Source organism: Corynebacterium sp. HMSC059E07 (assembly GCF_001814395.1).
Taxonomy (GTDB): Bacteria; Actinomycetota; Actinomycetes; order Mycobacteriales; family Mycobacteriaceae; genus Corynebacterium; species Corynebacterium hesseae.
The window spans coordinates 1-57,671 of sequence record NZ_KV816336.1 but is presented as its reverse complement, the minus strand read 5'-3'; the positions used below and the strand labels follow the sequence as shown (position 1 = coordinate 57,671).

Here is a 57,671-nt window from a genome sequence, read left to right as displayed (position 1 = left end):
GGAAGGCGAGGGGATCGGCCAGCGACTCTTCATCTTCAACGATGAGGATGGTGGTCATTGCGCTTTATCCTTTCGACGAGCGGCTACGCGCGCCACGGCGCGCTGTAAACCAGGGGCGGCGGAGCTGACGGCCCCGTCTTCTATATTATCCCGATGAATAAGATTATCTGCTGGCTTTTCTTCTGCGTAGATAGGGAGCTCGATTGTGAACGTCGAGCCAGTTCCGGGGCGTGACCACAGTTTGATATTGCCGCCGTGATTAGCCACGACATGCTTCACAATGGCCAGACCAAGGCCGGTTCCACCGGTCTGCCGGGACCGCGCCTTATCCACGCGGAAGAAGCGCTCAAAGACCCGCTTCTGGTCTTCCGGGGCAATGCCGATGCCGCGGTCGGTGACGCGGATGTGGACGACCTTTCCGCCGACGACCTTCTGCGTGACCGACACCGGCATCTCATCCGGCGAATAGTGGATGGCATTTGAGATGAGGTTGGAGATCGCCGTGACCAAGAGGGACTTGTCCCCCATGACCTGGACCCCTTCGGAATCACCGCGGGTGAGCTGATTGTGGTGGGAATCGGCGGCAAGCTGGTTGCGGGTAATAGCCTCATCGATGATCTCATCGAGATCGAGCGGCTCCATTTCCGGGAGCGCCTCCGCCCCCTGCAGTTTAGACAAGGAGATGAGCTCGCTGACCATGTCGGCCATACGCGCCGCCTCCTTCTGCACCTTGCTGCCGAAATACTCGACATGCTCGGGATTCCCGGTGTCCTCAAGGAGGGCCTCAGCCAGCAGCGCGATGCCACCCACCGGGGTTTTCAGCTCGTGGGACACGTTGGCCACGAAGTCACGGCGAGCGGATTCCATGCGCACCGACTCGGACTCGTCGGTGCCGTAGACGATGACGAAGCGATCGTCGTTCAGCGTCAGCGGCTGGACCACCGCACGCACCTGAATCACGCGATTTCCGGTGCGCCGCTTCGGGATAGAAAGGTCCAGCGTTCGGGTCTCTTTATCCTCGAAAACCTCCTGCGCTACCTTCCACAGATCGGGGTTCACCGCCCGGTCGTGCACCATCGACATCTCATGGGAGGCAGGGTTAGAAAAAATGATCTCTTTGGACCGCGAGAGCACGGCCATCCCGGCTGGAGAGCCGGACACGGCGAGGTGCAAGACCTGGCTAACGCTGGTGACCTGGTTCGCATCCGCATCACGGACGCGGCGGCGCACCAGGCGCTCGCGGACCCGGGTAATCACCGGTATGGCCAGGCCGCAGGCCACCACGCCGGCCAGGAAAGCTAGTACCAGTTCCACAATCATTCACGCCCCTACAAAGAATCCCCAAGGAGTATAGGCTCCTTGGGGATCGTGCGCAGCACGTAGCGGTTTTCGGCTACTTCTTGCCACCCTGCGCGGCCACGGCGGCTGCACCAGCAGCGGCAGCCTCCGGATCCAGGTAGGTGCCACCCGGGTTCACCACGGAACCGTCTTCGGCGATCTCGTAGACCAGCGGGATGCCCGTCGGGATATTGAGGCCGGCGATCTCCTCATCGGAGATCTGATCCAGGTGCTTGACCAGCGCGCGCAGGGAGTTACCGTGTGCGGCGATGAGAACGGTCTCACCCTTCTTGGCGCGCGGGAGGATCTCCTCCTCGAAGTAAGGAACGAAGCGCTCGACGACATCCTTCAGGCACTCCGTACGCGGAACCTGATCCAGGTTGGCGTAGCGCGGGTCACCGGCCTGGGAGTACTCGGCGCCGTCCTCCAGCTCCGGCGGCGGGGTGCCGTAGGAGCGGCGCCATGCCATGAACTGTTCCTCGCCGTACTTGTCCTTGGTCTCGGCCTTGTTGAGGCCCTGCAGTGCGCCGTAGTGGCGCTCGTTCAGGCGCCAATCGCGCACGACCGGAATCCAGTGGCGGTCTGCGGCATTAAGCGCAATGTTGGCCGTGCGGATGGCGCGGCGCAGGAGGGAGGTGTACACGACGGTCGGCAGAATGCCCTGCTCCTTGAGCAGCTCGCCGCCACGCTTGGCCTCACCCTCACCCTTGGCGGTGAGGTTGACATCAACCCAACCGGTGAACTGGTTGGACTCGTTCCATTCGGACTGTCCGTGTCGAAGTAGAATCAGCTTTCCGTTACTCATAAACACCAGCATGCCACGTTTTTCGGCCGCTTGCCTGTGAACCCGGGCACATCACCCCTAACTGTGGGTTTATGCCCGCTTATGTGGGATTAATATCCGATTGCCCGGCGCGCATGGCAGTCCGGAATCTCGATGCTCATGGCGTCGGCGTAGATGTTCTCCAACTGGGCGGCGGCCGCCGCCCAACTAAACTGCTGGGCGTGATCGACGGCGGCTTCGCCCATGGCGATGCGGCGGGGGTCGTCGTCAAGCAACTGCTCCAGTGCATCCGCCCAATCTTGCGCCGAATGGGAGTGGACGAGCAGACCAGTATCGCCGTCTGCAACCGCGATGGGCAAGCCGCCGACAGCCGCCGCCACGACGGGTGTTCCGGAAGCCTGGGCCTCCATGGCCACCAGCCCAAAGGACTCGTTATAACTGGGGACCGCGACAATATCCGCGGCCTGATAGATGGCTACGAGCTCCTGCGGCGGGCGCGGGCTGAGGAAGCGCACGACGCGCTCCACCCCCAGCTCGCGGGCGAGGTTGTGGTAGGTATCCGGCGAGGAATTCGCCCCCGAAGCACCACCGCAGATGACGACGCGCAGGCGGCGATCCGGATCGCGCTCCATCAGCTCCGCCGTTGCGCGAATGAGTACGTCAGGGCCCTTGAATTTTTGCAGGCGGCCCACAAACGCCACCACCTTGGTGTGCAGCGGGATGCCCAGCTGGCGGCGCGCACGCTCCGTCATGCGGTCGGTGCCCGGGGTATAGAGCTCCGTGTCCGCACCCGGGGAGACCACAACGATATTGTCCGGCGATGCATCGTAGTGCTCGATCAGATCGCGAGTCTCCTGGGCTGTATTAACCACCAGGATGTCAGCGTTATCCACCAGCTGCTGTTCACAGATGCGGCGCGCCTCAGTCTCTGGGGTGTCATCGAGAGTGCGGTGCACGTTCTTCACCGCGGCCAGCGTGTGCGCGGTGTGGACGAGGGGGATGTCCCACAGATCGCGCAATAACCATCCCACCTGACCGGAGAGCCAATAGTGAGAGTGGATGACGTCATAGTCCACCTCAAAGCAGCGCGCGAAGTTATAGATCCCGCCCGTAAACGCGGCCAACTGGGTAGGCAGTTCTTCCTTACTCAAGCCCTCATAGGGCCCCGCCACAATGTTGATGACGCGCAGGCGCTCCTCGACGCCCACCACCTCGCCCTGACTGGGGCGCGTGGCACGGGTGAAAATATCGACCTCCACGCCGCGGCGCGCGAGCTGGCGAGCAGTGTTGAGAACGTAGACGTTCATGCCGCCCGCATCCCCGGAACCGGGCTGCTCGAGGGGCGAGGTATGCATGGAAATCATCGCGATGCGCATAATTTCCCAGTGTATCCCGAAACGACCCGCGTTATACTGGCCCGTACCTTAACCTACGCGACCGAAAGGTGAATCGATGTCGGCATACGAGTCCAAGGCGTGGCTCCAGTACTACCCGGAGTGGACACCGCACAGCCTGGAATACGGGGACACCACGCTTCTCGACGTTTACGACAACAACCTCGCGCTCCACCCCGACAAGCCGGCAACCTACTTCTTCGGCCGCACGCAAACCTACGCCGAGCTGGACAAGCAGGTCCGCCGCGCCGCCGCCGGCCTGCGCGCCTTCGGAGTGCGCCCGGGGGACCGCGTGGCCATCGTCGCCCCCAACTGCCCGCAGTTCATCGCCTCCTTCTGGGCCGTGCTCAAGCTGGGCGCCATCGCGGTTTTACACAACCCTCTCTACACTGCCCACGAGCTGGAGGGCCTGTTCCAGAACCACGGCGCGCGCATCGCCATTTCCTGGGATAAGACGGCCTCCACCTTGGAGAAGCTGCGCCCGACGACCTCCTTGGAGACCGTCGTCTCCATCAACATGATCAACGCGATGCCGACCCCGCAGCGCCTGGCCCTGCGCCTGCCCATCCCGCCGCTGAAATCCAAGCGCGATCAGCTCACCGCCCCGGCGCCGAACACGGTGCCGTGGGAGTCCCTCGTTGGCAACGCCATTGGCGGCGATGGTTCTGATGTCATCACGCCGGAGGACGTCACCAAGGACACCACCGCGCTCATCCTGTACACCTCCGGCACCACCGGCAGCCCCAAGGGCGCGGAGCTGACCCACGGCAACCTTTTCTCCAACCTGCTCATGGGCAAGCACTGGGTCCCAGGCCTGGGCGATTCCCCGGAGCGCATGCTCGCTGCGCTCCCCTTCTTCCACGCCTACGGCCTGACCATGAATGCCACCTTGGCGCCGCTCATCGCCAGCGAATTGGTTCTGCTGCCGAGCCCGCAGATGCCGCTCATCATGGAGCTGATGAAGAAGCACACCCCGACCTGGGTGCCGGGCGTGCCAACCCTGTACGAGCGCATCGTGGCGAAGGCGGAAGAAGATGACGTCTCCCTGGACGGCGTGCGCGCGGCCTTCTCCGGAGCGTCGACCCTGCCGGTCAATACCGTGGAGAAGTGGGAGAAGTACACCGGCGGCATGCTCGTGGAGGGCTATGGCCTGACGGAGTGTTCGCCCATCATCGTGGGTAACCCGATGAGTGACGCCCGCCGCCCCGGCTACGTGGGTATCCCCTTCCCGGATACCGAGATTCGCATTGCTAACCCGGACAACCTGGATGAGACCATGCCGGATGGCCAGGAGGGTGAGGTGCTGGCCCGCGGCCCGCAGATCTTTAAGGGCTACTTCGGCGATGAGGAAGCCACAGAGAAGGCCTTCCACAATGGCTGGTTCCGCACCGGCGATATGGGCGTGATGGAGGAAGACGGCTTTATCCGCCTGGTCAGCCGCATCAAGGAAATCATCATCACCGGCGGATTCAACGTCTACCCCGGTGAGGTTGAGGAAACCCTGCTGGATCACCCAGACGTGGCGGAGGCCGCCGTGGTGGGCCGCCCGCGTTCGGACGGTTCGGAGGACGTCGTAGCCTGCATCGTGCTTAACGACGGCGCCGCGCTCGACCCCGAAGGCCTCAAGGACTACTGCCGCGAGCGCCTGACCCGCTACAAGGTGCCGCGCACCTTCTACCACTTCGAAAAGCTGGCCACCGACCAGCTGGGCAAGATTCGCCGCCGCGAGGTTCAGGCGGATCTGCTCGAGCGCCTCAAAGCGGAGAAGTAGCACTCCATAGCCCCGGAACCGATCCCTGCGTGATAAACGCACATCACCGGGGCTATTGATTTATCCCGAAAAGATTTCGTTACTGCAAGCAACTTTGCAAAGATTTGCGAGACTTTCGTCACAAATTAGTTATACTGTTTCACACATAACAAGTTTGACCACCTAAGGAGTTCGCGAACATGACCGAAGCCCCTGCTCAGGCCTCTTCCGCCTTTGAGACGAAAGCCTGGCTCCAGTACTACCCTGAGTGGACTAAACCTAATCTGGACTACGGCACCGAAACGCTTTTGGACTCCTACCGAGAGACCGTGGAGGAATTCGGCGACAGGCCGGCGACGTGGTTCTTCGGTCACCAGATGACCTACCGCGAACTCGATACCCACGTGCGCGCCGCCGCAGCGGGCCTCAAGGCCTTCGGCATCCGTCCTGGTGATCGCGTCGCCGTAGCACTGCCCAACTGCCCCCAACACGTGGCGGTGTTCTACGCCATCCTGAAACTGGGGGCGACCGTCGTGGAGCACAACCCGCTCTACACCACGGCTGAGCTCGAGCCCCTCTTCCAGGATCACGCCGCCCGCGTGGCCGTGGTCTGGGATAAGGCGAGCCCCACCTTTGAGAAGCTGCGTGATTCCACACCGCTCGAAACGATTGTTACGGTCAACATGATCGAGGCCATGCCGCGCCGCAAGCAGCTGCTGTTGCGCTTGCCGCTTCCCTTCATCAAGGACAAGCGCGCGGAGCTCTCAGTTGCCGCTCCCAATACCGTGCCGTGGAACGTGCTCACGGGGCGCGCCATCGGCGGGCAGGGCTACAAGCTGGAGGATGCGACGGTCGATCTCAATGACACCGCACTCATTCTCTACACATCCGGAACCACCGGCAGGCCCAAAGGCGCGGAGCTGACCCACTCCAACCTGTATTGCAACATGAAGATGGCGGAAGCATGGGTCCCCGAATTGGGCAACAAGGCCGAGCGCATGCTCGCCGCCCTCCCCCTCTTCCATGTCTACGGCCTCACCCTTATCGCCGCCCTCGGCGTGCACATCGGCGGTGAGCTCGTCCTCACCCCAGCTCCCAAGGTGCCGCTTCTTCTCGAGATCATGAAGAAGCGCCGCCCTACTTGGATGCCGGGCGTGCCCACGATCTACGCCAAGGTCATGGAAGCGGCCCAGGAACGGGGCATCGATCTGCACGGCATCGAGAACAGCCTTTCGGGCGCAGCGGCGCTACCGGCGGAGATCGTTGAGGAATGGGAAACGGTCACCGGCGGCCTGCTCGTAGAAGGCTACGGGCTCACGGAAACCTCGCCGATCGTGGCCGCGAACCCGCTCAACAAGAACCGCCGCCCCGGCTACATCGGCATCCCCTTCCCGGATACCGAGGTGCGCATCGGCAACCCAGACAACCTCAGCGAGACCCAGCCGGATGGCACCGCGGGCGAGCTCCTCGTGCGCGGACCGCAGGTATTCAAGGGCTATTTCAACATGCCGGAAGCCACCGAGCAGGCTTTCCACGACGGCTGGTACCGCACGGGCGACATGGCGGTTATGGAGTCCGATGGCTTCATCAAGATCGTCTCCCGCATCAAGGAAATGATCATTACCGGCGGCTTCAACATTTACCCGGCCGAGGTGGAAGACGTGATCCGCCAGCACCCAGACGTCACCAACGTGGCTGTCGTTGGCCGTCCGCGCGCGGATGGATCCGAGGACGTCGTGGCCTGCATCATCCTAGAGGACGGCGCGGTGCTCGACCCGGAGGGGCTCAAGGACTACTGCCGCGAGCGTCTGACCCGCTACAAGGTGCCGCGCACCTTCTACCACTTCGAGCACCTGGCCTCCGACCAGCTGGGGAAGGTCCGCCGCCGCGAAGTACAGAAGGACCTCCTGAAGCTGCTTGGAGAACAGGCACCGGCCTAGGCAGCGCGGTCGATATAGCGCATCACGCGCATAGGGTTGAAGGTTCGGTAGAACGCTTCACCAGCACCGACAAGCTGGCTCACCAACGTGCTGAGCTGCCAGTCCAGCTGCTCATCGGTATAGCCCCACTTCGTGGGAATACGGGCCGTGGTCACCAGGACGAGGTCCTGCTCTTCGCCGCCATCGAGGTCCACTACCTCGATGCGCGCGGAGTAGACGTATTGATCATCATTCATAAACTCGGCCCAGCGCACGAGCGCATCAAGGTCGCAAGCACAGCGTCCGGAGGGTGTGACGAGGCTGAGTTCAATATCTCCGGAGCCATCACGAGCGGATTCAATAGTGATCGCGTGTTCATTGATAAGGATGCTCACCGCCCCATTCCGGTGATCCACCACGTGGACGGGCGTACCGACCATCACCAGGCGCGTAGCTCGCTCGTGGACCCGCCACATCCCCACTACTGAAACACCATAAGCTTCGCTGAAATAGTGGGGAGAGACCGGCTTGATCCCGGCCCCTTTGCGCGGCTTCGAGGGATGCTCCGGAAACTGCTCATCCAGGCGCGCGAAGACCGCTGACATTTCGACTGCATAGCCCGCGATGATGCTCTTTAGCTGAGCATTCGTGGCCGTCGACGGCAGATAAGGCGGTGCGAAGATCCGCAAGTGGGTGTGCATGTCGGAGCTTCCACAGGGCTCGGCCACGAGGTTGCCGGAGATCCCACCGCCGTTGAGATCGTTGACCTCCATGCGCAAAGGCTGCCGGTCCGGGTCGAAGCACACCGCACCACCCCAATACCCGAGCACGCAGAGGCCGCCCATCTCCTCGTTGACGTCGATGCTTAAGAATCCGCCGGCAATCTTGATGGTGGGCAAGCCGGTTGAGGAATCCTCCTCAAGCTTGCCTGCCAGCTTGGTCATGGTGTTGATAACTCGACTCTTGCTAATCCGAGCCGGTGTCTTGATTGTTTTCTCAGTTGCTGATTGAGACATTGTCCCCCCTTGAATTTCTTTTCTCTATGCTGCGCGAACCGTTGCTGAGCCACCCCGCTCCTCCCCGAGCCACCGCAGTGAGGCCAAGAATACAAAAGGTTGCGCAATTTCGCGCGGCGGGACCCTAAAGAGTGCACCCGCACCCAAACGTGAGAAAAACCTCACATTTTCCGCGCGGGAGACACCTATGCGCAAGGGCTTCGACTACGGTGGCTCATCATGATTGTTCTGTAGGGCTAACTAAGTCTGCCCGCAGCTCTTCATCACACTGTTCCCCATCAGCTCAAAAGAGGAAAGATGCCTGTAACTATGCTGCATTCCATGCCCCGCCCGGCCGTGCTTTTCGCCGGACAAGGCTCCGATTGGCAAGGTTTCATCGCCACCGCCGCGCAGACTGCCGCCACTGCCGAATCCCTACGTGAGGCCCTCGCCCAAGCCCGCAGCCTCACCGGCCCCGCCGCACGCACCATCGCCTCCACCTGCCCCGGCGCGCTGGAGCGCCTCGAACAACTCATCGCTGGTTCCACCGAGTCCAGTCCCCTCGACGCGCTGCCGGCGGTATCCATCCCGGGCATCGTCCTGGGCCAGATTGCCGCCATCGAGCAGCTGCATGACCTAGGCGTCGACATCGATGAGCGCGCTGGGCATTCGCAGGGAAGCTTGGGCGCGTTGGCCGTCGACAAGCCGGCGCACGCCCTCGCCCTGGCCATCCTGATGGGGACCGCCGCCAGTGCGGTCAACGGCTCCGATCCGCGCTCGCAGATGCTGTCTGTCCGTGGCCTGGAGCGCGGCTTCGTCACTGAGCACCTGCACGGCACCGCCGCCATCGCCGTGGTCAACGGGCGCCGCCACTTTGCACTGTCCGGCAGCCCGGAGGACCTGGCTGCCACCCGCACCGCCATCGAGGAGGCCGTCAAGGGCTTCAACGCCGAGCTGGAGAAGCGCACCATCGGCGGCGATGAGCTCAGCCCGCGCTTCGATGAGCTACCCGTGGCCCTCCCCTTCCACAACCCGGTTTTGGCCATGGCGGCCGAGCGCACCGTGGCGCTGGCGCAGAAGTGCGGCCTCGACGTGGATGAGGCCCGCGCGCAGGCCGAGGCCATCCTGGTCAACGAACACGATTGGCCGGCCACCCTGGCTGCACTCGACTCCGAGCACCTCATTGTCCTGGACCGCGCGCTGACCGCCCTCACCCGCCGCGTCGTGGAGGGAACGGGTGTCACAGTAGTCTCGGCCGCCACCCCGCACGAGCTTGATGCGCTGGCCACGCCAGGCACTGAACTGCCCAAGGCCCTCAACTACGCCGACTTCGCCCCGCGCACCATCGAGCTTCCCAATGGCCGCACCTACACCCAGACCCGCTTCTCCGATCTCACGGGCCTGTCCCCCATCATGCTGGGCGGCATGACGCCGACGTCTGCCGATGGTGAGATCGTCGCCGCGGCGGCCAACGCCGGGCACTGGACGGAGATGGCCGGCGGCGGCATGTACTCCGATGAGGTCTTCCGCTCGCACCTGGCCACAATGGAGCAGCACCTGCGCCCCGGCCGCACGGCGCAGTTCAACACCATGTTCTTTGACCGCTTCCTGTGGAACCTGCACTTCGGCCAGGCGCGCATCGTGCCCAAGGCACGCGCGGCCGGTGCGGCTTTCAACGGTGTGTGCATCTCCGCCGGTATCCCGGAAGTAGAGGAAGCCGGCGAGCTGCTGGACCGCCTCCACGCCGACGGTTTCCCTTTCATCTCCTTCAAGCCCGGTACCGCAAAGCAGATCCGGGATGTGCTGGCCATCGCCACGGCCTACCCGGAGGACCGCATCATCATGCAGGTCGAGGACGGCCACGCCGGCGGCCACCACTCCTGGGTCAACCTGGATGACATGCTGCTGGATACCTACGCCGAAATCCGCCAGCACCCCAACGTCTACCTGGCAGTCGGCGGCGGCATCGCTTCCCCGGACCGCGCCACCTCCTACCTCACCGGTGAGTGGGCGAAGAAGCATGCGATGCCGGCCATGCCTGTCGACGCCGTCTTCATCGGCACCGTCGCCATGGCCACCAAGGAAGCCAAGGCCACCGATTCGGTGAAGGACCTGCTGGTCAACACCACCGGTATTTCCCCGGAAGACAACGATGGCTGGGTCGGCCGCGGAACCGGCGCGCATGGCGTGGCGTCCTCGCAGTCCCACCTGCTGGCGGACATCCACGACCTGGATAATTCCTTCGCGGCGGCCTCGCGCCTGATTACTTCCCTGAACATCGAGGAATACCCGGCCCACCGCCAGGAGATCATCGACGCGCTGGCCAAGACCTGCAAGCCTTACTTCGGCGATGTGGAGTCCATGACCTACGCGGAGTGGCTGGAGCGCTTCGTGGAGCTGGCCCACCCGTTCGTGGATCCCAGCTGGGATGACCGCTTCCTCGATCTCCTCCACCGCGTCGAAGCCCGCCTGAACCCGGCTGACCATGGCCAGATTGCAACTCTCTTCACCAGCGTTGAGGACGTCCACGATGCCCCGCGAGCCGTCGCTAAGCTGCTGGCCGAGTACCCCGCCACACGTACCACCGAGGTCTCCACGCGCGATGCCGCCTGGTGGATTTCGCTGCACTATAAGCACGTCAAGCCCATGCCGTGGGTGCCCGCCATCGATGGCGACCTCAAGAGCTGGTTTGGCAAGGACACGTTGTGGCAGGCCCAGGATGAGCGCTATTCCGCCGACCAGGTGCGCATCATCCCCGGACCTGTGGCGGTGGCGGGCATTACCAAGAAGAACGAGCCGGTGGCAGAGCTGCTTGGCCGCTTCGAGCAGGCCACCACGGATGCGCTGCTGGAGCAGGGCTCGTCCCCGCAGAAGGCTTTCTCCCGCCTGAATTCCGCCGCCGATGAGGCCGCGTTCCTGCGTACTTCTCCTACCCTGTTGTGGCACGGCCACCTCATGGCCAACCCGGCTTATGAGATGGATGAGAACGCCTTCGACCTGCGCCAGGATGCCGAGGGCAACTGGGAGATCGTCATCACCGCGGATTCCTACTGGGATGACCTGCCCGAGGAGCAGCGCCCCTTCTACGTTCGCGAGGTCACCGTCCCTGTGGACCTGCCGGAGGACGTGGCCACGGGTGGCTCCCCGGTGGTCTCCGAGGAGCGCCTGCCCAACTCCGTCTTCACCCTCCTGGAGGGCCTGGCTGGTGTCGGCTCCACGGCGGAGCAGGGCGATGAGATCACGGAGATGCCCACCGTCGAGTCTGGCTACTCCTTCCACTTCCCCGCCTCGCTGCTCTCCGCACACAGCGCGGTGACCTGCGGCGATGCTGCAGCCGAGAAGGCCGGCACCCCGGATGTTCTGGTCGGTCCCTGCTGGCCGGCCATCTATGCCGCGCTCGGCTCCGGGCGCTTGGAGGATGGCTACCCCGTCATCGAGGGCCTGCTCAACGCGGTGCACCTGGACCACGTCATCGACCTGCGCGTGCCGCTGGAGCAGCTTGCCGACGGCCGCCAGATCGACGTCACCTCCTCCTGCACCGCCATCGAGGAATCTGTCTCTGGGCGCATCGTCACGGTCGAGCTCGAGCTCAAGGACCACGCTTCCGGTGATGTCGTGGCCACGCAGATGCACCGCTTTGCCATCCGCGGCCGCGCCACCGGCACCGCCGCGCCGAGCCAGGCACCGGAGTGGGGCGGCGGCAAGTCCGCCACCAAGGTGGTGCCGACGCCACGCTCCTTCGTCGACCGCGCCACCGTCACCGCCCCGCAGGATATGACTCCCTTCGCGCTGGTCTCCGGTGACTATAACCCGATTCACACCTCCTATAACGCGGCCCAGCTGGTTAACCTGCAGGCACCGCTGGTGCACGGCATGTGGCTCTCGGCCGCCGCGCAGCAGGTGGCCGGACGCCACGGCCGCGTGGTGGGCTGGACCTACTCCATGTACGGCATGGTGCAGCTGGGCGATGACATCGAGGTCACCGTCGAGCGCGTCGGCCGCAAGGGCATCCACCAGGCCCTCGAGGTCACCTGCCGCATCGAGGGCGAAGTCGTCTCCCGCGGCCAGGCCCTGCTTGCCGCGCCGACCACGGCTTATGTCTACCCCGGCCAGGGCATCCAGACCGAAGGCATGGGCAAGGGCGACCGCCAGGCCTCCCCGGCAGCACGCGAGGCCTGGCGCCGCGCCGATGCGCATACCCGCGAGAACCTGGGCTTTAGCATCCAGAAGATCATCGATGAGAACCCGACGGAGCTGACCGTCCGCGGCACCACCTTCCGCCACCCGCAGGGTGTGCTGCACCTGACCCAGTTCACACAGGTGGCCCTGGCCGTGGTGGCCTATGCCCAGACCGAGCGCCTGCGCGCCGAGGACACCCTGGCTCCGACCTCCTACTTCGCCGGCCACTCCCTGGGCGAGTACACCGCGCTGGCTTCGCTAGCGAATATCTTCGACCTTGAGGGTGTCATCGACATCGTCTACTCCCGCGGCTCCGCCATGGGCAGCCTCGTTCCGCGCGATGCTGAAGGCAACTCCGAATACGCCATGGCGGCACTGCGCCCGAACATGGCTGGTATTGATGCCGACAGCGTCGACGCTTGGGTGGCTGAGGTCGCCGCGGCCACCGGCGAGTTCCTGGAGATTGTTAACTACAACATCCGCGGCCAGCAGTACTCCGTCGCCGGCACCAAGAAGGGGCTGAAGGCACTGGTGGACAAGGCCAATGCCATCGCCCCACGCGCGGCGGTCATGGTCCCGGGCATCGACGTGCCTTTCCACTCCCGCGTGCTGCGCGAGGGTGTTCCGGCCTTCGCCGAAAAACTCGACGAGCTCCTGCCGCAGGAGCTGGACCTCGATGCCCTGGTAGGACGCTATATCCCGAACCTGGTGGCCCGCCCCTTCGAGCTGACCCAGGACTTCGTCGACGCCGTGGCCCCGCTGGCGCCCTCCGGCAAGCTGGACGGGCTGAAGGTGGAGGACCTCTCCAAGCACGAGCTCGCCCGCCTGCTGCTCATTGAGCTGCTGTCCTGGCAGTTCGCCTCACCTGTGCGCTGGATTGAGACCCAGGAGCTCCTCTTCGGCAAGGTCGAGCAGATCATCGAGGTCGGCCTGGCTTCTTCCCCGACGCTGACCAACCTGGCGACCCGCTCGCTGGCCGTCGCCGGCATCCCGGAAGGCACCATCCGCGTGCTCAACGTGGAGCGCGACCAGGAGCAGGTCATGCTTGCCGACGTCTCCGAAGCCCCAGCCGCCGAACCGGCTCCGGAATCCGACGCCGAGGAGGCACCACAAGCCAACGAGGCACCAGCCGAGGCTGCCGAGGCTCCGGCTGCGGCCGCGCCAGCTGCCGCACCTGCTCCTGCGCCTACCGCAGCCGCCGCCTCCGGCGACGCCCCCGAGCTGCGCTTCGGCGCGGCGGAGGCCATCATGGTGCTCTTCGCCTTCCAGAACAAGATCCGCGTGGACCAGATCGCGGACTCCGACACCGTGGAGGAGCTGACCAACGGTGTGTCCTCGCGCCGTAACCAGCTGCTCATGGACATGTCCGCGGAAATCGGCGTGCCGGCCATCGATGGCGCCGCCGATGCCGACGTGGCTACGCTGCGCGAGAAGGTCGCCACCGCCGCCCCGGGCTACTCCGCGTTCGGCCCGGTGCTGGGTGAGGCCGTCGGTGCGCGCCTGCGCCAGCTCTTCGGCGCTGCGGGCCTCAAGCCCACCGCCGTGGCGGACTACGTCACCGGCACCTGGGGCCTGCCCGAGTCCTGGGTTGCCCACGTCGAGGCAGAAATCCTGCTCGGCTCCCGCGAGGAGGACTCGGTGCGCGGCGGATCGCTGAACACCGTGCCGGCGAGCGCTACCTCGAAGCCCGCGGCACACGAGCTGATCGACGCCGCCGTCCAGGCCGTCGCCGCTACCCACGGTGCATCCGTATCCAAGGGCGCGGCCGCCGGTGGCGCCGGTGGCGGTGCCGTGGTTGACTCCGCTGCGCTCGATGCCTTCGCCGAGACCGTCACCGGTGAGAACGGCGTGCTGGCTACAGCCGCCCGTCAGCTTCTCTCCCAGCTGGGCTTGGACTCCGAACCGGAGCTCATCGAGGCCCCTGACACCACCGTCATCGATGCCGTTGAGGCAGAGCTCGGCTCCGGCTGGCTCAAGTCCGTCACGCCCTCCTTCGATGCGAACAAGGCCGTGCTTTTCGACGATTCCTGGGCCATCGCCCGCGAGCGCCTCGCCCGCGTGGCGCTGGGCCAGGCCGAGTACCCAGTGGACAGCTTCCACGGTGCCGGCGAGGATCTAGCTCGCCAGGCCCGCTGGTGGAAGCGCGAAGACATCGCGCAGGCCGCCGTGGACACCACCCCCGGCGCGTTCGCCGGTGAGGTCGCCCTGGTCACGGGCGCTGCGCCTGGTTCCATCGCCACCGCACTGGTGGAGCGCCTGCTGGAGGGCGGCGCGACCGTCATCATGACCGCCTCCCGTGTCAGCCAGGCCCGCAAGGAGTTCGCGCGCACGCTCTACGCCGAGCACGGCGCCGCCGGTTCCGCCCTGTGGCTGGTCCCGGCGAACCTGTCGAGCTTCCGTGATATTGACGCCCTCATCGACTGGATCGGCACTGAGCAGCGCGAGTCCGTGGGCAACGAGGTCAAGATTCTCAAGCCTGCGCTGACCCCGACGCTGGCCTTCCCCTTCGCCGCGCCGAGTGTCTCCGGCTCGCTGGCGGATGCCTCCGGAACGACCGAGACGCAGGCCCGCCTGTTGCTGTGGTCCGTCGAGCGCACCATTGCGGGGCTGGCGAGGTTGAGTCAGGGGGACGTCGACAAGCGCTGCCACGTCGTCCTGCCGGGCTCGCCCAACCGCGGCACCTTCGGTGGCGACGGCGCCTACGGCGAGGTCAAGGCGGCACTCGATGCCATCCTCAACAAGTGGAAGGTCGAAGCCGGCTGGCCGCAGGGTGTCACCCTGGCGCAGGCCAAGATCGGCTGGGTGGCTGGCACGCACCTCATGGGCGGCAACGATGGGCTGGTGCCCGCCGCCGAGAAGGCCGGCATCAAGGTGTGGAGCCCGGAGGAGATTTCCACCGAGCTCATGGACCTGGCCAGCGCCGACTCGCGCGCGCAAGCAGCGCATGCCCCGGTGGAGAAGGACCTCACCGGCGGCCTGGAGGGCTTCTCTCTCACCGAGCTCGCCGCAGATGTGGAGCCGGCTGACGTCGATCCGCACGAGGATAAGGAGGCTCCCGCGACCATCACCGCGCTGCCCAACCAGGTGCAGGCGGTTCAGCCAGGCCTGGAGGAAGAAGTTGGCCAGGTCACCACGGACCTGGAGGACATGGTGGTCATCGCCGGTATCGGCGAGGTCTCCTCGTGGGGCTCCGGCCGCACACGCTTCGAGGCCGAGTATGGCCTGCAGCGCGATGGTTCCGCAGAGCTCACCGCCGCCGGTGTGCTGGAGCTGGCCTGGATGACCGGGCTGGTGGAATGGCGCGAAGACCCACACCCGGGTTGGTTCGTGGTGGAGAGCGATGAAGAGATTGCCGAAGAGGACATCTTCGAGCGCTTCCGCGATGAGGTCGTCGCACGCTCCGGCGTGCGCACGCTGACCGATAAGTACCACCTCACCGACAGCGGCTCCATCGACCTGACCACCGTCTTCCTGGACCGCGACGTCACCTTCACCGTGGATTCGGAGGCCACCGCACGCGATATCCAGGAGGCGGACCCAGAGTTCGTCAGCATCGCCGAAGTAGACGGCGAATGGCAGATCACCCGCCGCCAGGGTGCCACCGTTAAGGTGCCGCGCAAGGCCACGCTGACCCGCACCGTCGCCGCGCAGATGCCGGATGACTTCGACGCCGCCAAGTGGGGAATCCCGGAGCACATGCTCGATTCCCTCGACCGCATGGCGGTGTGGACCCTGGTCAGCGCGGTGGATGCCTTCACCCAGGCCGGCTTCTCCCCGGCAGAGCTGCTGCGCTCCATTCACCCGGGTCAGGTGGCCACCACGCAGGGCACCGGCATCGGCGGCATGGAGTCCCTGCACAAGGTCTTCGTCACCCGCTTCCTCGGCGAGGAGCGCCCGTCCGACATCCTGCAGGAAGCCCTGCCGAACGTCATCGCGGCGCACACCATGCAGTCCCTGGTGGGCGGCTACGGCTCCATGATTCACCCCATCGGCGCCTGCGCTACCGCGGCGGTCTCGATTGAGGAGGCCGTGGACAAGATTGCCCTGGGCAAGGCTGATGCGGTCGTGGCCGGCGGTATCGACGATGTCCAGGTGGAATCCCTCCAGGGCTTCGGCGACATGAACGCCACCGCGGAGACCGCGAAGATGACAGCCAAGGGGATCGATGATCGCTTCATCTCCCGCGCCAACGACCGCCGCCGCGGCGGCTTCCTCGAAGGCGAGGGCGGCGGCACAGTCCTGCTAGTTCGTGCCTCACTAGCAGCCGACTTAGGACTGCCGGTGCTCGCGGTGGTCGCGCACGCTGCCTCCTATGGCGACGGCGCCCACACCTCCATCCCGGCCCCGGGCCTGGGTGCACTGGGCGCTGGCCGCGGCCGGGAGAACTCCCGCCTGGCGCGCTCGCTGCGCGGTCTGGGCCTGACGCCAAACGACGTCAGCGTCCTGTCCAAGCACGACACCTCCACCAACGCCAACGACCCCAACGAGTCGGAGCTGCACTCCCTGCTGTGGCCGGCGATTGGCCGCGATGAGGACCAGCCGATGTTCGTCATCTCCCAGAAGACGCTCACCGGCCACTCCAAGGCGGGTGCCGCGCTCTTCCAGACCGGCGGCATCATCGATGTCTTCCGCACGCACCGCATCCCGGCGAATGTGTCCCTGGACTGCGTCGACCCGCTCATCGCCCCGAAGGCGCCGAACCTGGTGTGGCTGCGCTCCCCGCTGGACCTCGCCGCAGCGGGCCACAGCGTGAAGGCCGCGGCACTGACCTCGCTTGGCTTCGGCCACGTCAGCGCGCTCATCGTCTACGCCCACCCAAGCGTGTTCGAGCAGGCCGTGTCCCAGCAGCGCGGGGCGGATGCCGCCGCCCAGTGGCGTGAGCGCGCCGAGCAGCGCCTGCGCGCCGGCCGCGCCCACTTCGAGGCCGGCATGCTGGGCCGCGCCCCGCTCTTCGAGGTCATCGAGGGCCGCCGCCTCCCGGCACGCGACGCCAAGGCCGCCGAGATTGCCATGCTTCTCGACGACTCCGCGCGCCTCACCGAGGACGGCACCTACCCCTCCGCCTAAGGCGCAGATCCCCTAACAACAAGCCCTAAGAACAAGCCGAGGACGTCCGCTAAGAAGCGGGCCTCCTCGGCTTCTTTTCTGCCTGCGCCCCTCGCCTCGTGATAGGTTTCGCATAAGGCACCGTTTACCTAAACGCGAGACTTCCAGGAACCAGAGGACGCAACATGGATATTGAAAAATTCCTCATGACAGCTGTCGGCTCACTCAGCGTCATTTCCCTTGCTGGTTGGCTCATCGCTGATTACGAGTGGTCAACCAGGGCCACAACGGTTATGGGGTTTGGGTTCCTTATCTCGGCACTGATTAACAAGCACAGGCAAGAAAAGGCCGCGGGCCAACGCCGGGTTCCAGAAGAGTCTGTGCAGTAACCACCCGGCTTCACAACTGCCCTATCTGCCAAACTTATCGCCGATCCATGCAACGCGGGGGCAAGGTTTTGGCAACTAGGCGCGTTCTTCCTCTGGCTCTTCTGCTGCCTCATCCTGTACCTGCCGCGCATTATCTGAAATCTCACGCGCCCTCTGCTCCAAGCTCTCCTGGGCGCGGGCCTGGGCTTGGGATGAGTTCTCGGCGCGCGGCGGGGCTTGGATGAAACGCTCGGAGTGCAATCCCAGCTGCAGCTCCTTGGCGCGCAGTACCTCCGCATCAATCTTGATGCCGACGATCAACACAGTGTTCATCAACCACGTGGCCACGAAGACCGCCATGACGGTACTCAGTGCACCATAAGCGCTGGCCGCAGCAAGATACTTCAGGTAGAGGCCTACCAATCCCCAGGACACGACCGTGCCCACGAGCGCCACCACGGAGCCATAGGTAATCCACCTAAAACGCCCGGGCCGCACGTTGGGGCTGAAGTGATAGAGCACCGCGATAAGCGTGAGAACCACAACCACGGTAACTGGGAAGCGCAGCCAGTTCCACACCGGGAGGAAGATTCGCACCAGGTACGTGGCGGCATCTTCTAGTCCTACGTTGCGTGCAAGCGGAATCAGCCCCTCATTAAGAACTGCATCACGCAGCAAGTTGGCAAAAAGCACGATGACCGCGCCCACCACGATGACTGCTGTCAACCCCCACATCAGCGCCCACGTGCGGATGATGCCGCGGCCCTCCACCCGGCCGTACACGGTATTGGCTGTCCGCGAGAAGGCCCGCACATACGCCGAGGCAGAAAACAGCGAAATGGCCAGGGAGATGATCAAGGCCAACGTGCCCTGCGCGCTGGAGCCAATAATCGTCCCGACGACCGCATGAGCTTGCTCAGAAAGCGAACCGGGGACGTACTGTTCGACGAGCTCAGAGGTCAGCTTCTCCACTTCCGCTTGGCGGGAGGAGAAGATGAGCGTGGCAATGGAGTAGGCGGCCAGCACCGTTGGCGCAAAAGCCATGAGCGTGAAGTAGGTCATCCCGGCGGCGCGGTCCATGAAGGCATCGTGGAAGAAGTCATTCCACGTGCGGCGGATGACCAGCCCCCAGCTCTCCTTGCGCAGGCGATTACCTTTGGCGAGGGGATTGCGCTCGTCATCATGGCCTTGAACCTCCAGGATGGTCGGGCCCTTAAACGGCACGATTGTTTCTGGCTCCTCGGCCGACATAGCGTTGCCGTCAATCTCCTCTTCGCTCATATCTGACCAGCGTATGCGGCACACCGCGCATTCAGGGGAAGGACACTCGGGCCACAGCCAGAGCCGTGGTTACACTGGGGAGGCATGACTGAGAAGAACACCGAGACCAAGATCAACGTAAAGTCCTTCGAGCTCGATCACCGGCTTGTCGCCGCCCCCTATATCCGCGTCGCCGACCGCACCGACCTGGGCGGCGGGGTCGAGATTATCAAGTATGACCTGCGCTTCTGCCAGCCCAACAAAGAGCACCTCGGTACCGAAGCACTGCACTCGGTCGAGCACATGATGGCCAACTTCATGCGCAACTACACCGACAAGCTCATTGGTTTTGCCCCGATGGGCTGCCGCACCGGCTTCTACGCCATCACCAACGGCATGGAGCAGGATGAGCTGCTCCGCGCTGTCGAGGGCGCGCTCAATGACATCCTCAATGCCACTGAGGTTCCCGCCGCCAACGAGGTGCAGTGCGGCTGGGGCGCCCACCACTCACTCGAAGGCGCGCAGGAGGCCGCACGCAACTTCCTCGCGGCCAAGGAAGAGTGGCTCAACGTCATGGCCTAAATGGCCATGACATCGGGGGCGGCGGCCCACCCGTCCTAGGACTCGAGGCGTCGGATCTGGGTGCGGGCGACGAACAGCCCGGCGACGCCAAGCCCCAAAACACTCGCCATCAAGGTGCAACGTGCTGCGCTGAACTCCGCGAACAGTCCAGGGATCAATAGGATCGCCGCCACGCAGAGAAGGCTCGAAGCAAAGAGGAGGATGGCAAAGAGTACGTCTTTGGGGATGTACATGCGAGGTCCTTTCTAGGCGGCTAGTGACTGCCTGCGGCGAACTAGTAATTCAACGCTATTTTAAATATTTCGCACTTATATTTCTACCCCTAGCCAGATGGGCTCCGGCTCCAACGTCACGCCGAAGGCCTTCTGAACCCCGGCGCGGATGTCGCGGGCCAGCGCAACGATATCGTCCGCAGTGGCCTCACCGCGGTTGGTCAGCGCCAGGGTGTGCTTGGTGGACAAGGTTGCCTTCGCGCCTGACTCTTCACCTGGGTAGCCCTTGGCAAAGCCGGCGCGCTCGATGAGCCACGCGGCGGAGAGTTTTTCCTTTCCTTCTCCTCCTTCACCCACCGCATGGCGCGGCATGCGGTCGGCATCCTCGTCGCCGCGGGTGGCGCGGACTGCTTCCTGGATGGAATCGGCAAGCTCGGGCTCGACGATGGGGTTGGTGAAGAAGGAACCGGCCGACCACGTGTCGTGATCTTCTGGGTCAAGCACCATGCCCTTGCCGCGGCGCAGCTTCAGAACGTCCTCACGGACGTCGGCCACGGGGCGGCGCTCGCCGGGGTTCTGGGTGAGCTGGCCAAAGCGCAGGGGCCTCGACAGGCCGTCAGTAGTCAGCTGCAGCTCGACGGCCAGCACCACACCGCGCCCGGTGAACTTCAGGTTGGAGTAGCGATAGGCCAGCTCCAGGTCCGCGGCCGGCACCCACGTCGCGGTCCGGGTAGCGCGCTCGTAGAGATAAACCTGCGTGAGGACGTCGGAGGTCTCCGCACCATAAGCGCCGACATTCTGCACCGGCACGGCACCCGCATTGCCCGGAATCCCGGAAAGGCACTCAATACCGCCCAGGCCGCAGTCCACGGACAAAGCCACGACGTCATCCCACACCGCACCCGCATCAGCGCGCACGAGGCCACTGGCCACGGAGACGTCAATGTCCTCGAAGTCGAGGATGACCACCACGACTTCCAGCTGACCTTCCGCCACCACGAGGTTGGAGCCGCCGCCGACGACGAGGTAGTCCTGGGAGGCGTCGTCAAGCGCTGCCAGCGCAGCGATGGCGGCCTCAGCGCTGGCGCAGCGCACCGTCACCAGCGGGGCACCGCCGATGCGCAGCGTCGTGAGATCGGCGAAGGTGGTCTCGGAATCAAGCGTGACTCCGTCAATATCAGCGAGGGTCAGGAATTTATCTAGCACGTCTACCAAGGTAGTCTGTAACTCATGTCAACCCGTAGCGAAAACACCGTGATCATCAACCAGCCCATCGATAAGGTGCACAAGGCACTGTCCACCCAGGAGTACTGGGACTTCATCGTGGCCAAGCTCTCCCCGGAACCGGGCACCGTGCACGAGTTCACCGGCAACACCGCCGTGCTCTACGAGATTCTTCCGACCTCCCTCCTCCCGGAGGCCGTCCGCGCCATGGTCTCCCAGGACCTCAAGGAAAAGCGCACCGTGACCATCGGCGAGGTTGTCGATGATCAGATGTCCGTCTCCTTCACCGCTGACGTCAAGGGCACCCCGGTCGACTTCAAGGGCGACATCACCTACAAGGGCCAGGGCGAGTCCACCGCTCTGGATTACGTCTCTGAGGTTTCCGTCAACATCCCGATGATGGGCGCTGCCATCGAACCGAAGGTTGCTGAGGCTCTGCAGGAGCTCTACACCAACGAGGGCAAGCTCACCGAAGAGTGGATCTCCAACAACCTCTAAACAGCTCTCTACAACGCAGTTGTTGCCATGGCCGATCACGCGCATAACCTGAAGGCTCAGGAAAGCGCTGGTCGGCCTTTTGGCGTTGTTACCCGCGGCACCACTAATCCCAACCGCCTGCGCCGCTGCGATCGCTGGATGGTGGCGCACCCGGAAATCTCCTCGCTGCTGCGTTCCACTAAGGAACCGCTGGCTCTCGACGTCGGCTACGGCGCCTCCCACACCACCACGGTGGAGTGGGCCGGCTGGCTGCGCAGCGTTAATCCTCATACCCGGGTGACGGGTTTGGAGATTTCCCCCGAGCGCGTGCTGCCGCCGCGCGATGGCGTGACCTTTGAGCTCGGCGGCTTCGAGCTAGCAGGCTACCGCCCACAGCTGGTGCGGGCCTTCAACGTGCTGCGCCAGTATGACGTGGACCAGGTGGAGAAAGCCTGGAACACCGTGAACTCGCGCTTGGCCCCCGGTGGGTTCTTCGTGGAGGGAACCTGCGACGAGCTGGGGCGCAGGGCGGCCTGGGTGCTTCTCGACGCCTCCGGCCCACGCACCCTAACCCTCGCCTGGGATCCCTTCGACGTTGCGCGCCCCAGCGATATCGCGGAGCGCCTGCCCAAAATCCTCATCCACCGCAACGTGCCGGGTGAGCCGATCCACGAGCTCTTGCAGGCGGCCGACGCCGCCTGGGACCGCGCCGCCGGCTGGTCTCCTTATGGCCCGCGGGTGCGCTGGCGCATGGCGCGCGAAGAACTCCGGCAGACAGTTCCGATCCATCCGGTACACCGCCGCCTGCGGGATAACGTGCTCACAGTGGATTGGAACCTGGTAGTTGGCCATCTTTAAGCCGGTGCGCCACACTAGTAGTCATGGCTTCTTCTAAATCTTCCGCCTCGACGGCCTGGAAAATCTTCATTGGCGTACTCGTGGTACTCCTGCTCATCATCCTGGTAGCTGAGCTCGGCCTGCGCTGGTTCTTAGGTTCACAGATGAAGAGCCAATTCACCCAGTCCGCCAAGGAACAGGGCGTGGAGACCTCCGAGGAACCGGAGGTGAGCTTCGGTGCTAGCCCCATGGTCTTTGGCATGCTCAACGGCAAGATTCCGCAGATGGATATGAAGACCCCGTCCACGCTGAAGATTGATGGCACCAACATCGCTGGGCAACCGGCTGCGGATGTCCACGTCGAAGACATGACGCTGTCCCAGGAGCCAGTCGCGGGCACTCTGCGGGCCTCGACGACGGTCCCGGATCAGTTCCTGCTTGCCAGCTTCCAGAAGGCCATTGCTGAGCAGTCCGGCTATGATGCCTTGGGCAACCTCGTAGTCACCGCGATTACCGCCAACGATGCCGAGGATGACCTCGAGGTGGAATTTGCCGGTGGCCTGGCCACGCTCTCGCTCAAGCCGGAAGCTCGCGACGGCAAGCTCGCCATCGATGCGAAGGAAGCATCGCTCTTCGGCTTCGACCTGCCGGAGCAGGCAACCTCCGCGATTTCGAATGCCTTGGCCGAAGGCATGGAGGAACAGCTCGCGGGACAAAAGCTCACCTTTGAGTCCGTGGACGTCGGCGCCGGCGAGCTCACGCTGACCCTCATTGGCCACGACGTCCCGATGAGCGAGCTCGATTCCGCCACGGCACCAGCACCGGAATCGGCACCGGCCAACTAAGGCTTAAGAATTAGGGCGCAGGCTCTCTACGGTGAGCTGCGTGTCTAGGTTTTCGTCGTCTGAAACGACGGACCCCGGATCAACAAGGGATTGATAGCCCGCCTGCTCCGCCAGGCGGGCTATTTCTTTAAGCGGCAATCGCGAGTCTTCGGGAAGAATGAGCCCCAAACGCACGGGCAGCGGGCAGGCCTCGCGGAGGGTGACGAGCTCGGAGAGGAGCGAGGTGGCATCCCCTAGCAGTGCATCCACCGCAACCCACACCTCGGCCGCACCAGACTGAACTGCCAGCCGTGCCTCCGCTGCCTTCACCAAAGAGTGGTGGCGCCCAGTGGGATAGCCGGCGACGGCAATGATGTGCTCGGCGCCCTCGGCGGCAAGCACATGGTGCGGGGAGACAAGCACTCGCTGCTGCCCCGCGGATTGGGTCCGCACCTCCTCCAGGGAGGCCTCAAGCAGATTCAGCATTAGTAGGAATAATCGCCGTTGATGATGGCCTTGAGCTGCGGGCGCACATCAAACCAGTACACGCCGGTGATGATGGCGCCAATCCAGCTGACAAAATACAGCGGCAGGTTCATCACCAGGGCGGAACCGACGAGTAGCCCGACCCATACCCATTTGTTCTGGCGGTCACCGGCGCGGAAGGCATCCTCCCGCGTCATCGCCGCTAGGACGGCACCGATGAGGGCAAAAAGGGATACCGCCATAAAGATGTACTGCGGTATCGACGAAATAATATCTAGAAAAGTGTGCATTAATTAGTTCTCGTCAACGACTTCGCCGTCGATGACATCGTCGTTCGGCTTTGCTGCATAGGGGTTGCGCGGGCTCTGCGGCTCCTGCGGCTGCTGGCCCGCCGCGCGCTGCTCCTTGGCGTTGTTGATAGCGCCCTGAACTCCCTCACGGGTCTCGGTGAAGGCGGTGTTGAAATCCTCACGAGCCTTCACGAAGGACTCCGAATTGCGGGTCTCGCGTGCAGCGGAGGACACAGACTCCCCAATGTTCTTGGCTGTGGAGGTCACGCGGTCAAAGAAGGACTCCTCCTTCGCGGTGCCATCACCCATGCCCGCCGCATCAGCGGCGCGGGCAATGCGTTCCGCCTGCGCGTTCTGGGCCTGGTTCTGGCGCTCTTCCTTGAAACGGCCACCAAAATCCTTGGCCACATCAAAAGCAGAGGAACCGGCATTCTTGATTGAGTCAAATACGGACATGGTCGTCACTCCTTGTTAGACGCCAAAAAGCAGATGATTAACAGTGTAGATAACCAACCCAGCCAGTGCACCCACGACCGTGCCGTTGAGGCGAATGAACTGCAGGTCCTTGCCCACCATGAGCTCGATGTTCTCGGAAGCCTCCTGAGCATCCCAGCGCTTAATGGTCTCCGGGATAATCGCGATGATCTCCGGTGCGAACTTCTCCACCGCGTAGCGCGCGGCCTTGTCCACGAACGCATTGGCCTGGGCCAGGAACTCCGAATCCTCCAGCAGCCGGTGCGCCATTTCTTTCACCTTGGCGGTCATCTTCTGGCGCAGGAAGGACTCCGGGTCAGTGAGCTGCTCAATAAGCGTGGAGGAGACCGTCGCCCACATTGCCGCCGGGGCCTTCTGCGCCTGATCGGAAGCCAGCATTTCCTGCTTGATTCCCTCGATGCGCCCGCGCATATCTTCATCCCACTGCAGGTCCGAGGCCAGCTTGGACAGGTTACGGCGAATGGCCAGGCGGGCCTCGTGGTTGCCGTTGCGGCGAACCTCATCGGCGAACTCCACGAGCTCGGCGTAGACCTTCTCCCCCACCATCTCGCGGGCAAAGCGCGGCGCCCAGCCGGGCATGCGCTCATCGATGGCGGTGACCACCGTGGATTCCATGCCGAGGATCTTGCCGTGCGCCCAGTCAATGAGGTCATCCTCCAACGGGCGCGCCTTGCCTTCCGCGATATAGCCCTCCAGCAGACGGCCCAGCGGCGGGCCCCACTCGGGTTCTGCCAGACGGGCCATGACCTGAGTGCGGATGAATTGCTCTGCCTCCGCCGGGTCTAGGTCTGCGACCACGCTGGCTGCGCGCTCACCAATCCACGCGGAGACCTCCTCCGCCCGCCCAGGCTCTACGCCCTGGCGCGCCAGCCACAGCGGCAGCTCCGCCTCACGCACCTTGGCGCTGAGTGCATCCGCGGTGAGGAAGTTCTCCTCCACGAAGTCCTTGAGCGCATCACCCACGCGGTCCTTGTTGTTGGGGATGAGCGCGGTGTGCGGGATGGGCAGCCCCATCGGCCGGCGGAACAGCGCGGTCACGGCGAACCAGTCCGCCAATCCACCGACCATTCCTGCCTCCGCCGCCGCGCGCACGTAGCCCACCCAGACGGGAGCCCCGCTTGCCGACGCCTGCCACCACGAGCACCCCAAAAAGATCACCGCCGCACCAATCAGGAAGGACAGCGCAATCGCCTTCCAGCGGCGCAGGTCCGCCCGGCGCGCCTCCTGGTTTCCTGGCTGCGGCACAAACGACGTCTGCGACGCCGACGTTTCCCGAGCCGGCTCAAGCCCTGCGTCCGCGCGGTGCGTCATGGGTTGGTTCTCCTTGGGTCTGCGTAATGATGGGGAATAGTGAATCCATTAATCAACATTAGTGGGTGTACCGGACACATTCGATAGCCACCAACACTAAGATCGACTCCTAGCTTTATGAACGCCAGCCTGCCGAGAGCCCGTTTGTGGTTCCGTGATTCACGCCCCCTTGCAGTGACGCACCAGGGCATCTTTCGTGTTGGTGTAGCCGAGAGCGGTTGCCACGTCCTTGCCGTAGAACAGGACCTGCCCGCCCGAGGTGATGGTTCGGATCGTACCGAACTCGTGGTTGGTGAACGCATGTCGCGCGGTAGCCATGACCGACTCCTTTTCCGAGAGCCGAGTAGACAATCGCGGGCGCGGAATGCGCCAGGCTCTCACCTGTCAGGCACGGCAGGCACCGAAACCGGACACGGCGTGAGGAAGGCTCTCGCCCATACGCCCCCGAGCACCGACAAATCCGGACGGGTCAGAAGGCACACTGGTGTGTGAACGTACCGATGGCCCCGTGCCCCGTGCTCTTGTTTCGGCGTCATCAACCAGGTAGCCTTGCAATCAACATGACCGGTTCCGCTGCCCGCCTCGGTGGGAGTCCAGGGCCGGTCTTCGTTTTTGTATCAAACAGGGGTGCGCGTGGAGCAGGTGAAGCAATTCAAGACCTACGGTGAACAAACACCGAGCCCTAGCCGGAATCAAAGGCTATGAAACCGACCTTGTTAACTTGCCTGCTAACGAAGTAATTGGGCATTACCGCAGGCTATTCACCATTGAGAAATCGTTTCGGATGTCGAAATCAGACCTGAAAGCACGCCCAATCTTCGCCAGGAAACAAGACTCGGTCACCGCACATCTCAACATTGGTGGCGAAACCATCCACGCCGCCGTACCACTACCCCCGGAAATCCAAACCCTCGTCAACACCATCACCGCCCCAACCCTTCGGCACTAATTTGAGCCAAGTCAGGTTAGTGTTCGCGTCGCTCCCTGCGGCGCCATTCACGCGTATGGCGCCGTAGGGGCGTCGTCAAGCGCCCGCTCCCCCCCTCACCCTGCGCACCCATCCCAAACGCCAGCAACCCCCACCTCCTCACATGGTCTCCCATGTGTGTTTGGAGGTGGGGGTTGTTGTGGTGTCAGTACAGAAACTTAGGCGTTCAACGTCCTAGGAGGTGCCTAGTTGATGCGGCCGGTTTCCTTGCGGTACTGGCGGTAGTAGCGGCGGCCGAAGTGGACGGAGCCGACTGCCAGGATGGCAACAACGACGAGCGCGATAGCGCCGACGATGATGTTGATTTGGTAGTCAGCACCAGCGGTGCCCTCCGGGTAGAGCCACGTACCGAGGCCCCAAATGAGGATGCCGGCTGCCGGCAGGAGCGAGAGAATCAGGCCCATGCCCACCCAGGTGGAGGTACGCAGCAACGAAGAGTGCGGCGCACCGTAGGATACGGGCTCGTAGCCCTCGATGTAGGAGTCCTGGATCTTGCCGGAGAACTCCGGGTAGGTCTCGCTGTGGTGATCAGCTACTGCCGGGTTGAGGTCGCTCATGGCTGAAACTTTCTCTCGTTCCTGTTAATCCTGTGAATGACTATAGCTTAGTCGTCCTTGCCGCGGAAAGCAGCACGTGCACGTTCGCGGGTAACCGCGGAAACCGCGGTCAGCGGCACACCAGCCGGGCACACATCAGCGCACTCGCCGTAGAGCGAGCAGTGGCCGAAGTTCTGCTCTAGATCGTCCACCATGTTGCGTGCGCGGCGGCCACGCTCTTCCTTGCCCAGCGGCATGAGGGAGAGGTGAACCAGCTTGGCGCCGGTGAACAGGTGAGCAGCACCGTTCGGGCAGGATGCCACGCAGGCACCGCAGCCGATGCAGGCAGCGTGATCCAGGGCGTACTCAGAGGTCTCGTGATTGATGTGCAGGGTGTCAGCATCCGGAGCGGTACCCGCATCCATGGACACGTAGCCGCCCTGCTCCATGACGTGGTCCAGCTTGGAGCGGTCCACGATCATGTCCTTGATCACCGGGTAGGCAGCGGAGCGGAAAGGCTCCAGCTTGATAGTGTCGCCGTCCTTGAACTGGAACAGGCGCTGCTGGCAGGCCGGGGTGTTCTGGCCTGGGCCGTGCGGGCGACCGTTGACCAGAAGGCCACAGGTACCACAGATGCCCTCACGGCAGTCGGAAGCGAATGCGAACGGCTCCTTGCCGGCCTCGATGAGGCCGTCGTTGACGTGGTCGAGCAACTCCAAGATGGACATCTGCTCGGCGGCGTCGTCAACCTGCACGGTTTCAAACTTGCCTTCTTGCGTCGGTCCGGCTTGACGCCAGATCTCAAGTGTCAGTTTCATTACTTGTAGTTCCTTGTCATCAGCGGGATCGAATCAAAGTACAGCGGCTCGGCGTGGCGGATGAACTCGCCCTCAGCAGCGCCCGGCTCCCATGCGGAGACGAAGCACCAGTTCTCGTCATCACGCTCGGCCTCGCCGTCCTCGGAGAGGTGGTCATCACGGAAGTGAGCACCACAGGACTCGTCGCGGTCGAGAGCGTCGATGCACATGAGCTCGCCCAGGTCGATGTAGTCAGCAACGCGCAGACCGTACTCGAGAACCTGGTTCATGTCATTGGCGTCGCCAGTAATGCGCACGTTAGCCCAGAATTCCTTGCGCAGTGCGCGAACCTTCTCGATGGCAACCTTGAGGTCCTCGACGTTACGGGACACGCCACAACCCCAGTAGAGGATGTCACCCAGCTGGCGGTGGTAGTACGCCGGGCCGTGCGGATCCTGACCCTGGATGGACATGAGGCGGTCGATGCGAGCCTGTGCGCGAGCAACAGTCTCGTTGGCCTCTGCCGAGTCCTCAGCCAGCTTGGCCTCACCCAGGTGGTGGGCCAGGTAGTTCGGGATGGTGAACGGCAGGGTGAACCAGCCGTCGACGGAAGCGGACAGCAGGGAGTTAGCACCCAGGCGGTTCGCACCGTGGTACGTCCAGGAGCACTCACCGGCGGCGAAGAGGCCGTCGATGGTGGTCATCTCATTGAAGTCCGTCCACAGGCCGCCCATGGTGAAGTGGCAGGTCGGAGCGATACGCATCGGGGTCTCATAAGCGGACTCACCAATGGCCTCTTCGTACATTTCGATGAGGTTGGAGTAGCGCTCGCGGATCTTGTCCTTGCCCAGGCGCTCGATGGCGTCGCGGAAGTCCAGGTACACGGAGTTGTGCAGCGGACCAACGCCCAGACCCTTGTTGATCTGCTGGGAGATGGCGCGGGAAGCCACGTCACGCGGGACGAGGTTACCGAAGGCCGGGTAGCGGCGCTCCAGGAAGTAGTCGCGCTCCTCTTCCGGAATCTCGTTGGCAGGACGGTCATCCTTCTCCTTGATCGGAGACCAGATGCGGCCGTCGTTACGCAGCGACTCGGACATGAGGATGGTCTTGGACTGCCACTCGGAGTTGACCGGCAGGCCAGTCGGGTGGAACTGGATGAATGCCGGGGAAGCCAGGTAAGCACCGTTCTCGTACGCACGCATCATGGCGCCGGCGTTCGAGTTCTTGGCCAGCGTGGACATGTGGTAGACGTTGCCATAACCGCCGGTACCGAGGATGACTGCGTGGCCGGTGAAGGCCTTGAGCTCGCCGGTGATGAGGTTACGGGTCACGATGCCGCCGGCGCGCTTCTTGCCGCCGTCGGTGTAGGTAATGATGTCCTGCAGGTCGTGGTGAGCGAAGAGCTCCACGTTGCCCAGACCAATCTGGCGGTAGAGCGCAGACGTGGTGGACAGCTGCAGCTGCTGGCCTGTTTGGCCACGGGTGTAGTAGGTACGGGAGACCTGCACGCCACCGAAGGAACGGGTAGCCAGGGTGCCGCCGTACTCGCGAGCGAACGGAGCGCCGATGGCGTTCATGTGGTCGATGACGCGGATGGACTCATAAGCCAAGCGCCAGCAGTCGGACTCGCGGCAGCGGTAGTCACCACCCTTAACGGTGTCCTTGGTATGGCGGTAAGCGGAGTCGTTATCCACCTTCTTGTGGCGGGAGGAGTTCACACCACCCTGCGCAGCAATGGAGTGCGCACGGCGCGGTGAATCGTGGTAGGTGAAGACCTTGACCTTGTAGCCCAGCTCGCCGAGAGCAGCGGCGGCGGAACCAGCGGACAGGCCGGTACCGACAACGATGATCTCGAACTTGCGGCGGTTCAGCGGGGAGACGAGCTCCATGTGGTCCTTCTGGTAGCTCCACATGTCCTTCATCGGGACGCCGTGCGGCTCGTGGGACTCCAGGATGCGGCCCGGCTTAACGCCCGGGACGATGGACTGCGGGTGCGAGAAGTCAGGGTGCTCGCGCTTGAGTTCAGTGTTCGCGTTAGTCATGGGTTCAAAACTCCTTTAGCTGACCCAGCCCAGGGCGACGGACAACGGCATAACAATGTTTGCCAGGCACACGACGGCCGGGACGATGTACGCCAGGACAACAAAAACCTCGCGCCACTTTGCACCGGTGATGCCCAGGTCAGAAGCCGCAAGGCGGATACCGTGGGTCAGGTGTAGGAAGAGGCACAGCATGGCGACGATGTAGACGATGGTCACCGGCCAGCGCGAGAAGGTTGCGATCATGTTGGCCTTAACGGCACCGTGAGCAAAAGCTTCTGCTGCAACCGGCTGGACACCAATCGTCAGGTCCAGAAGGTGGAAGATGATGAACAGGAGAAGCACGACGCCGGTAACCAGCATGCTCTTGGTGGCAAAGGAATCCATGCCGCCCATCAGGTTCGTGCGCTTGAACTTGCCGCGGGATGCCTTCGAGCGAGCGGTCAAAGCAAAAGCGCCGTAAATGTGAGCGATCACGCAGGCCAGCAGGACGATGCGAATGATCCACAGTGCGTGACCGCTCGGGATCAGTGGCTCACCAAGATTACGCAGGTAAGCGCCGTAGGCATCGAGTGCTTCCTGGCCGTCGTGAGCCGGCAAGTAAAGCTTCAGGTTGCCGGCCATGTGTCCCACAACGAAGAGCGCGAAGAACAGACCGGTAATTGCCATCGTCAGTTTCAAAGCCCAGGACGGAATTCCTGGCTTAGGACGAATCGTTTCATTAGTAATACGGCCGTGAGCGAGGGCTTCACGGTCAGGATTTTTTACAGACATGACACCTCCATTGTCGCCCTTACCTTACGCAGACCTTTGCGCTGACCACTAGTTATATCTTTGCTTTGCATACCCCCTCCCCCTCCTATGGTCCCCGTATTTAAACGAGTTAAGGTAAGGATCACCTTAGGCGCCACACCTCTTTGACCGCTCTACCTTGATCACTTCCTTTTACGCAATATTGAGCTTGCGAAAACATTTCACGGATGAGACTTTTGTCACAGGGTGTGGCCTGAGTGACGACCCTACCCCTTTAGGTGTCAAACTTTCGCTTGGTATACACCCCTATCGCCCGCTCGGCACCCCGCCAGCACCCCCACTTCGCAGCGGAGTTAAAATACTTCACACATTCCTTGCAAAACAATTGTTATGACCGAAAGGCACTAGGTAACCTAGCTCACATGAGCAAGACATACGTGGGTTCGCGCCTGCGCCAGCTGCGCCGCGAACGTGATCTCAGCCAAGCTACTCTCGCCGCTACGCTGGGGCTTTCAGCTAGCTACGTCAATCAGATTGAACACGACGTACGCCCTCTTACCGTCCCGGTCTTGCTGAAAATCACTGAAGCCTTTGGTGTGGATGCCACGTTCTTCTCCCGTGATGATGATTCACGCCTACTTGCGGAAATCCAGGATGTCGTCCAAGACCAGGAAATCTGCCCCTCCCCCGTGGAGCTTCAGGAATTGTCCGAATTGGTCTACAACCACCCCACCGTCGCCCGCACGCTCGTGGATATCCACCGCCGCTACCGCAATATTCGTGACAAGCTCTCGCTCGCCACCGATACCCGCCGCTCGGACGGGAACCAGGCACTGTCCATGCCTCACGACGAAGTGCGGGACTTCTTTTATGCCCGGCAGAACTATCTCGACGAGTTGGATATCCACGCAGAAGAAACTGCCTCGGAGCTCAACGTCATCCCCTTCCACATTCGCGACATTGAACAGGCGCTTAATGAGCGGCTCACTTCCAAACACGGCGTGGAGATTCTCACGACCGATCGGATGGATGGCACCCTGCATCGCTTCGACAAGGAGAGTGGCACCCTTCGCCTTGCCAGCCGCCTGAGCGTGGGCCAGCGCGCCTTCCGTATGGCGGCAGAGTTGGGTTTCCTCGAGGCGGGCGCGCTAATCGACGCCCTCGTGGACGAAGAACCCTTCACCTCGGACGCCTCCATCAACCTGGCCAAGCGTGGAATTGCCAACTACTACGCCGCCGCCACACTGCTCCCCTACAGCCTCATCCACAGTGAGGCCGAGCAATCCGGGTATGACGTGGAGTACCTCTGCAACGTCTTTGGCGTGGGCTACGAGACAATTGCCTCGCGCCTCTCCACGCTGCAGCGCCCCAACAAGCGCGGAATCCCCTTTACTTTCGTGAGGGTTGATCGCGCCGGCAACATGTCCAAGCGCCAATCGGCCACGGGCGTGCACTTTTCCAATTCCGGTGGTACGTGCCCGCTGTGGAACGTATATGAGTCTTTCGCCCGCCCCAACACCATCTCGCGTCAGCTGGCGCAGATGCCGGATGGCCGCAACTACCTCTGGATTTCACGGACGGTGAGCTACCCCCAGGGCCGCTTCGGCGATACCAATAAACTCTTCTCTATCGGCTTGGGCTGCGAGGCGCGCCACGCCAGCCGCACGGTCTATGCCCAAGGCCTCAACCTCGATGCCCTTTCTGCCGCAACCCCCATCGGCGCCGGCTGCCGTACTTGTCCTCGCCAGAATTGTGCTCAACGCGCCTTCCCGGCCATTAATGAAGAGCTGGTGGTCGACGCCCACCGTTCAGCCGTCGCACCGTACTAATGAGCCAGTAGCGTTACGGCGCTAAAACCAACGCTCCCCCTCAATCCCTTTGCCGGGATTGAGGGGGAGCGTTCTTGTTTTGGCTTCTCGCCTTGGCCTTAGAGGTTAATCATGTGGCCGCCGATACCCTCGGCAGCTTCCTTCATAGCCTCAGACAGCGTCGGGTGAGTATGAATGTTGCGTCCGATTTCCTCAGCGGTGAGGTCGAAGCGCTGCGCCAGGGTCAGCTCCGGCAGCAGCTCGGAAACGTTGGAGCCCACCATGTGGCCGCCGATGAGCTCACCGAATTCGCCGTCAGCAATAAGCTTGACGAAGCCCGCGGTCTCATTCAGGCCGGCCGCCTTGCCGTTAGCGGAGAATGGGAAGGTAGCGACCTTAATGTCGCGGTCAGCGAACTTCTCACGAGCCTGCTCCTCGGTGTAGCCGAAGGAGGCAACCTGCGGGTTGCAGAAGGTGGCGCGTGGCATATTCATGTAGTCACCCAGCAGCTGGGTCTCAGCGCCGGCGATGACCTCAGCGGCCACGACACCCTGTGCCTCAGCCACGTGTGCGAGCTGCAGCTTCGCGGTGACGTCGCCAATGGCGTAGATGCCCTCAACGTTGGTGCGCATGTAGTCATCGATGGCAATGGCGCCGCGCTCGGTGAGCTCAACGCCGGTGTTCTCCAGGCCGAAGCCCTCGGTACGCGGGGCGAAGCCAATGGAGACCATGCAGCGGTCCACAGTCAGCGTATCGGTCTTGGAGCCGTCCTTGGACTCAACCTCAACGGTGACATTGTCGCCATTGTCCTTGATGGCGGTGGTCTTGTAGCCGGTCAGGAGCTTCACGCCGAGCTTCTTGTATTCCTTGGCGATGGCCTTGGAGACATCCTTATCCTCGTTCGGCAGGACGCGGTCCATGAACTCCACGATGGTCACGTCCACGCCGTAGTTGGCCAGAACGTAAGCAAACTCCATGCCGATGGCGCCTGCGCCAACGATCACCATGGAATCCGGAGCCTCATCGTTGAGGATCTGCTCCTCGAAGGACACGATGTTGCCGCCGATTTCCACGCCCGGAAGGGAACGAACGACGGAGCCGGTGGCGATAATGCAGTTATCAAAGGTAATGGTCTTACCCTTGTCATCACCCTCAGTAATCTCGATGGTCTTGGCGTCCTTGAAGGAGCCCAAGCCATTGATCTCCGTAATCTTGTTCTTCTTCATCAGGTAGTGCACACCCTTGACAATGCCCTCCGACACCTTGCGGGAGCGCTTGTGTGCAACTCCGAAGTCGAAGGAAACATCGCCGGAAATACCGAAGGCCTTAGCCTCATGGTTGAAGGTATGTGCAACCTCAGCATTCTTAAGAAGAGCCTTGGAGGGGATGCAGCCCACGTTGAGGCAGACACCGCCCCAGTACTGCTTCTCAATAACGGCAACCTTCTTGCCCAGCTGGGCAGCGCGGATGGCGGACACGTAGCCGCCGGGGCCCGCGCCGAGTACTACAACGTCAAAATGTTCATTAGTCACGTTCTACAGGATACGTAACTTTATGCTCGCTGTCCCACCACCCCCGCCCTGCACCCGCTGGACAGCGCATAGCAGTCAGGATGCTTTCAACACCTTCGGGCAAAAATAAACCCTTAACCCCCAAGAAGGGGATTAAGGGAAAGAAAACGAGGGCACAGCCCTCAACAAATGATTTAGAACAGGCCCCAGTCCAAGGCAGCCTTCGAGGAGGTGGAGGAGCCAGAGTGAGCGATCTGGCCCAGCACCTGGTTGATGGAAACGAGGATGGTGTCAAAAAAGTTCATTCTTCTTCTTTCTGTTGTTGTTCTAGCGGCGCGTACGGCTTCATGCGGCGCCCTCCAGCGAGGCCACAGCGATGCAGGACGGTCGCCGCCAAAAGCGGTCACGGTACCTAGCCCCACTAACGAAGGAGACGGCCGTTGCGTTACATAGCCCACGAATAGGCGCGGAAAGATTATGACACGGTTTTCACTTCAATACCACCATTCACTTTTATAACTTGGTATGTTTAGTCTGACTGCCCTTATCTTCGGGGGTGCTGGATTACCCATCTATCAGCGCTTTTGCCCACGTCAAGGGTGGTTTGTCCGGAGCATCTTTTAAACTTGCCCCTACACTTCCGCTCATCACTTAGAAAGCGAGATTCCATGAAGATTGCGCGCTCTCTCACGACGCTTGCGGCGGCCTCCGCCTTAGCCCTCGGCGCCGTCGTTTCCCCTATCGCCAGCGCATCCGACGTTAAACCGGATCAAATCAGCGGTGAGGCTACACCGTCCGATATTTCCGAGCTCGACCTTTACACCGAACTCGAGGAGTACCTGCCCAAGGATGAGGCCGGCAACCCATCGCCGTCCCGCGAGCAATATGAGGCTTCCTTCGACAAGCAGGTCACCTTTAAGAACGTCGACATCAAGAAAATCCCGGACAACAAAAAATGGATGGGCTACGTCTTCAAGTACTGGGATTATCGCCACATCGTTAAGACCATCAAGGCCACCGCTCCTGCAATGGATAACCGCGACGTCCCCCTCGCAGTGATCACCCCGGACGGTACCTTTGATGCTTCCCGCCCTACCCTCTACTTGCTCAACGGTGCCGGCGGCGCCGAGCAGGGCATGGACTGGATTGTCTCCACCGTGGCTAAGGATCTTGATCCGAAGACGGAGAAGACTCAAGACCTCGTTCACTATTACGCCAACCGTAACGTCAACGTTGTCATCCCGCAGGCGGGTGCTTTCTCCTACTACACCGACTGGCTGACCACCCCGGACCGCAGCTACCTCAAGGGCCCGCAGAAGTGGGAGACCTTCCTAACCAAGGAGCTTCCTGGCCCGCTGGAGAAGCACATTAACGGCAACGGCAAGCGCGGCATCGCCGGCATGTCCATGTCCGCAACCTCCTCGCTGGTGCTGGCTCAGCACAACCCGAACTTCTACGATGCCATCGGCTCCTACTCCGGTTGCGCTGCTACCTCGACGCCGCTGCCGAACTTCTACTCGCAACTCACGGTGAACCGCGGTGGCGGAAGCACCGAGCAGATGTGGGGACCAATGGGCGGTGACTACAACCGCTACAACGATGGCCTCATCAACGCCACGAAGAACAACATGGGCAACTCCAAGGTCTATGTTTCCGCCAACTCTGGTTTGGCTGGGGCAACTGACTTGGGCTCGTCCAAGATTGATGCCTTGGGCTCGTCCCAGGCCTTCAAGTCCTCCTCCACCCTCGTGGTTGAGGGCGGCGTAATCGAAGCAGCCATGAACGCCTGCACCCATGACCTGAAGGCAAAGATGGAGCGTGAGGGCGTCGACGCGGTCTTTAACCTGCGCAACACCGGTACCCACTCCTGGCCGGGCTGGCTGGATGACGTCAACTCCTCCTGGCCTACCTACGCACGCGCCTTTGGCCTTCCCGTTGATCCAGCCGAGCCGGTAGCGACTGCGTATTCAGCAGATGCGGATTCGGACGCTAACGAAAAGGCCGCCGATGCCGATAGTCAGGATGCGAAAAAGGCGGAGGCGGAAGCAGACACCGAAGGCCTCGCTGATTCCCTGCCAGAAGATCCTGCGGTGACCGAGCAGTAAGCTCTTTTCGCCGTACCAATTGTTGAATAAGGAACGTAATGAAGCGTCTTAGCTCTCTCCTCGCCGCCGGCGCGCTCAGCGCAGCCGCGCTGGTCAGCCCCGTTGCAGGTGCTGCCACCATCACCCCGCAGCAGGTTGCGGGTGACACTGCCCTATCCACCATCTCGGACCTGCAGGTCACCCCGGAGGTGGAGAGCCAGAAGTGGTATGACCACTACAAGGATGACGCCCGCGTTCTGAAGCTGGAGGCTACGTCGCCGGCGATGAACGGCCGCACCATTCCGCTGGCTGTCATCCCGGCCAAGAACCCGGACCGCCCGACGGTCTACCTGCTCAACGGCGCTGGTTCCGCCGAGCAGGATTCCGACTGGCTGTACATGTCCGATGTCGTGGATTTCTACGCGGACAAAGACGTCAACGTTGTGGTTCCGCAGGCAGGCGCCTTCTCCTACTACACCGACTGGCTGGAAGAGCCCAACGGCAAGTACCTCAAGGGCCCGCAGAAGTGGGAGACCTTCCTGACCAAGGAGCTTCCTGGCCCACTGGAGGAGCGTCTGAACGCAAGCAATAAGCGCGCCATCGCCGGCATGTCCATGTCTGCGACGTCCTCGCTGCTGCTTGCCCAGCACAATCAGGGCTTCTATGACGCGGTCGGTTCCTTCGCCGGCTGTGCCGCAACCGCCTACCCCACCGAGTATGAGTTCCTGCGCCTCACCGTCAACCGCGGTGGCGGCCAGCCGGAGCAGATGTGGGGCCCGATGGGCTCTGCCTACAACCGCTATAACGATGCCCTGATGAACTCCGAGAAGCTGCGTGGCACCAAGCTGTACATCTCCTCTGCATCGGGCTTCGCGGGTGAGCAGGATACCCCGTCTTATTACATCAACAAGGGATACAACCCGGCGGCTGCTTATCTGGGCTCAGCGCAGCTGCAGGTAGAAGGCGGCGTCATCGAGGCGGCCGTGAACCACTGCACCCACATGCTCAAGGCAAAGCTGGATCAGCAGAACATTCCGGCAAACTACAACTTCCGCAATGTGGGTACGCACTCCTGGCCGGGCTGGCGCGAGGACCTAGTGAAGTCCTGGCCTACCTTTGAGGAAGCCTTCAACTCCTAAACAGCAAGCCGCGCACGTCACACCGTGCGCGCTCCCCTGGCTTCGGACAAGCCGGACAAGGGCGGTAGGATAGCGGCATTATGAAGCTGCTATCCACCGCCCTTTCGCATATCTCAGCCGCTCGCGACCGCGCCGCACTCACTCGAGATAGCTACACGGGGGTGGATTTCAACCTCGGCTTCGAGGTCACCCACTATGACTTGGATCTGACCTACCGCGTGGAGCCCAACCTGCTCCAGGGTGAAGCCGTGCTCCATATTCGTGCGCTGGAGGACTTAGACAAGCTCACCCTCGACCTCGGCGGCGCCATGGTGGCTCGCCGTATCACGGCGAAGCACGCGCCGCGCGTGGCCAAATTCCGCCTGTCCGGCGGAAAGCTGCGCCTCAACTTCGCCGACTTGATCGCCGAAGGCCAAGAGTTTGAGGTTTGCATTCGGTATGGCGGAGCACCCCGCCCGCTGCGCACGCCGTGGGGTGACATCGGGTGGGAAGAAACAGAGTCAGGCTCGCTGGTGGCCAGCCAGCCCAACGGCGCGCCCAGCTGGTTCCCCTGTGATGACACCCCGTCGGCAAAGGCCACCTACGATATTCGCATCACCGCGGATGATCCTTTCGTTGTCATCTCCAACGGCAAGCTGGTCTCCCGCCGCCGCGCGGGCGGATCCATGACGCGCTGGCACTACCGCGTCAAGCACCCTATGGCCACCTATTTGGCCACGGTCCAGGTCGGCGAATACATCGACATTCCCCTCGGCCCCAACGTCCGCGCGTGGGCGCCGGCCCGCCTCAAGCAGGTGGTACTCGAAGAATTTGCCCAGCAGCAGGAGATGGTGGATTTCTACTCCGCACTCTTTGGCCACTACCCCTTCTCCGACTACCAAGTAGTCATCACCGACGATGAGCTGGAAATCCCACTCGAAGCCCAGGGCTTGTCCATCTTCGGCTCCAACCACGTCAAGGGTGATCACGTCTTCGAGCGGCTCATCGCGCACGAGCTCTCCCACCAGTGGTTCGGCAACTCTGTGGGCCTTTCGGAGTGGAAGGATATCTGGCTCAACGAAGGTTTCGCCTGCTACTGCGAGTGGCTGTGGTTCGAGCATGCGCATGGCCGCCCAGCACATGAATCGGCGCGCTCGCACTATCAGGTGCTGGCCCGCAAGAAGCAGGACATCGTGCTCAGTGATCCTGGTACGCGCGATATGTTTGATGACCGCGTCTACAAGCGCGGCGCTCTGACCGTCCACGCGCTGCGCCGTCTGTTGGGCGATGAGCTCTTCTTCCTCACAGTCCGTGAGTACCTCTCCGCCGCGCAGCATTCCACTGTGACCCCGGACGACCTGATCAGCCGTCTGCGTGCGGTGGCTGTTGATCCCTCTGCCGTGGACGCACTTCTGGATGAATGGCTCAACCACGAGGCGCTGCCTCAGTTCCCGGCTTAATACTGCGCTGCCATGCTCTAAACTGGGAGACCATGCGCAGACTGCTTGTTACCGGCGGCGCCGGCTTTATTGGTGCAAACTTCGTGCGGCTCGTGGCCCAGCAGCGCCCGGAGGTGGAGATCACCGTCCTGGATAAGCTCACCTACGCGGGCAACCGCGCCAACCTCGACGGCGTGGACGCCGAGCTCGTGGTGGGGGACGTGGCGGATGAGGGGGTCGTCGACAAGCTCGTGGCCCAGGCCGATGCCGTGGTGCACTTCGCGGCGGAATCCCACAATGACAACTCCCTGCGGGATCCTTCACCTTTCCTCCACACCAACATCATGGGTACCTTTGTGCTGCTGGAGGCCTGCCGCCGCCACGATGTGCGCCTCCATCATGTCTCCACCGATGAGGTCTTCGGGGACCTGGAGATCGGCGCCGATACCTACTTCACGGAGGAAACTCCCTATAACCCGTCTTCGCCCTATTCGGCCACGAAGGCTGGTTCGGATCACCTGGTGCGCGCGTGGGTGCGCAGTTTTGGGCTGCGGGCAACCATTTCGAATTGCTCCAATAATTATGGCCCCTACCAGCACATTGAAAAATTCATTCCGCGGCAAATCACCAACCTGCTTCTAGGCCAGCCCGCCAAGCTTTATGGCACCGGCGAGCAGGTGCGCGATTGGATTCACGTGGATGACCACAACGAGGCGGTGCTCGCGATCCTGGACCGCGGGCGCATCGGGGAGACCTATAACATCGGCGCCGACCAGGAGGATACGAATAACCGCCAGGTCATCGAGATGATTTGTGAGCTCATGGGCGCGACGGACAATGGCCGGGCGCGTTTCGAGCACGTGGCGGACCGCCCGGGCCATGACCAGCGCTACGCCATGGATGCCAGCAAGCTGCGCCGCGAGCTGGGCTGGGCCCCGCGCTACACGGATCTGCGAGAAGGCCTGGCCGCCACCATTGAGTGGTACCGCACCCACGAGGAGTGGTGGCGCGCGGGCAAGGAAGAAGTCGAAGCCAACTACGCGAAGCAAGGACAATAAATAGCCATGAAGGTGCAGTCAACGGCCATCGAGGGCCTGCTCATTGTGGAGCTCGACGTCCACGGGGATAACCGTGGCTGGTTCAAGGAGAACTGGCAGCGCGAAAAGATGGTGGCGTCCGGTCTACCGGACTTTCAGCCGGTGCAGAACAACGTCTCCTTCAATGCGGAGAAGGGGGTTACGCGCGGGCTGCATGCGGAGCCCTGGGACAAGCTGGTCTCCGTGGCCTCCGGCCGGGCCTTCGGCGCGTGGTGCGATCTGCGCGAGGGCTCTGCCACCTTTGGCCAGCTGGTGACCCACGAGCTGCGCGAGGACGTGGCGGTCTTTGTGCCGCGCGGCGTGGCCAACGGTTTCCAGGCGCTGGAGGCCTGCGCCTACTCCTACCTGGTCAATGACCACTGGTCCCCGGATGCGGAATACACCTGCGTCAACCTGGACATGGTGGACTGGCCGCTGGAACCAACGGAGATCTCCGACAAGGACAAGGAGCACCCCGCGCTTGCCGACGTCTCCCCCATGCCCTCTCGCCGCATCCTGGTCACCGGGGCCAACGGGCAACTGGGCCGCGCCCTACAGAAATTCCTGCCTTCTGCTGGCTTGGGTGCTGTGGAGTTCTGTGGGCACGAGGATTTCGATATCACCAACCCGCCTGCACGCCCGTGGAAGCAGTACTCCGCCATCATCAACTGCGCAGCGTACAACGATGTCAACGGCGCGGAGGACAATCGCGCCGCGGCCTGGCCGGTCAACGCTTCCGCACCGGCGAAGCTCGCACGCATTGCGGCGGAGAATAACCTGACCTTGGCACACGTGTCTAGCGACTACATCTTCGATGGCTCTAACGAGGTCCACTCCGAGGAAGAACTGCCTTCCCCGCTGTCGGCCTATGGGGCGTCGAAAGCCGCGGGCGATACCGCCGCGCAGACCGCCCCGCGCCACTATGTCATCCGCACCTCGTGGGTCTTCGGCGATGGCGCCAACTTCATGTCCACGATGCGCTCGCTGGCGAATAAGGGGGTCAAGCCCTCCGTCATCCACGATCAGCGCGGGCGCCCCACCTTTGCCGAGGACCTGGCCAAGGGCATCATCCACCTGCTCAAGACCGAAGCTGAGTACGGCGTCTACAACATCTCCAACTCCGGTGATGTGGTGGGCCGCGATGAGATCGCCATGGCCGTCTTCACCGGCGTGGGCCAAGACCCTGCGGATGTCACGCCGGTGAGCACCGAGCAGTACCGCGAGATTGCCGGGCCCGAAGCACCCCGCCCGAAGGAGTCCACCTTCGACCTGTCCAAGATTGAAGCCACCGGCTTTAAACCTATGAATTGGCGGGCCGCTTTGGCGCTCTACCTGGGACTTTACCCGGCATAACACTCAACATAACACTTAGCTTCCCACGTGTTATGTTATGTGTTATGTTGAGTGGCATGTAGAGAGAAAGGCCTGCTCATGACCCCTTCTGAGCTTGATGAGTTAATTGCACAGCTGCGAGTTATCGGCAGCGACAAGCAATCCGTAGAGGTAAAATCTTCCGTCAGCAAGGAAGTACTTTCCACGCTCAGTGCCTTCGCAAACGGGGACGGCGGGACGCTCATCATCGGCCTTTCAGAGCAGGACGGCTTCACCCCAGTTAAGAAGTTCTCTGCCTCTACTGCCCAAGACCAATTGGAGACTCGCTGCCAACAGCTCATCCCGCCGGTCCGCCCGCAAATCGACATCATCGAATTTGAAAGCAGCAACATACTCGTCGCAGAGATCGACGAGCTTCCCGCGCGCGATAAGCCCTGCTATGTGGCCGAAAGGGGGCTGTACAAAGGGAGCTATATTCGCACCGGCGATGGTGATACGCGCCTGTCCCAGTACGAAGTAAATCGACTCGTTGAAGAGCACACGCAACCGACCTGGGATGAAGATGCCATCCCAGATGCCACGCTGGAGGACATCGAGGGTGCCGCTCTTGACGGCTTCCTCCAAGTGCAGAAAGAGCGCCGCCCCAAGACTTTTGCGAATGGACAGGACACAGCCCTCAAACGCCTGCGAATTCTCAAGGACGGCCACCCCACGCTGGCCTCACTTCTTGTCATGGGAGACTACCCGCAGGAGTTCTTCCCCCGATTAACGGTTACCTTCGCGCTCTTTCCCGGAACATCGAAAGGTGATGTCACCACGGGTGTCCGCCTTCTCGACAGCGCCACGCTTCACGGTACGATTCCGGAGCTGGTGAGCGAAGGCATCGACATCGTAAAGAAGAACATGCGCACCGCTGGCTTTATCGGCGACAAGTCCCGGACCGCACTTCCGGATTATCCACTGGTCGCTGTTCGTGAAGCACTAGTCAATGCGCTCATGCACCGTGACTACTCCCCGACTGCTCGCGGCAGTCAGGTGCAAATCAACATGTTCGTCGATCGTTTGGAAATCACCAATCCGGGAGGCCTATATGGCGGGGTTACGCTCCGAAATCTTGGAGAAGCTGGTGTCAGCTCTACCCGCAATCAACGCCTTGCCACGTTCCTAGAGGACATTCCCCTACCGGAAGGCGGCGTCGCCGCAGAGAACCGCGGCACGGGCATCGCCACCATCCATCAGGCCTTAGCTGACGCACTCATGCCCAAACCGGAAATTATCAACCGGCTCGACAGCTTCACCATCATCTTCCACCGCCGCAGGGTAGCCACCCAGGAACGCTATGGCACCGCACGTGACCATGTGGAACACCTACTCCACGGCAGCCCGTCCGTATCTACAACCGAATTAGTTGAGGCTACAAAGCTCAGCCGGACAGCGGTACAGAAAGCGCTTAATGAGCTCATCCGCGATAACATCGCCGAAAAGACTGAACCCGGACGCAGCCCTAAGCAGCGCTACAGGCTGCGCAAATAGAGCATAACACTCAACATAACACTTAACTTCCCACGTGTTATGTTAAGTGGGAAGTTAAGTGTTATGTTCGCCAGCCCGCGCCGCCGCACCCCAGCGCGAGACCCCTCCGATAAGCTTAAAGCCCATGAAGGGCATCATTCTCGCAGGCGGTTCTGGAACCCGCCTCTACCCCATCACCAAGGGCATCTCGAAGCAGCTCATGCCCATCTATGACAAGCCGATGGTCTACTACCCCCTGACCACCCTGATCCAGGCCGGCATACGCGAGATCCTCATCATCACCACTCCAGAAGACCAGGCCGCCTTCCAACGCCTGCTTGGCGATGGCTCCCAGCTCGGCCTCATGCTGCACTATGCGGTGCAGCCGCGCCCCGAAGGCTTGGCCCAGGCCTTCCTCATCGCCGAAGACTTCATCGCCGAGGATGACGTGGCCCTTGTCCTGGGTGACAACATCTTTGACGGCCACGGCTTCTCCACCGCGCTGAACGAATGCCACCGCCCAGACGGCGGCATCATCTTTGCCTACGAGGTCTCCGATCCGCAGCGCTATGGCGTTGTGGACTTTGATGACTCCGGTCAAGCCCTGTCCATCGAGGAAAAGCCCGCCGCGCCAAAGTCCAACCACGCTGTGGTGGGCTTGTACTTCTATGACAATTCCGTGGTGGAGATTGCCAAGTCCATCACGCCCAGCGCGCGCGGGGAACTAGAGATCACCGCCGTCAATGAGGAGTACCTGCGCCGCGGGCGGCTGCGCGTCAAGCGCATGCAGCGCGGTGATGTCTGGCTAGATACCGGCACGGTGGACTCCATGAGTGAGGCTTCGGCCTACGTCGAGGTGATGCAGAAGCGTACCGGCACCGTCATTGGTTCGCCGGAGGTCGCAGCCTTTGCGGAAGGCTTCATCGATGCCGCGGCGCTCACGGAGCTGGCAGAGCCCCTCCTGAAGTCCGGCTATGGCCGTTATCTTCTCGCCGCTGCCCAAGAGGGCTGAGACCGAGGTACATATCGATCAAATAAGGTCCGAAAACCAACGGGATCTGAGGCCTTATTTGATCGATCCGTACGTGCTTAAGCCTCCCCTCCTTGTGTCAGGACGTCCTTAAGCATCCCCGCCCTGTATCAGGAGCCGCCTCACCCAAACGGGCCTAAACGCGTTAAGGTAATCGCATGCCTAGTTCATCCTCTCGCCCCACCAGTGATTCGAAGAAATCAGCGCTATCCACCATCAGCCCCGTGGCATGGGGACTGTTGGTGATCGTTGTTATTTTGGCCGTCATCATTGGCTTCCTGCTGGCGGAGCGCACTTCCTCCAGCGATGAAAGCACTCCCGCAGCGCAGGAGACCGCAACGAGCACGGCGACAGCCGAAGACCTGGCGAAGGATGCCGCCAAGGCCACGCCCGGCACGAAGTTCTCCGATGGGAAGGGTGACCCGATGATGTTCGGGCCCGGCGGTGACACCATGTCTGGGGATATCACGGTGGTACACCGCAAGAAGGAGAACGATCCTTTCGCCGTGGGTGCGGTGGATGCACCCGTGGTGATTTCGGAGTTCTCCGATTTCGAGTGCCCGTTCTGCTCCCGCCACGCTAATGTCACCGAACCGGATATCCTTAAGAAGTACGTGGAAAAGGGCCTGGTGCGCATCGAGTGGAATGACTACCCTGTGAACGGCCCCGCCGCCATCGAGGCCGCCAAGGCTGGGCGCGCGGCCGCGGCACAGGGTAAGTTCCAGGAGTTCAAGCACGAGCTCTATGCCGCCAGCAAGGACATCAGTGGCCACCCGGAATTCGGCATCGAGGACTTCATGAAGTTTGCCAAGAAGGCGGGCGTTGCGGACCTGGATAAGTTCCGCCAGCAGGCCACGGATGATACCTACACTGAGGTCGTTGAAACGGCCACCCGCTATGCCTCCCAGATCGGCATTACGGGCACCCCGGCCTTCGTGGTCGGAGATCAGTTCGTTGGTGGCGCGCAGCCGCCCGAGGCTTTTGAACAGATCATCCAAGAGCAGCTGGGAAAGGCGGCCAATGTCTAAACCACCGTTGATCGTGTGGGTCTTCATCGCGCTGGTTATCTTGACTGCCTTATTGGGCGGTTATGCAGTGGGGGTAAGCCTGTGAGCATCGGAATCTTTGGCGCCGTCATCGCCGGCGTGCTGACCTTGATCAGCCCCTGTTCAGCGCTGTTAGTGCCGGCCTTCTTTGCCTATGCCTTCGATTCGCAGCGCCAGCTGCTGTTCAAGACCTTGGTCTTCTTTTTGGGTCTGTGCACCACGCTCGTACCCATCGGCATGGGCTTGGCCGCCGTGCTGGCGCAGTATCGTAGCCAGGTCATCACGGTGGCGGGCTGGATCATCATTGCGCTGGGAATATTTACCGCCCTGGGCGGTGGCTTCCGCATCCCCGGCATGGATGCCCTGTCCGGCAAAGCACGGGGCAAGGTGTTTCTGCTCGGCGCGGTCTATGGCTTCGCCGGCTTCTGCGCGGGCCCGCTCCTAGGAGCTGTCCTCACTACGGCCGCCGCATCCGGCAGCGCGCTCTACGGCGGGCTCATCATGGTGGCCTATGCCGCGGGCATGGCCGCACCGCTCTTTGTGCTGGCCGCGCTGTGGGAGCGCCTCGATGTGGGTTCGTGGTCGTGGCTTCGCGGACGCGAAGTCACTCTGGGCCCCGTGCGCACGAATACCCTCTCCCTCGTATCGGGCGCATTCTTCGTGCTCATCGGCGTGCTGTTTATCTTGAGCTACGGCAGCGCAACACTACCCGCGGTCTTAAGCACGGATGCACAGTTCGCAGTGCAAGAAAAAGCCCGCGCCTTCAGCGCGGGCGTGGCGGATGCGTGGGTCTGGTTCGGACTTTCACTCGCCGCCACGGTGGTGGCAGGAGTAAAGGCCTCCCGCACGCCGGCCTAGAGCTAAGCTCTAGGCCAAGGTTTAAGAGTTAGTAGCCGCGCGCGACGTACTCATCGATGCGCGCCGCCTCAGCACCAATAGTGGTCTCATCGCCGTGGCCCGGCAGGACGCGGGTCTCCGGCGGGAGGTTCAGCACGCGATTGCGCAGGGACTCGATGATGACATCGAAGTCGGAGTACTTGCGGCCGGTGGCGCCGGGCCCGCCGTTGAAGAGAGTATCGCCCGACAGAAGTGTGGCCTCATCCGCGATGTAGAGCACCACGCATCCCGGCGAGTGGCCCGGCGTGTGGAAGACCACGAAGTCGCTATCGCCCACGGTAAAGAGCTGGTTATCCTCCAGCGGAACGAAGGTCGCGTCCTCGTGCGTTTCCTCCCACAGGGGGCGGTCATCCGGGTGCAAGTAGATGGACACATCGAAGTGTTCAGCCACCTGGGGAGCGAGCTCGCAGTGGTCGTTGTGCGCGTGGGTGAGAATAACTCCCTTGACCGTACGCTGGCCCACCTCTTCGATGACGCGCTCCGCGTCGTGGGAAGGATCGATGATGTAGCACTCGGCGTCGCTAGTAGCGTTACCTGCGGCCAGGATGTAGACGTTATTGTCCACGTCCCACTCGCCGCCGTCGAGGCGGAACTTTCCTGAAGTTACAAACTGTTCAATGATCATTTACAGCTCCACTACGGATCGAAGTACCTTGCCGGCCTTCATGGTAGCGAAGGCCTCTTCCACGTCGTCGAGACCAATGCGCTCGGTCACGAAATCCTTGAGCGGGAAGCGGCCCTGCAAGGAGAGGTCGACGTACATGGGGAAGTCACGCTCCGGCAGGCAATCGCCATACCAGGAGGACTTGAGTGAACCGCCGCGGCCGAAGAAGTCGATGGCCGGGACGTCGAAGCGGCTGGTGAGGTTCGGCACGCCCACCATGACCATGCGGCCGGCCAGGTCGCGGGAGTAGAAGGCCTGGCGGGTGGTAACGGGAATACCCACGGCATCAATGGCTACGTCGGTGCCGAAGCCCTCGGTGAGCTCGCGGACGGCCTCGATGACCTCTTCTTCGGACTTGTCCTTCGCCGCAACCGTGTGGGTAGCACCGAACTTCTTAGCCAGCTCCAGCTTGTCCGGGTCCAGGTCCACGGCGATGACCTTGGAGGCACCAGCCAACGCCGCGCCGGCGATGGCCGCCATGCCCACGCCACCGCAGCCGAAGACCGCGACGGACTCGCCGCGCTTGACGTCCGCGGTATTCACCGCAGCGCCCAAACCGGCCATCACGCCACAGCCCAGCAGGCCCGCGGCGGCCGGATCCGCCTCCGGGTTGACCTTGGTGCACTGGCCTTCGTGGACCAGGGTCTTCTCGGCGAAGGAGCCGATGCCGAGCGCCGGGCTGAGCTCAGTGCCGGCATCCTTATCCCCGTCCGCGAGCGTCATCTTCGCGGAGGCGTTGTGGGTGTTGAAGCAGTACTTCGGCTCGCCCTTCTTGCAAGCGCGGCACTCGCCGCACACCGCGCGCCAGTTCAGGACCACGAAGTCCCCGACCTCAACGTGGGTGACGGCATCGCCCACGCGCTCGACGACGCCCGCAGCCTCGTGCCCGAGCAGGAAGGGGAAGGCATCCTCAATATCGCCATCGCGGTAAGCCAGGTCGGTGTGGCAGACACCGCAGGCCTGAATCTTGACCACGACATCGTGCTCGCCCGGGGCGGGCACGACGATGTTGACGGTCTCGACGGGCTCGCCCTTCGCGCGCGCAATCACGCCGCGGACAACCTCCGGACCTTGCTGGGAGTTATTTTCATTTACGTTTTCATTAACAGCCATGTCCGCGAGGGTACGCGAAAGGCCCGGGCGGCGTCGCCCGGGCCCAACAAGATTCAAATCCCTCTAGAAGCTAGCGAGGTGGTTGGCCACAAACTCGTGACCGCGAGCATTAATATGCAGCGGCAGGTTGCCCGGCCCCGCGGAGAAGTCCACCAGACCCGCCCACAGGCGCTTGTCGGCATCGGCACACATACCGCGATCCCAGGTCATCGGCTTCATGTCCACAAACTCAACTCCGGTGGCACGCGCTAAATCCACCTGCATCCACTGCGCGACGTTTTCATAACGCTGCACCATCGGCAGGGCCGTGGCGTCGGCCGGCTTCGGGCCAAAGTGGAGGAGGCAGTAGCGGTCGCCCGAGCCGATGGTCGGGTAGCCCACAATCTGAATGCGGGCGTTGGGGGCCGCCGCGCGGATCTTGTGAATCAGCGGCGCGTTGGCGCCGACCCAGCGGGCGCGCAGGTCACCGTCGGAAAGCCCGGCGTTGTTGTACGTGTCGTTGAAACCGCTGGAGAAGAGCACGCGCTGCGTATCCCCGCTGAGCGCGCCGCGGCGAATGGCATCGTCGATCTGCGCGTTCACCTGCGGGCCCTGGGACATGGACACAGCACCAGAGCAGGAGAAGTCCGCCACCGGCATACCCAGCTTGGCGGCGGTGCGCTTGGCGTAGTTATTGCCAGACGGGCAGTTCAGGCTCGGGTTGCGCTGAGAAGAGCCCACCCGAGAGGCCAGGTAGGTATCAAGTTGCGGATCCGCCAGCACGGAATCACCAAAGGCGACGAGGTTTCGCTCGCCGGCAACTGCCTGCGGAGCTTGGGACAGGCCTACCGCCACGAGGAGGGAGGCGCAGAGAGCAGCGATGCGCTGAGTAGACTTCACGTGACTAATGTCCTTCCGAAAGAGTATGTTCTAGACCGAAACCATAATAGACTACGTTGACGGTCTAAGCTTATGTAACAATAGCAACACCTTTAACAGTTTGTAGTTTTAATTGTGGCGAGTCCGCCGTCTCCGTAACCTCTTCTCCCCTCCCCTCGATGAGAACCTTATGAAGCTTTCTGATGTAACCTTCCACGCCGCTGCCCTCGCGCGCTTTATCCCTTCGCTCTTCCGCGCCGGCCTCATTAGCCCCGCCGGCGGGCCACGGGCGGTGGCCCTGACCGCGCCGGTCCTCGCGCGTTACCGCTTCACCACCGCCCGCGAAGTAGAGCAGGCATACATGACCTGCCCGGAACGCTTGGCGCTTATCGACGACGACGGGGCCCTCACCTACCGCCAGCTGCGCGAAGAATCCCAGACCTTCGCGCGCTGGCTGCTGTCATTGGGGCTGGAGGAGATTCGCCTCGGCGTGATGGCCCGCAATGGCCGCGGCATCATCACCCCGCTGGCCGCCAAGGGTTATGCGGGGGCACACATCTTTTTGCTCAACGTCGGTTCCTCCCCCGAGCAGCTCGCCGGGTGCATCGAGGAAAACCGCATCAACGTGCTCGTTATCGATGATGAATTCATCGACCGCCTCGACAGCTCTAGCACCATTGCTGGCCTGCACGTGGTGATTGGCCACGAGTCCGGTAAAGAGATCCCTACCGAGCTGGCGCAAGCGGCAACGCTGCGCAAGATCGTGGAGAATCCGCGGGACGTCGAGAAGCACAAGCTTCCCACTTGGCCCAAGCACGGGCATATCGTGCTGATGTCCTCCGGCACCACGGGCATCCCCAAGGGAATTATGCGTCCAGAGCCGACGCTGCCGGTGGTGGTTGCCTCCATCGTGGATGCGGTGCCGTGGCGCGGGGACCAGAAGGTGCAGATGACCGCCTCCATCTTCCACACGTGGGGCTGGGCCTGCCTCAACATCGCGTTGGGCCTGCGCAATACCATCGTCACCCGCCGCGTCTTTGACCCGGCGGCCGCACTCGATGATATCCAGCGCTACCAGCTCGATGGTCTGCTTTCCTCCCCTGTCTTCTTCCGCCAGATGGTTGAGGTTGACCCGGATTCGGCCTTTGATACCTCGAGCTTGAAGTTCATTGCCTCCGCCGGGCATGCGCTCACCCCGGAGATCGTCAAAGAAACCCACGAGCGCTTCGGCCCGATTCTCTGCAATGTCTATGGCTCCACGGAGCTAGCGCTGGCATCGACGGCCAGCATGGAAGAGGTGGCCAAGGATCCCACCATCGGCGGCAAGATTGCCTCCGGTACAAAGCTGCGCATCCTCGATGAGGAGGGCAACGAGGTTCCGCGCGGCGAGGTCGGTGAGATCTACCTGACCAACTCCACCGCGCTCATTGGCTATACCAACCCAAATATCCCGCTCAACAAGGTTGATGGTCTCATCTCCATCGGGGACTTGGGCTATATCGACCCCGAGGGCTACCTGCATGTGGTGGGCCGCGCGGATGACATGATCATCGTCGGCGGCGAGAACGTGCACCCGCAGTCGGTGACGGAGGTGCTCGAGGCCATGCCGGGCATCGCGGAGGTGCATGCCGGCGGCGTGGAGGATGAAACCACCTTCCAGCGCATCGCCGTGTGGGCGGTGACTACGCGGGACGCCCTCGGCAACGCCGTGACTGCCGACGCCATCCGCGCCTGGGTCCGCGAGAACCTCGCCGACCACTCCGTGCCGCGCGATGTCCACTTCCTGGACAAGCTGCCGCGCAATGCCACGGGCAAGGTGGTGCCGCGCCTGCTGCACGGCACCGACTAGCCCATCGCCCCCCTGCGATGGGCCGGGTTAGGTTAGCTGCTGCGCTTGACGGTTGCAGCTACCTCACCTGGCTGGGCATGGCCCTCGCGAGCGATGTCGACTCCGGCGACCTGCTTGGCCGTCGGGCACACCACCGGGGTAATGAGGTTGACGCCGCGCTCGCGCAGCTTCTGCGCCTCCACCGCGATGATCGGTGTGCCGGCGGTGACTGTATCGCCCTTCTTGGCCAGGGCCGTGAAGCCTTCGCCCTTGAGCTCCACGGTGTCGATGCCGATGTGAATGAGCAGGTCCAGTCCATCCGCGGTCTTCATGCCGAAGGCGTGGCGGGTCTTGAAGACCATGGTGATGGTGCCGTCTACCGGGGCGCAGACGTCGAAGGCATCGACGGCATCGGGCATCACAGCGAAGCCTTCGCCCACCATGCCCTGTGCAAAGGACGCATCCGGGACCTGGGAGAGCGCGACGACGTCACCGGCGAACGGGGCACGCACATCCACGTCAACGGCATCACCACCAGCGGTATTACCGCTGACGCGCTGAGCGGAAGCGGCGCTAGCTCCAGCACCTGCAGCGCTCGCAGCACCCGCCGTGGCGAGGACCGGAGAACCGTGGCGCAGCTGGTGGCTGACCTCGTCATACATGAATTGCACGGCCGGGCCCACGATGACCTGGACGCTCTTCTCCGAGGGGTGTATGACGCCGGAGACGGCGGCGCGTTTGATCACGGAGTCGTCGACAAGCGCGCGCTCCTTCACGCCCACGCGCAGGCGCGTGGTGCAGTAGTCCAGTGAGTCAATGTTGTCCTTGCCGCCGAGGCCCTCGATGATGCGCGCGGCATCACGAGCAGTCTTGTCATCGCCGGTGGCGGAATCCTCCATGGGGTCTGCTACCGCATCATCCTCACCACGGCCCGGGGTCTTGAGGTTGAGCCAGCCGATAAGGAAGTAGAAGATGACGAAGTACAGGGCGAAGAAGCCCACGCCCATGACCAGCAGCATGTACCACTTATTAGCCAGCGGGTTCTGCGAGGAGAGCAACATGTCCACGAAACCGGCCGAGAAACCGAAGCCGGCGGTCCACTCCATGGCGGAAGCGATGAAGACGGACAGGCCCATCAGCAGCGCGTGCACCACGTAGAGCAGCGGAGCAACGAACATGAAGGAGAACTCCAGCGGCTCAGTCACGCCGGTGAAGAAGGAGGCTAGGGCACCAGCGGCCATCAGGGAACCAACGACCTTGCGCTTGCTCTTATCCGCTCGCAGGTACATGGCAAGTGCCGCGCCCGGCAGGCCGAACATCATGACCGGGAAGAAGCCCGCCTGGTAGCGGCCGACGACACCCTCGACCGTGCACTGGCCGTTGGCCCAAATGCCCGGGCAGTCAGCTGCGGAGGTGGCGGCCGCGGCTGCCTCGATGGTCTTTTGACCGGCCTGGAAGTTGCCGATGTCATTGATACCGATGACGTCGAACCAGAAGACAGAGTTCAGCGCGTGGTGCAGGCCAGTCGGGATGAGCAGGCGGTTGGCCACGCCGTAGATGCCGGCGCCCGCCGCGCCTAGGCCCTGGATGGAGGTACCGAAGTTAAAAAGCGCGTTGTAGATGAACGGCCACACGAAGTAGAGGATGCCGGAAATCACTATGGCGATGACGGCGGTAAGAATCGGTACGAGGCGCCGGCCTGAGAAGAAGGCCAGGAAGTCCGGCAGCTTGGTGCCGTGGAAGCGGTTATATACCCAGGCCGCCATGACGCCGGCGAGGATGCCGAAGAGGACGTTGCCACCGCCTACGGCGTTCCAGCCTTCCGAGGCCCATTCCAGGGCTTCATCGCCGGTCAGCGCGGTGGGGTCGTCGATGCCGCGGTAGCCTGCCACGGCCTCCGGGCCGAGCAGTTTCATAAACGTGGCGAAGGCCAGGAAGCCAGAGAGTGCTGCGGCACCGTTGGAATCCTTGGCCAGGCCGAAGGCAATGGCGATAGCGAAGATCCAGCCCAGGTTGGCCAGCACTGCATCGCCGGAGCTGATCAGCAGCTGGGCGGCGAGGTTATCCGGGCCAGCCGCGCTGGAGATCCAGTAGCCAACACCACTGAGGATCGCCGCGACGGGCAGCACCGCCACAGCGCCCATGAGGGCTTTTCCGAGCCGCTGCAGCGGCCCCATGACATCGATTTTCATGCGAGGAGTCCTTTCACACTAGTAAGGAATTAGATGGAGTTTTTAGGAAAAGAGTGGGCGGTGCGGACGGTGCTTGTCCGCGAAAACGTAGTACTCGCGGTCCTCCAGCTGGGAGGCGGCGGCTTCATCGAGGATCACCGTGGCACGCTGGTGCCACTGCAGGATCGACGCGGGGCAGTGCGCGGAGAGCGGGCCTTCCACCATGGCGTGGACCGCGCTGGCCTTGTTGCTGCCAGTGGCCAACAAGAGCAGGTGGCGGGCCTCACTGATGGTGCCCAATCCTTGGGTCAGCACGTGGCGCGGGACCTCGTCTTCGTTGTCAAAGAAGCGGGCATTATCCTGCACGGTTTGCGGGTGCAGCGTCTTGATGCGGGTGCGCGATTGCAGGGAACTCGACGGCTCGTTGAAGCCGACGTGCCCGTTGGCCCCGATGCCCAGCAGCTGGATGTCCACGCCGCCGGCATCACGGATGGCTTTGTCATAGGTGGCCGCGGCGGTGGCGGGGTCATCGGAGTCACCAGCGGGGCTTTTTACCAGGTCATCATCGAAATCCACGTGGCTGGTGAATTCGCGGCGGATGGTGGAATAGTAGGACTGCTCGTGGGTACGCTCCAGCCCGATGTATTCATCGAGCAGGAATGCGCGGCTGCGGGCAAAGCTCACCTCGCCGCGCTCATGGCGCGTAATGAGCTCCTTGTACATTGCTACCGGGGTCGAGCCTGTGGCCAGGCCCAAGGTGGCGCCGGCGTTGGCGTAGTGCGCGAAGATGTCAGCGGCCTCCACGGCCACTTCGGCCGGCGTGGAGCGGATGAGGATTTCCATGAGATGCCTTCCTGTGTGTTTAAGAGAGTGGGATGTCCGCGCCGTCAACGATGACGCGCACCGGTTGGTAGTGAGAGTTAAGGCCAACCAGGTTGGCGCGCGCGCCAACCGCGATTCGGCCTAGATTCGCTTCCCCCAGCACATCCGCGGCTGTAGTGGAGGTAAAACGAACTGCTTCCCCGAGGCCGTGGCGCGCGGCGAAGCTGGCGAATTGCTGGGACAAGGTAGAGGTGCCGCCCGCGATGGCGCCGCTGGGCACGCGCGCGACTCCCCCGCTCACGGTGACAGGCAGCGAACCCAGCTCATAGTCACCATCGGCCATGCCGGCCGCCGCCATGGCATCAGTGATGGCGAAGGCGCGGTGACTGTGAGCCATGTCCACGGCGCCGTCGACAAGATGCACACCATCTGCGATGAGCTCGACGGACACATCCCCCGCCTTCGCTGCGGTGAGCAAGGCCGCTACCGGGCCCGGCGCGCGGTGGTGAATAGAAGGCATGCCATTAAAGAGGTGCGTTCCGGTCACGGTCAGGCCGAGCTCCTTAGCCTTGGCGATAACGCTCAGCGTGGTGTCATAATCGGCCTCGGTGTGGCCCAGGCTGGCGATGATGCCACGCTCCGCGCAGACGTCGAGCAGCTTGTCGACGTTCTCCGTTTCCGGCGCGAAGGTAATCGAACGCAGGTGGCCGCGGGCCGCGGCGATGACTGCACGGAAGAAGTCCGGGTCACCGGGCACGATGCGCGATGGGTCCTGTGCGCCGCACTTGGCCGCCGCGATGAAGGGGCCCTCCATGTGGATGCCGGCGATTTCACCTTCCTCTGCCAGCTGGGCCAAAAGCTCCGCCCGGGCGCAGAGCTCTTCTTGCGTGCCGGAGACCAAGCTGGCCAGCAACGTCGTGGTGCCGTGCGCGCGGTGGAAGCGGGCGGCGGCTAGGCACTGCTCGTAGTCGCCGTTGGGGAATCCCCCGCCGTTGCCGCCGTGGTTGTGCAGGTCCACGAAGCCGGGCACCCACAGCAACGCATCCGGGTCCCCGGCGCGCCAGGCAGCCTCGGCTTGGGGGACGTCGCCAAGCGCTATGCCCTCAATACTCTCCCCGAACGTGACGGCCCCAGCGCGCAGCTCGAAGTTTTCATCAATATAGAGGCCCTCGACGTGGCCTTTCTCCTTTGTCTGCATGGTTCATTCGGTCCCGCTTGTACGGGCTGACGTGGCGCAGCCCGGTTGACAATTCACTTGAAATTTATCAGGGCTACCAATTTTTGTGAACCACACTTCCTCCTAAGGGGGTGCGTGAGCGCAGGTGACTTTTAGCGCGTTAGGTGCACCGCGTGGAATGTCGAAAGGCCCGGTGAGCTACCAGCCGCGGGTGGCCACTCGGTCCCAAAGCGCGTTGCTCGCTAGCTCACCGGCACCCGCTGGTGAGGTGCCAACGAACACGTCTCGCGCATCAGGATCATCAGCCAGAATGTAGCGGAACCACGCGGTGGCATAGCCGTCCCCGAACTCTAAAACGTCCTTGTGGTCCGCGCCCAGGCGGCGGGCAATGATTGCCGGACCACCAGCTGATTCAAAGCTCTCCTCCAAGTCTGACCACGGGCTGACAAGCCAGCGGTCTGAACGGCCATCGCTCGTCATCAAGAACAGCGGTGCCTCGACGCCCGCGGTGGTGTAGTCCCAGTCATTGGACTGTGCCACTTTGTGGGAGGCCGGGCTCGCCGCATACACAGCTGCTACCTCCGTGTGGGACGCTGCGTTGATAGCGCCCGCACCGCCTTGTGAGTGTCCGAAAATACCGACCCGTGATCGGTCCGCACGAGAATCCAGTTCCGGCAAGCGCTCAATCAAGTGCACGACATTCTCCCCTGTACCTGTGTGGGGAGTCTCATCGCCGACGACCACGAAGCCCCAACTAGCCAGGTGCTCCGCCACGGGCAGGTAGCTGCTCAACGGCGTGTTCGTGCCGTTAGCCATGACCACCGCCGGAAACGGTCCCGCGCCTGTCGGTGCCGCGATGGTCACGTCGCCATCACGCCGCACGTCGACCTCGTGCGGCCCCTCGCCCGCAAACGACGCTTCCAGCGGACCACCTGTCTCAGCGCTGTATCCGGCGGCCACGCCATCATCACCGGTCACGCTGTCTGCGTCCACCCACTGCATGAATCCCACAAACCCGACAAACGCCACCACAATCACGGCCACCACGGCAGTAATGCCAACCACAAGCTTTTTCATGCTCTTTATTGTGTTTCGCACGAGAGCGAAGGTCACTAGCGCTAGCACTACTTTTTCCTGTACACAGTGCAAGAGCTGCCTCCGCTACGCCCTTGAAATGAGAGACTCACATCATTACCTTGTTGTATGTAATCGTCATCACATATGGGAGAAATAATGCTTACCTCCGAAACGCTTTCCGAAGTAGTCACAGTAGGAGGTTCAGGTCCGTTCAGCGGCCAGGGCAACGAAACAGTTGCAGCCTAAATGCATCCCCCTAGAAACAGTGGTGACGAAGGACTTTCATCTATCTACACCTTGACCGCCACATATTTTTTATTGTCAGTGTGCGGGTCAATGACCAGCCTCTCGATTTCACTCCACTTCGCCGAACTCAACAAAGGCGAACTGTTGGTGGCAAGCATCTTCATCTCGGGTACTTGCGCTCAAGTTTTTGCAGTCCCCTTTCTGGCCCCACTCTTCAACAAATTCAACAGCTATCACATTGCGCTTGCTGCACTCTTCTTAGATCTTCTGGGCCTGTTATCAATGGCAGCCTATCCAGAGCCATTGATCCTCATTGTCGGAAATCTCGTCACCGCATGCTTAAGCGGACTGTCAATTCCATCCATTTTCACCATCGCTGACTCTCAGGTCGGCGAAGGACAGCAGGCGAAAGCCTTCTCCCTCTTGGACACAGCCCGACTTGGCAGTGGATTCCTTGGACCACCTCTAGGTGGATTACTACTGGACCAAAGAAACCTGCAGACAGCGCTCTTCGTTGAAGCTTGCGCCGTTGGAGTCTCGCTACTTGCTTTTTATTTCCTTTATAAATCCTCGCCCCCGAAAACACTGCTTCATTCAGAAACCAAAGATTCTTCACCGAGTTTTCTCCAGAAGGTCCTCGAAGCACCTTCCCTTTTGCTGAAGAATAGAAGCGCTCGGTCCGCGTTAACCAGCATTTGGGGAGCAATTATCTGCACCTCGATTTTCAACGTTTCGCTTGTCTTCTATGCGACACAGACCCTCCACGTCAGCGGTACGTTATATGCCATCATTGCCCAAGCATTTATCGTGGGCCGCATCTTTGGCGCACGGCTTTCAGCTCGCCTTCACTCACAGAACGCTGGGAAAGTCCTGGCCGGGGCAGGATTCGCTATGGGGTGTTTCATAGCTTTACCTGGACTATTTCCCTCATTGTGGCTCTGCATCCCATGTTTCCTCCTGGGCGGAGTCTGCAATGCTGCTCAGGTGGCCGCACTACGCATAATCGTTGTCGGATCCGTACCTGATGAAGTGAAACCCAAAGCCCTTTCTACGATGGGTTCAATTAACAGCTCCGCAATGCTTATTGGATACATCATCGGGGCACCTGTTGTAAGTGCCATCGGCCCAGCTGCGGCCCTTGTCGTATCAGGGTTTGGCACCTCTATCCTCACTCTGGGGCCAATTCTGAAGACCACCATGTACGGTGCCTCCGGTGACCAAGACTACGACAACAAATAGCATTCAATTCTGTAGTAAATCTACTGTCAGATGCGAGTTTTTGGTACCGGTGTGTTCAGAAGACTGAAATGGTAGCGGTGTGGTGAGGGGCCTGACCCCCGGAAAGTAGACACGTCGGGGGTTAGCTATGCTGCTTGGGTCAGTGTAGCTGATGTGAGTGCTTCGAAGTCATCGGGGGCTAGAAGATTGCACCAGGAGTGTCGTCTACGGGTGTTGTAGCGCATGCACCATCGGAAGACTTCTTGGCGGCAGCTGATGGGATTGTCAAAGACTTTCCAATCACGCAGAACTTCACGCTTTAGAGTGGCGTTAAACGATTCTGCCAGGGCATTATCGGCACTCGTTCCCACCGCTCCCATGGATTGGCGAACACCAAGCTGGGTGCAGTGGTCCCTAAATGCTTGTGAGGTGTACACACTGCCGTGATCAGAATGGAAAATTGCCCCTTTCAGGCTTCCGCGGACTTTCCTTGCATGAGATAAAGCTTCGATAACCAGCGATACCCGCATGTGATCGGCGAGTGCATGGCCGACGAGCTTGCGCGAGTAGACGTCGATGACCGTGGCCAGGTACATGTTCTTGCCGCCCTTACACGGCAGGTAGGTGATATCGCCTACATAGACGTGGTTCGGCCTATCAGCGGTGAATCTGCGGCCTACTAAGTCTGGCATGACTCGGTGGCCAAACTTTCGTCTGGTGGTGATGCATCGACGGCGTTTAGTAAAGCCTTTCAGCCCCA

Annotated in this window: 46 protein-coding genes (1 of these 46 running past the window's edge); 20 read left to right on the top strand and 26 right to left on the bottom strand. The window is 62.2% G+C overall.

Annotated elements, in window-relative coordinates; genetic code table 11:
• The 4 genes from HMPREF2967_RS11600 to mshA form a co-directional block, all read right to left on the bottom strand.
• Positions 1–58, bottom strand: the 5' end (the start) of a protein-coding gene (locus HMPREF2967_RS11600; protein ID WP_070521121.1) for a response regulator transcription factor. 641 nt of this gene lie to the left of the window's left edge; 58 of the gene's 699 nt are visible here — the first part of the coding sequence; the start codon lies at positions 56–58; the stop codon falls past the left edge of the window.
• A complete protein-coding gene (locus HMPREF2967_RS11595; protein ID WP_070521124.1) occupies positions 55–1,320 on the bottom strand; it encodes a sensor histidine kinase in 1,266 nt (421 codons plus the stop codon). The genes HMPREF2967_RS11600 and HMPREF2967_RS11595 overlap by 4 nt, the downstream gene beginning before the upstream one ends.
• A gap of 73 nt (positions 1,321–1,393) precedes the next feature.
• Positions 1,394–2,143, bottom strand: coding sequence for a phosphoglyceromutase (locus HMPREF2967_RS11590; protein ID WP_070521289.1), 750 nt, complete (start codon positions 2,141–2,143; stop codon positions 1,394–1,396).
• Between the two features lie 89 nt (positions 2,144–2,232).
• Positions 2,233–3,498: a D-inositol-3-phosphate glycosyltransferase gene (mshA, locus tag HMPREF2967_RS11585; RefSeq protein WP_070686590.1), complete on the bottom strand. Its 1,266-nt coding sequence runs from the start codon at positions 3,496–3,498 to the stop codon at positions 2,233–2,235.
• A gap of 76 nt (positions 3,499–3,574) precedes the next feature.
• On the opposite strand from mshA, the gene HMPREF2967_RS11580 reads away from it, so the two are divergent.
• Complete coding sequence (locus tag HMPREF2967_RS11580; RefSeq protein ID WP_070686589.1) at positions 3,575–5,287, top strand: long-chain-fatty-acid--CoA ligase; 1,713 nt, start codon at positions 3,575–3,577, stop codon at positions 5,285–5,287.
• A 179-nt stretch (positions 5,288–5,466) separates the two neighbouring features.
• Positions 5,467–7,206 (top strand): long-chain-fatty-acid--CoA ligase, encoded by a 1,740-nt coding sequence (locus tag HMPREF2967_RS11575; protein ID WP_070686586.1) that lies wholly within the window; start codon positions 5,467–5,469, stop codon positions 7,204–7,206.
• On the opposite strand, the gene HMPREF2967_RS11570 is transcribed toward HMPREF2967_RS11575, so the two are convergent.
• Complete coding sequence (locus HMPREF2967_RS11570) at positions 7,203–8,129, bottom strand: hypothetical protein (protein ID WP_070686584.1); 927 nt, start codon at positions 8,127–8,129, stop codon at positions 7,203–7,205. The two genes, HMPREF2967_RS11575 and HMPREF2967_RS11570, sit on opposite strands and share 4 nt — an antisense overlap.
• A 369-nt stretch (positions 8,130–8,498) precedes the next feature.
• On the opposite strand from HMPREF2967_RS11570, the gene HMPREF2967_RS11565 reads away from it, so the two are divergent.
• Positions 8,499–17,426 (top strand): type I polyketide synthase, encoded by an 8,928-nt coding sequence (locus tag HMPREF2967_RS11565; protein ID WP_070686582.1) that lies wholly within the window; start codon positions 8,499–8,501, stop codon positions 17,424–17,426.
• 164 nt (positions 17,427–17,590) lie between these two features.
• Complete coding sequence (locus tag HMPREF2967_RS11560) at positions 17,591–17,794, top strand: hypothetical protein (RefSeq protein WP_070686580.1); 204 nt, start codon at positions 17,591–17,593, stop codon at positions 17,792–17,794.
• 75 nt (positions 17,795–17,869) lie between these two features.
• On the opposite strand, the gene HMPREF2967_RS11555 is transcribed toward HMPREF2967_RS11560, so the two are convergent.
• Positions 17,870–19,054, bottom strand: coding sequence for a YihY/virulence factor BrkB family protein (locus HMPREF2967_RS11555; protein WP_232770847.1), 1,185 nt, complete (start codon positions 19,052–19,054; stop codon positions 17,870–17,872).
• Positions 19,055–19,138: 84 nt separating this feature from the next.
• On the opposite strand from HMPREF2967_RS11555, the gene HMPREF2967_RS11550 reads away from it, so the two are divergent.
• The gene (locus tag HMPREF2967_RS11550; protein ID WP_070563621.1) at positions 19,139–19,615 is read left to right on the top strand and encodes an S-ribosylhomocysteine lyase; all 477 of its coding nucleotides are present in this window, start codon (positions 19,139–19,141) and stop codon (positions 19,613–19,615) included.
• Between the two features lie 35 nt (positions 19,616–19,650).
• On the opposite strand, the gene HMPREF2967_RS11545 is transcribed toward HMPREF2967_RS11550, so the two are convergent.
• On the bottom strand, positions 19,651–19,848 hold the full coding sequence (locus HMPREF2967_RS11545; RefSeq protein ID WP_070533977.1) for a hypothetical protein: 198 nt from the start codon (positions 19,846–19,848) through the stop codon (positions 19,651–19,653).
• A 75-nt stretch (positions 19,849–19,923) separates the two neighbouring features.
• A complete protein-coding gene (locus HMPREF2967_RS11540; RefSeq protein WP_070624575.1) occupies positions 19,924–21,033 on the bottom strand; it encodes a UDP-N-acetylmuramate dehydrogenase in 1,110 nt (369 codons plus the stop codon).
• Between the two features lie 24 nt (positions 21,034–21,057).
• On the opposite strand from HMPREF2967_RS11540, the gene HMPREF2967_RS11535 reads away from it, so the two are divergent.
• From HMPREF2967_RS11535 to HMPREF2967_RS11525, 3 genes are read left to right on the top strand one after another with little or no spacing between them, the layout of a single operon-like run.
• On the top strand, positions 21,058–21,549 hold the full coding sequence (locus HMPREF2967_RS11535; protein ID WP_070521152.1) for a DUF2505 domain-containing protein: 492 nt from the start codon (positions 21,058–21,060) through the stop codon (positions 21,547–21,549).
• Between the two features lie 27 nt (positions 21,550–21,576).
• Positions 21,577–22,386: a class I SAM-dependent methyltransferase gene (locus tag HMPREF2967_RS11530; protein WP_070624576.1), complete on the top strand. Its 810-nt coding sequence runs from the start codon at positions 21,577–21,579 to the stop codon at positions 22,384–22,386.
• A 23-nt stretch (positions 22,387–22,409) separates the two neighbouring features.
• Positions 22,410–23,210 (top strand): LmeA family phospholipid-binding protein, encoded by an 801-nt coding sequence (locus HMPREF2967_RS11525; protein ID WP_070624577.1) that lies wholly within the window; start codon positions 22,410–22,412, stop codon positions 23,208–23,210.
• 3 nt (positions 23,211–23,213) lie between these two features.
• On the opposite strand, the gene HMPREF2967_RS11520 is transcribed toward HMPREF2967_RS11525, so the two are convergent.
• The 9 genes from HMPREF2967_RS11520 to HMPREF2967_RS11480 form a co-directional block, all read right to left on the bottom strand.
• A complete protein-coding gene (locus HMPREF2967_RS11520) occupies positions 23,214–23,675 on the bottom strand; it encodes a deoxyribose-phosphate aldolase (RefSeq protein ID WP_070624578.1) in 462 nt (153 codons plus the stop codon).
• On the bottom strand, positions 23,675–23,965 hold the full coding sequence (locus HMPREF2967_RS11515; protein WP_070624579.1) for a DUF2516 family protein: 291 nt from the start codon (positions 23,963–23,965) through the stop codon (positions 23,675–23,677). Before HMPREF2967_RS11515 ends, HMPREF2967_RS11520 begins: the two co-directional genes overlap by 1 nt.
• Positions 23,966–23,968: 3 nt before the next feature.
• Positions 23,969–24,421: a CGLAU_01105 family protein gene (locus HMPREF2967_RS11510; protein WP_070561534.1), complete on the bottom strand. Its 453-nt coding sequence runs from the start codon at positions 24,419–24,421 to the stop codon at positions 23,969–23,971.
• Positions 24,422–24,436: 15 nt separating this feature from the next.
• On the bottom strand, positions 24,437–25,771 hold the full coding sequence (locus HMPREF2967_RS11505; RefSeq protein WP_070624580.1) for a DUF445 domain-containing protein: 1,335 nt from the start codon (positions 25,769–25,771) through the stop codon (positions 24,437–24,439).
• Between the two features lie 159 nt (positions 25,772–25,930).
• Positions 25,931–26,089 carry a BRO family protein gene (locus HMPREF2967_RS12905; protein ID WP_230310907.1) on the bottom strand — a complete coding sequence of 53 codons (159 nt, stop codon included), beginning with the start codon at positions 26,087–26,089 and terminating at the stop codon, positions 25,931–25,933.
• Positions 26,090–26,944: 855 nt separating this feature from the next.
• Complete coding sequence (locus HMPREF2967_RS11495; protein ID WP_070624582.1) at positions 26,945–27,316, bottom strand: hypothetical protein; 372 nt, start codon at positions 27,314–27,316, stop codon at positions 26,945–26,947.
• A 47-nt stretch (positions 27,317–27,363) separates the two neighbouring features.
• Complete coding sequence (locus tag HMPREF2967_RS11490) at positions 27,364–28,113, bottom strand: succinate dehydrogenase/fumarate reductase iron-sulfur subunit (protein ID WP_070534020.1); 750 nt, start codon at positions 28,111–28,113, stop codon at positions 27,364–27,366.
• Positions 28,113–30,134 carry a fumarate reductase/succinate dehydrogenase flavoprotein subunit gene (locus HMPREF2967_RS11485; RefSeq protein WP_070521219.1) on the bottom strand — a complete coding sequence of 674 codons (2,022 nt, stop codon included), beginning with the start codon at positions 30,132–30,134 and terminating at the stop codon, positions 28,113–28,115. Before HMPREF2967_RS11485 ends, HMPREF2967_RS11490 begins: the two co-directional genes overlap by 1 nt.
• Before the next feature lie 15 nt (positions 30,135–30,149).
• Entirely contained in the window at positions 30,150–30,905 is a 756-nt protein-coding gene (locus tag HMPREF2967_RS11480; protein ID WP_070521222.1) for a succinate dehydrogenase cytochrome b subunit, read from the bottom strand.
• Between the two features lie 401 nt (positions 30,906–31,306).
• On the opposite strand from HMPREF2967_RS11480, the gene ramB reads away from it, so the two are divergent.
• The gene (gene ramB / locus HMPREF2967_RS11475; protein WP_070686578.1) at positions 31,307–32,713 is read left to right on the top strand and encodes an acetate metabolism transcriptional regulator RamB; all 1,407 of its coding nucleotides are present in this window, start codon (positions 31,307–31,309) and stop codon (positions 32,711–32,713) included.
• 98 nt (positions 32,714–32,811) lie between these two features.
• Here ramB and lpdA read toward each other — a convergent pair whose 3' ends face one another.
• Positions 32,812–34,224, bottom strand: coding sequence for a dihydrolipoyl dehydrogenase (gene lpdA, locus HMPREF2967_RS11470; protein ID WP_070561525.1), 1,413 nt, complete (start codon positions 34,222–34,224; stop codon positions 32,812–32,814).
• Positions 34,225–34,871: 647 nt separating this feature from the next.
• Here lpdA and HMPREF2967_RS11465 point away from each other — a divergent pair.
• The 9 genes from HMPREF2967_RS11465 (at position 34,872) to HMPREF2967_RS11425 (ending at position 45,698) form a co-directional block, all read left to right on the top strand.
• Positions 34,872–36,308: an alpha/beta hydrolase gene (locus tag HMPREF2967_RS11465; RefSeq protein WP_070686576.1), complete on the top strand. Its 1,437-nt coding sequence runs from the start codon at positions 34,872–34,874 to the stop codon at positions 36,306–36,308.
• Positions 36,309–36,346: 38 nt separating this feature from the next.
• Positions 36,347–37,426 (top strand): alpha/beta hydrolase, encoded by a 1,080-nt coding sequence (locus HMPREF2967_RS11460; protein ID WP_070686574.1) that lies wholly within the window; start codon positions 36,347–36,349, stop codon positions 37,424–37,426.
• An 80-nt stretch (positions 37,427–37,506) separates the two neighbouring features.
• Positions 37,507–38,865 (top strand): M1 family metallopeptidase, encoded by a 1,359-nt coding sequence (locus HMPREF2967_RS11455; RefSeq protein ID WP_070624586.1) that lies wholly within the window; start codon positions 37,507–37,509, stop codon positions 38,863–38,865.
• 32 nt (positions 38,866–38,897) lie between these two features.
• Positions 38,898–39,902: a dTDP-glucose 4,6-dehydratase gene (gene rfbB / locus HMPREF2967_RS11450; RefSeq protein ID WP_070686572.1), complete on the top strand. Its 1,005-nt coding sequence runs from the start codon at positions 38,898–38,900 to the stop codon at positions 39,900–39,902.
• A 6-nt stretch (positions 39,903–39,908) separates the two neighbouring features.
• Complete coding sequence (locus HMPREF2967_RS11445; RefSeq protein WP_070686571.1) at positions 39,909–41,273, top strand: sugar nucleotide-binding protein; 1,365 nt, start codon at positions 39,909–39,911, stop codon at positions 41,271–41,273.
• A gap of 78 nt (positions 41,274–41,351) precedes the next feature.
• Positions 41,352–42,785 (top strand): ATP-binding protein, encoded by a 1,434-nt coding sequence (locus HMPREF2967_RS11440; RefSeq protein WP_070624589.1) that lies wholly within the window; start codon positions 41,352–41,354, stop codon positions 42,783–42,785.
• A 124-nt stretch (positions 42,786–42,909) separates the two neighbouring features.
• On the top strand, positions 42,910–43,776 hold the full coding sequence (rfbA, locus tag HMPREF2967_RS11435; RefSeq protein ID WP_070521249.1) for a glucose-1-phosphate thymidylyltransferase RfbA: 867 nt from the start codon (positions 42,910–42,912) through the stop codon (positions 43,774–43,776).
• Positions 43,777–43,952: 176 nt separating this feature from the next.
• Positions 43,953–44,822: a DsbA family protein gene (locus HMPREF2967_RS11430; RefSeq protein WP_154761895.1), complete on the top strand. Its 870-nt coding sequence runs from the start codon at positions 43,953–43,955 to the stop codon at positions 44,820–44,822.
• A gap of 81 nt (positions 44,823–44,903) precedes the next feature.
• On the top strand, positions 44,904–45,698 hold the full coding sequence (locus HMPREF2967_RS11425; protein WP_070686569.1) for a cytochrome c biogenesis CcdA family protein: 795 nt from the start codon (positions 44,904–44,906) through the stop codon (positions 45,696–45,698).
• 28 nt (positions 45,699–45,726) lie between these two features.
• Here the strand turns inward: HMPREF2967_RS11425 and HMPREF2967_RS11420 are convergent, their stop codons facing one another.
• The 3 genes from HMPREF2967_RS11420 to HMPREF2967_RS11410 all read right to left on the bottom strand — a co-directional run bounded on the left by HMPREF2967_RS11420 (position 45,727) and on the right by HMPREF2967_RS11410 (position 48,393).
• On the bottom strand, positions 45,727–46,362 hold the full coding sequence (locus HMPREF2967_RS11420; RefSeq protein ID WP_070563569.1) for an MBL fold metallo-hydrolase: 636 nt from the start codon (positions 46,360–46,362) through the stop codon (positions 45,727–45,729).
• Positions 46,363–47,514, bottom strand: coding sequence for an S-(hydroxymethyl)mycothiol dehydrogenase (locus HMPREF2967_RS11415; RefSeq protein ID WP_070596609.1), 1,152 nt, complete (start codon positions 47,512–47,514; stop codon positions 46,363–46,365). It lies immediately after the preceding gene.
• A 63-nt stretch (positions 47,515–47,577) separates the two neighbouring features.
• Positions 47,578–48,393 (bottom strand): GDSL-type esterase/lipase family protein, encoded by an 816-nt coding sequence (locus HMPREF2967_RS11410; RefSeq protein ID WP_070563564.1) that lies wholly within the window; start codon positions 48,391–48,393, stop codon positions 47,578–47,580.
• A gap of 169 nt (positions 48,394–48,562) precedes the next feature.
• On the opposite strand from HMPREF2967_RS11410, the gene HMPREF2967_RS11405 reads away from it, so the two are divergent.
• Positions 48,563–50,221: an acyl-CoA synthetase gene (locus HMPREF2967_RS11405; RefSeq protein WP_070686567.1), complete on the top strand. Its 1,659-nt coding sequence runs from the start codon at positions 48,563–48,565 to the stop codon at positions 50,219–50,221.
• Positions 50,222–50,253: 32 nt separating this feature from the next.
• On the opposite strand, the gene nagE is transcribed toward HMPREF2967_RS11405, so the two are convergent.
• The 4 genes from nagE to HMPREF2967_RS11385 all read right to left on the bottom strand — a co-directional run bounded on the left by nagE (position 50,254) and on the right by HMPREF2967_RS11385 (position 55,447).
• Positions 50,254–52,392, bottom strand: coding sequence for an N-acetylglucosamine-specific PTS transporter subunit IIBC (gene nagE, locus HMPREF2967_RS11400; protein WP_070686565.1), 2,139 nt, complete (start codon positions 52,390–52,392; stop codon positions 50,254–50,256).
• 42 nt (positions 52,393–52,434) lie between these two features.
• Positions 52,435–53,214 (bottom strand): glucosamine-6-phosphate deaminase, encoded by a 780-nt coding sequence (gene nagB / locus HMPREF2967_RS11395; RefSeq protein ID WP_046647861.1) that lies wholly within the window; start codon positions 53,212–53,214, stop codon positions 52,435–52,437.
• A 19-nt stretch (positions 53,215–53,233) separates the two neighbouring features.
• On the bottom strand, positions 53,234–54,391 hold the full coding sequence (locus HMPREF2967_RS11390) for an N-acetylglucosamine-6-phosphate deacetylase (protein WP_070686563.1): 1,158 nt from the start codon (positions 54,389–54,391) through the stop codon (positions 53,234–53,236).
• A gap of 177 nt (positions 54,392–54,568) precedes the next feature.
• Positions 54,569–55,447 (bottom strand): alpha/beta hydrolase family protein, encoded by an 879-nt coding sequence (locus HMPREF2967_RS11385; RefSeq protein ID WP_070686561.1) that lies wholly within the window; start codon positions 55,445–55,447, stop codon positions 54,569–54,571.
• Between the two features lie 246 nt (positions 55,448–55,693).
• Here HMPREF2967_RS11385 and HMPREF2967_RS11380 point away from each other — a divergent pair, with 246 nt between their 5' ends.
• The gene (locus HMPREF2967_RS11380) at positions 55,694–56,932 is read left to right on the top strand and encodes an MFS transporter (protein ID WP_046647863.1); all 1,239 of its coding nucleotides are present in this window, start codon (positions 55,694–55,696) and stop codon (positions 56,930–56,932) included.
• Between the two features lie 125 nt (positions 56,933–57,057).
• Here HMPREF2967_RS11380 and HMPREF2967_RS12900 read toward each other — a convergent pair.
• On the bottom strand, positions 57,058–57,671 hold a 614-nt coding region (locus HMPREF2967_RS12900), incomplete at its 5' end, for an IS3 family transposase (RefSeq protein WP_118854846.1).

What these genes read in the sequence shown, in the direction of transcription:
- HMPREF2967_RS11430 (WP_154761895.1), top strand. Translation starts at nt 43,953, where the DNA reads ATGCCTAGTTCATCCTCTCGCCCCACCAGTGATTCGAAGAAATCAGCG.
- HMPREF2967_RS11460 (WP_070686574.1), top strand. Translation starts at nt 36,347, where the DNA reads ATGAAGCGTCTTAGCTCTCTCCTCGCCGCCGGCGCGCTCAGCGCAGCC.
- HMPREF2967_RS11420 (WP_070563569.1), bottom strand. Translation starts at nt 46,362, where the DNA reads ATGATCATTGAACAGTTTGTAACTTCAGGAAAGTTCCGCCTCGACGGC.
- HMPREF2967_RS11550 (WP_070563621.1), top strand. Translation starts at nt 19,139, where the DNA reads ATGACTGAGAAGAACACCGAGACCAAGATCAACGTAAAGTCCTTCGAG.
- HMPREF2967_RS11545 (WP_070533977.1), bottom strand. Translation starts at nt 19,848, where the DNA reads ATGTACATCCCCAAAGACGTACTCTTTGCCATCCTCCTCTTTGCTTCG.
- HMPREF2967_RS11515 (WP_070624579.1), bottom strand. Translation starts at nt 23,965, where the DNA reads ATGCACACTTTTCTAGATATTATTTCGTCGATACCGCAGTACATCTTT.
- HMPREF2967_RS11590 (WP_070521289.1), bottom strand. Translation starts at nt 2,143, where the DNA reads ATGAGTAACGGAAAGCTGATTCTACTTCGACACGGACAGTCCGAATGG.
- HMPREF2967_RS11390 (WP_070686563.1), bottom strand. Translation starts at nt 54,391, where the DNA reads ATGCAGACAAAGGAGAAAGGCCACGTCGAGGGCCTCTATATTGATGAA.
- HMPREF2967_RS11480 (WP_070521222.1), bottom strand. Translation starts at nt 30,905, where the DNA reads ATGTCTGTAAAAAATCCTGACCGTGAAGCCCTCGCTCACGGCCGTATT.
- HMPREF2967_RS11440 (WP_070624589.1), top strand. Translation starts at nt 41,352, where the DNA reads ATGACCCCTTCTGAGCTTGATGAGTTAATTGCACAGCTGCGAGTTATC.
- HMPREF2967_RS11565 (WP_070686582.1), top strand. Translation starts at nt 8,499, where the DNA reads ATGCCTGTAACTATGCTGCATTCCATGCCCCGCCCGGCCGTGCTTTTC.
- HMPREF2967_RS11465 (WP_070686576.1), top strand. Translation starts at nt 34,872, where the DNA reads ATGAAGATTGCGCGCTCTCTCACGACGCTTGCGGCGGCCTCCGCCTTA.
- HMPREF2967_RS11525 (WP_070624577.1), top strand. Translation starts at nt 22,410, where the DNA reads ATGGCTTCTTCTAAATCTTCCGCCTCGACGGCCTGGAAAATCTTCATT.
- nagB (WP_046647861.1), bottom strand. Translation starts at nt 53,214, where the DNA reads ATGGAAATCCTCATCCGCTCCACGCCGGCCGAAGTGGCCGTGGAGGCC.
- nagE (WP_070686565.1), bottom strand. Translation starts at nt 52,392, where the DNA reads ATGAAAATCGATGTCATGGGGCCGCTGCAGCGGCTCGGAAAAGCCCTC.
- HMPREF2967_RS12905 (WP_230310907.1), bottom strand. Translation starts at nt 26,089, where the DNA reads ATGGCTACCGCGCGACATGCGTTCACCAACCACGAGTTCGGTACGATC.
- rfbB (WP_070686572.1), top strand. Translation starts at nt 38,898, where the DNA reads ATGCGCAGACTGCTTGTTACCGGCGGCGCCGGCTTTATTGGTGCAAAC.
- ramB (WP_070686578.1), top strand. Translation starts at nt 31,307, where the DNA reads ATGAGCAAGACATACGTGGGTTCGCGCCTGCGCCAGCTGCGCCGCGAA.
- HMPREF2967_RS11535 (WP_070521152.1), top strand. Translation starts at nt 21,058, where the DNA reads ATGTCAACCCGTAGCGAAAACACCGTGATCATCAACCAGCCCATCGAT.
- HMPREF2967_RS11415 (WP_070596609.1), bottom strand. Translation starts at nt 47,514, where the DNA reads ATGGCTGTTAATGAAAACGTAAATGAAAATAACTCCCAGCAAGGTCCG.
- HMPREF2967_RS11445 (WP_070686571.1), top strand. Translation starts at nt 39,909, where the DNA reads ATGAAGGTGCAGTCAACGGCCATCGAGGGCCTGCTCATTGTGGAGCTC.
- HMPREF2967_RS11560 (WP_070686580.1), top strand. Translation starts at nt 17,591, where the DNA reads ATGGATATTGAAAAATTCCTCATGACAGCTGTCGGCTCACTCAGCGTC.
- HMPREF2967_RS11530 (WP_070624576.1), top strand. Translation starts at nt 21,577, where the DNA reads ATGGCCGATCACGCGCATAACCTGAAGGCTCAGGAAAGCGCTGGTCGG.
- HMPREF2967_RS11520 (WP_070624578.1), bottom strand. Translation starts at nt 23,675, where the DNA reads ATGCTGAATCTGCTTGAGGCCTCCCTGGAGGAGGTGCGGACCCAATCC.
- HMPREF2967_RS11505 (WP_070624580.1), bottom strand. Translation starts at nt 25,771, where the DNA reads ATGACGCACCGCGCGGACGCAGGGCTTGAGCCGGCTCGGGAAACGTCG.
- mshA (WP_070686590.1), bottom strand. Translation starts at nt 3,498, where the DNA reads ATGCGCATCGCGATGATTTCCATGCATACCTCGCCCCTCGAGCAGCCC.
- HMPREF2967_RS11575 (WP_070686586.1), top strand. Translation starts at nt 5,467, where the DNA reads ATGACCGAAGCCCCTGCTCAGGCCTCTTCCGCCTTTGAGACGAAAGCC.
- HMPREF2967_RS11490 (WP_070534020.1), bottom strand. Translation starts at nt 28,113, where the DNA reads ATGAAACTGACACTTGAGATCTGGCGTCAAGCCGGACCGACGCAAGAA.
- HMPREF2967_RS11455 (WP_070624586.1), top strand. Translation starts at nt 37,507, where the DNA reads ATGAAGCTGCTATCCACCGCCCTTTCGCATATCTCAGCCGCTCGCGAC.
- HMPREF2967_RS11580 (WP_070686589.1), top strand. Translation starts at nt 3,575, where the DNA reads ATGTCGGCATACGAGTCCAAGGCGTGGCTCCAGTACTACCCGGAGTGG.
- HMPREF2967_RS11555 (WP_232770847.1), bottom strand. Translation starts at nt 19,054, where the DNA reads ATGAGCGAAGAGGAGATTGACGGCAACGCTATGTCGGCCGAGGAGCCA.
- rfbA (WP_070521249.1), top strand. Translation starts at nt 42,910, where the DNA reads ATGAAGGGCATCATTCTCGCAGGCGGTTCTGGAACCCGCCTCTACCCC.
- HMPREF2967_RS11485 (WP_070521219.1), bottom strand. Translation starts at nt 30,134, where the DNA reads ATGACTAACGCGAACACTGAACTCAAGCGCGAGCACCCTGACTTCTCG.
- HMPREF2967_RS11595 (WP_070521124.1), bottom strand. Translation starts at nt 1,320, where the DNA reads ATGATTGTGGAACTGGTACTAGCTTTCCTGGCCGGCGTGGTGGCCTGC.
- HMPREF2967_RS11405 (WP_070686567.1), top strand. Translation starts at nt 48,563, where the DNA reads ATGAAGCTTTCTGATGTAACCTTCCACGCCGCTGCCCTCGCGCGCTTT.
- HMPREF2967_RS11380 (WP_046647863.1), top strand. Translation starts at nt 55,694, where the DNA reads ATGCATCCCCCTAGAAACAGTGGTGACGAAGGACTTTCATCTATCTAC.
- HMPREF2967_RS11385 (WP_070686561.1), bottom strand. Translation starts at nt 55,447, where the DNA reads ATGAAAAAGCTTGTGGTTGGCATTACTGCCGTGGTGGCCGTGATTGTG.
- HMPREF2967_RS11510 (WP_070561534.1), bottom strand. Translation starts at nt 24,421, where the DNA reads ATGTCCGTATTTGACTCAATCAAGAATGCCGGTTCCTCTGCTTTTGAT.
- HMPREF2967_RS11570 (WP_070686584.1), bottom strand. Translation starts at nt 8,129, where the DNA reads ATGACCAAGCTGGCAGGCAAGCTTGAGGAGGATTCCTCAACCGGCTTG.
- HMPREF2967_RS11495 (WP_070624582.1), bottom strand. Translation starts at nt 27,316, where the DNA reads ATGAGCGACCTCAACCCGGCAGTAGCTGATCACCACAGCGAGACCTAC.